The sequence below is a fragment of the Chishuiella changwenlii genome, from assembly GCF_900142565.1.
Classification (GTDB): Bacteria; Bacteroidota; Bacteroidia; order Flavobacteriales; family Weeksellaceae; genus Empedobacter; species Empedobacter changwenlii.
Genome location: NZ_FRBH01000011.1, coordinates 1 through 57671, shown reverse-complemented (window position 1 = coordinate 57671; position 57671 = coordinate 1). Strand labels below are relative to the sequence as shown.

The following is a 57671-nucleotide window of genomic DNA, read 5'->3' as shown; positions in this document are numbered from 1 at the left end:
ACTCAAAACGATTTATTGGTAATTAATGTAAAGTCTGGTTTAGATTATAATCCAGATAACAAAAAAGAGTATATCGCGAAAACATATATTTATCTATCAATTTTAGATTTAAAGAACAAAGTATTAAAATACAACGAAACTATAGGAGGAACAAAGTATATCGATCAAGAAATTAAAAACTTAACTCCTGATAATTTATCGAAATTAATTAAAGAATCTGTCAACGAAACTTTAGAGATAATCGATAAAAAATATTAAAAATAAACATTGAACTATGCGCCAAATTTATTTGGCATTTTTTTGGAAGTCCTGACTCTACAAAGAATCAGGATTTTTTATATTATCTTTGGGGCTGTTCTAACAATAGAAGCAGAAAAAAGACAATGAATTTCCTTACAGTCGAAAATCTTACCAAATCATACGGAATCCGAACACTTTTTAATGAAGTTAATTTTCATGTTAACGAGGGTGATCAAATTGCATTCGTAGCAAAAAACGGAAGTGGTAAATCTACTTTACTTAAAATATTAGCAGGATTAGAAACACCAGATTCTGGAGATGTCAGAATAGGAAAAGGTGTAAAAATCTTAATGCTAGATCAAAGTGATGATTTTGACGATAATTTGAAAGGAGAAGAATACATTTTTAATCATTCTAACGAAGTATTAGATATTGTTCATCAATATGATAATATGATAGAAAATGATCCTACAAATCCAGAATTAATAGATTTAATGGGAAAGATGGATCTTTTAGATGCTTGGAAAGTAGAACCAACAATTAAAGAAATTCTATCTAAATTAAAAATAGATTTTCTTCATCAAAAAATTGGTAAACTATCTGGAGGACAAAGAAAGCGAATTTCATTAGCTAAATTCTTAATCGATTTAAGTTTTGAGAATGGATATGTTCTATTAATCTTAGATGAGCCTACAAACCATTTAGATATAGAAATGGTAGAATGGTTGGAGTATTTCTTAAACAAAGAAAATAAAACTTTAATTCTTGTTACGCACGACCGTTATTTCTTAGATGCTATTTGTACCAAAATTTTAGAAATGGAGGACAAAATGTTATACGTACATTCTGGTAATTACGAAACTTATATTACCAATAAAGCATTACGTATAGAAAATCAAAATGCGACAATAGATAAAGCAAAAAATCTATACAGAAAGGAGATAGAGTGGATGCGACGTCAACCAAAAGCGAGAACAACTAAATCTAAATCGCGTATAGATGATTTTTATGATACAGAGAAAGTAGCAAAACATAAAATTGTTGACCAACAAGTAAAGTTGGAAATGGTGATGACGCGTTTAGGACAAAAGATTATTGAAATGGAAAATGTTTCGAAAGCTTTTGGACAAAAGAAAATTCTAGATGACTTCTCTTATATTTTTGCACGTGGTGGAAAAATAGGATTAGTTGGAAAAAATGGAGTTGGTAAAACAACTTTTCTAAAAATGCTAGAAGGAATTGAAGAAGCAGATTCTGGAAACATAGAACGTGGTGAAACATTAAATATTGGTCATTTTAAACAAGATGGTATCAACTTTAAAGAAGACGAACGTGTAATAGAATTTGTAAAAGACATTGCAGATTATTTTCCACTTGCTAGTGGTAAAGAAATGCGTGCAGAGCAATTCTTAGAAATGTTTTTATTTACACCAGAACAACAACACACTTTTATATCTAGATTAAGTGGGGGAGAAAAGAAGCGTTTACAATTATTAGCAATTTTATATAAGAACCCTAACTTTTTAATTTTAGATGAGCCTACAAACGATTTAGATTTACCTACTTTAACAGTTTTAGAGAACTTTTTAGAAGATTATCAAGGTTGTTTATTAGTTGTATCTCACGACCGTTACTTTATGGATAAAGTGGTGAATGAATTAATGATTTTTGAGGGAGAAGGAAAAATTTCTCGTTATATGGGAACGTATACTGAGTATTATATCGAGAATAAAAATCGTCCTGAAACACAAGAAGAGAAAAAAGTTGAGAAAGAAGTAAAAATTGAAGAGAAAGTTGAGGTGAAAGAAAAGCCGATAGAAGTAAAATCTCGTAAACTTACTTTTAATGAAAAAAGAGAGTTAGAAGAAATCAATAAAAACTTACCACTTTTAGAAGCAAAGAAACAAGAATTAACCAACTTACTTTCTGCTCCAGATTTAGCTTATGACAAAATAGCTTCTATTGGAGATGAGTTACAAAAAGTTGTTGATGAAATAGAAGAAAAAGAATTTCGTTGGTTAGAGTTATCTGAATAACGAATACTTTATAAATAAAATGAAAGCGTATAAAATATATTTTATACGCTTTTTTATTAATTATAACATTAGAACAATTAGTAAACCTAATATTTCCACAACATTAAACCTGCTTGGTATCCTGCACCCAAAGTCCATAAAAGTATATTTTCACCTTTTTCTAGTTGTCTTACCTTTTTCTTATACTGATCAAATGCCATTAAAGGGCTAGAAGAACCCGTGTAAGCATATTCTCTTCCATAAAAAGGCGCTTTTTCTTCGGGTAAATTGTAATGATTAACAATTGTATTGATATTTTTTATTGATAATTGAGAGAATAAAAACAAATCTATATCTTCAACTTTTAATTTATTTCGATTTAAAAAAGTATCAATAGTATTTAAAGCAAAATTTACACTTCCACTTCCATCAAAATCAGAATCCCAAAACATTTTTTCTTCTACAGTTCTGCACGAATGTCCTTGTGGAGGAAAAACAATTGTATCTGTAAAACTAGAATCTGTATGATACATAACATCTACTAAACCAGAAGTAGAATCATCTTTTTCTATTATAAGTGCTAAAGCAGAATCGGAAAAACAAAAAGTAATAATAGGATTTTCTTTACCCGATTTATCGGAGAATTTTTCTGTACAAATAACCAAAGCTTTTTTCGCAAAAGCGGAACCATTTAAATATTTTGATACTTGGTCTATAGCCACAAAACCACCAATGCAATTCGCATTCATATCATAACATAATGTTTCTGTTTTTGCTCCTAATGCTTCATGTATTTTTATAGCATTTGTTGGCATATTATACTCTGGCGTAGCAGAAACAAAAACAATCATGTCAATTTCTGAAATAGTTATTTTACTATTTTCTAAAACTTCTCTGGCGGCATTAATAGCCATTGTTAGCGTATTTTCTTTAACTGAATCAGAAATTAAATATCGACGGCTTCGTCCCAATGAATTCTGAATTTTTTGCATAGAAATCCCTTTATTCTGGAATTCTGTAATAACTTCTTCATTGTCTTCAAATGTTGGTGGATGGTAAAAAAAAGTATGATTTAGTGTCATTCATTTACTTTTTAGAGGTTAATATTTATAGTACTTACTCCAAATGTACGAAAAATAACTTTAATGGTATATTGATTAATTTAAGACATTGTATTTTTGTGATATAATTTGATTTTAGATTTTGTATATTTAATCAATTAAAAACGATAAAAATGCCAAAAATTCATACAATTGACCTTAATTTTCAGAATGGAAATGAATCCATTGCAACGTATCTTATCGAAACAGAACAAGGACCAGTTCTTGTAGATCCAGGACCATATTCTACTTTTGAGAATTTAAAAAAAGGAATTGAAAATTTAGGTTTTAACTTAATTGATGTTGAGAATATTTTAATTACCCATATTCATTTTGATCATGCTGGTGCTGCATGGAAATTTACAGAACATGGTGCTACAATCTTTGTTCACCCTGTAGGTTTACCTCATCTAAAAAATCCAGAAAAATTATGGGAATCTGCAAAAATGATTTACGGTGATAGTATGGATCGTTTATGGGGAAAAATGAAACCTATAGATGAGGAGTATTTAGTTCCTTTAGGAGATGGGCAAACTGTAGAATTTGGAGATACTGTTTTTCAAACAATTTATACACCAGGACATGCAGTGCATCACAATGCTTATGTATTAGACGATGTTATATTTACAGGAGATGTAGCAGGTGTTAAGATAAATAATGGACCTGTAGCACCACCATGTCCACCGCCAGATATTAATATAGAATTGTGGAAACAATCAATAAATAAACTAAGAAAAGTAAATGCAAAAGGAATTTATCCAACTCATTATGGTTTACATGAAAATGTAGAAGAACATTTTACACAATTGGAAAATGAACTAGATGATTGGGCAAATTACATGAAACCTATGTATGATGATAAATTATCACCAGAAGAGATAACACCAATTTTTGTAGATTATATTATAAAAAAATACAAAGACCAAGGTTTATCAGCAGATGAAATTCAGGTTTATGAATATGCGAATCCAACTTGGATGTCTGTAAATGGACTTTTACGTTACTGGAAATTAAAAGAACAAGGTAGAATATAAGAGTAATAAATTAGAGTTTCTAATTTGTTAGAGAAAGTGATAACCATAAAAGAATATGATTTAATAACTTTAAAAAGATAAAAATATGAAGAGTTTAATTATTATAACTGCATTGTTAAGTTGCAGTAGTATCGCTTTTGCACAACAAAAGAAGTCTAATAAGACAAAAACTCCACCACCAAAAATAAAACCTGCTCCAAAAGTAATTCCACCTCCACCAATAACAAAAGTACCGGATATGTATAAAGAGCAGTGTTATATTTATAATTCCGAAAAAACAAAAGATGCTTTAATTAATCAAACAAAAACCTATGTAGAATATGGTTGGTCAGGTGAGAATGCGCGAATGATAATAGAGCGCAAAGAATATGATCCTATAAAAGAAAAAGAAGCGCAAGAAAAAGGATATAGTTTGGTTTGGAATGAAACGGCTCAATATATTAATGGAAAGTATAAAATAGATAAAAATATTTTGACTATTATTCCAGATAAGTCAGATCAATTTCAAAGTCAAAAATTCAAGTTAATCTATAAAGGAAAAACCAAAGAGGTTGATTATTTACAAGATGATGAAAATAATAAATACACAATTGGTGAGTGTCCACTTCCTGTTATAAGTATGTAGGGGAGTTTTGAGTTATGAGTTTTGAGTTATGAGTTATGAGTTATGAGTTGTGTGACAAAACTAAATATTATGTAATGATAAATTTAGTTTAAGTCTTGTATGTCATTGAACCTATCGAAGAATAATAAAACTATTAAATAAAATAAAAGCTGACGTTTATGTCAGCTTTTTATGTTTGAAATGTTTATTTATATATCAAATATTTTGCTCTTATGTACTTGAAATTATCTAAATCATTTTTCCAAGTTTCTTTTATTTGCTTTTCAGTCCAACCTTGTTCTATTTGTTTTCTCAATTCATCTGTACCAGCTAATTGATCAATCCATAATTTTGAACCATTTTTAGTCCAGAAAGGTTGTTTCGTATTATTTTTATAAGCCTTTATTAGCCATTCTAAGTTAATTTCATTTTGATAAGCAACTTTAGATAAGTCTTCTCCAAAACAAACCTCATCCTTAAATTTAGGACTAGTTGCACCAGCTTTAGAAATAGGTGTATATTGATAAGGCATATTTTTTAAGTAAGGAGAACCATACACCTGAAATTGTAAATCTGTTCCTCTACCTTCATTCACATTTGTACCTTCAAATAAACATGTACTTGGATATAAGTTTATAGCATGTACATTTGGTAAGTTAGGAGAAGGTTTTACAGGTAAATCATATTTAGATTGGTGTGAGTAGTTTAGTAAAGGAATAACTTCTAAATTAGCTTTTATTCCCTTTTCTAGCCATCCTTCACCATTAATCATATTTGCATATTCACCAATTGTCATTCCATAAACAATGGGAACATTATGCATTCCAACAAAAGATTTAAATTCATTTTTCATTACAGGACCATCAACATAATGTGCATTTGGATTTGGTCTATCTAGCACAATAACTTGTTTATTATTCTCTGCTGCGGCTTCTAATACATAATGTAGAGTAGAGATATACGTGTAAAATCTTGCACCAACATCTTGCATATCAAAAACAAGAATATCTAAATCAGCAATTTGATTTGTTTTAGGTTTCTTGTTGTCGCCATATAAAGAAATAATAGGTAATCCTGTTTTATCATCAACACCAGATTTTACTTTTGCACCTGCATCAGCATTTCCACGAAAACCATGTTCAGGAGAAAAAAGTTTAACCACATTTATATCATTTTGAAGTAATAAGTCTAATGTATGAATGGTTTTATTTCCCTCTTTTACAATTCCAGTTTGATTAGAAATCAATCCAACTTTTTTATTTTTTAGTAATTTTAAATAAGCTTTTGTGTTTTCTGCTCCAACAATAATATCTGTTGAAGAATGCTGATTTAAATTTGATTTTACTTGTGCAGATGTAGTTGATACAAAGCCGAAAAAAATACCCGAGCTAAGTAAAGCAATTGATGTATATTTGAAGAAGTTTTTCATTTCTTTTTTTTAATGATATGATTTTGGAAAAATTTATCCTATTTAGTTAGTTTAAGTATTTGAAAGAATTTAAAATCTGTAAAAAATAAGAAACAAGTAAATACAAAAATTAATAAATAGGCATTATGCCTTAATCTTATAAAAATAATATAATTTGAATTTTTCTTGGTGGTTTTCAAAAAAAATAGCGCTTGGTAAAAATACGAAAAATAACTTATCAAGTATCGTTATTCGCATTTGTCAAGTTTCAGTTGTTCTTGGGTTAATAGTTTCCTTGGTTACTTTATCTACGGGTGTTGGAGCAAGAAAGGCAATTAAAGAAAAATTAGCCGATTTTAATGGGCATATTACTGTTCGTAATTACAACAGTAATACATCTATTAACTCTGATTCTCTTTCGCTGAATCAGAAATTTTATCCAAAATTTAAAGAAATTCCAGAAATTGTTCATGTACAAGCAATAGCGAATAAAAGCGGTGTTATTCGTACAAAAGAAAATTTTAGTGGCGTTGTTTTTAAAGGTGTTGGTACAGATTATGACTCAGTTCGATTCGAAAAGTTTTTAGTAAAAGGACATTTCCCTAGCGTAAATAAAGATTCTATTGTTGATGAGGTTTTACTTTCTCAGAAAATTGCAAATGAGATGAAACTAGATGTCGACAGTTCATTTGTAATGTATTTTATTCAGGACGATAGCAAACCTATTTATCGTCGTTTTAATATTTCGGGAATATTTAAAACTGATATTAAAAATTTCGACGATCAAATTATGTTGGGAGACATAAAGCATGTTCAACGATTAAACAAATGGGATGATAAGACAGTTGGTAGTTTTGAACTATTTGTAAATGATGTTGAAAAAATTGATCCAATTAATGAGAAAGTTCAAACTTTAATTCCTTATAATTTATATGCAGAATCTGCAACAGCTTCTTTTGCTCAAATTAATGATTGGATAAAAGTATTTGATAAAAACATTGTAATTATTCTCTTTATCATGCTTTTTGTGGTAATAATTAACATGGTAATGGTTTTATTAATTTTAATTTTAGAAAGAACTCATTCCATAGGAATCTTAAAAGCTTTTGGAGCTACAAATTGGAGAATTAGAAAATTATTCATCAATTATGCATTATTTATTATGTTGCCAGGACTAATTGTTGGAAATGTAATAGGATTAGGAATATTATTCATTCAGAAATATTTTGAGATAATTAAACTTCCTGCCGAGAATTATTATTTATCTACGGCTCCAGTCTATTTTGATGTAACATCTATTATTTTATTAAACGTGGGAGCTTTATTAGTTTGTGCAATTGTATTACTTTTGCCATCGTATATGATTTCTAAAATTACACCAGCGAAAGCGATTAATTTTAGATAAAAATTCGTTATTTAAACTATAAATTAGAAAAAAATGAAATACGCAAATAATATTTTAGAAACAATAGGAAATACACCTTTGGTGAAAATCAATCATATTACAAAGGATATTCCAGCAACTGTTTTAGCAAAAGTAGAATACTTCAATCCAGGTCATTCTTGTAAAGATCGTATGGCTTTAAAAATGGTTGAAGAAGCAGAAAAAGATGGTCGTTTAGTTCCTGGAGGTACAATTATAGAAGGAACTTCTGGTAATACAGGAATGGGATTGGCTTTAGCTGCGATTGTAAAAGGTTACAAATTAATTTGTGTAATTACAGATAAACAATCAAAAGAAAAGATGGATATTCTACGTGCAGTAGGAGCAAAAGTAGTTGTATGTCCTACAGATGTTGAGCCAGACGATGCACGTTCTTATTATTCAGTTTCTAAAAGATTAGCAGAAGAAACACCAAATGGTTGGTATGTTAACCAATATGATAATCCAGCTAATACACAAGCTAATTACGAACAAACTGGTCCAGAAATTTGGGAACAAACAGAAGGAAAAGTTACACACTTTGTAGTTGGTGTAGGAACAGGAGGAACAATTTCTGGTGTTGCAAAATATTTAAAAGAGAAAAACCCTAACATTAAAATTTGGGGAGTAGATACGTACGGTTCTGTTTTCAAAAAATACAAGGAAACTGGTGTTTTTGATGAAAATGAAGTTTATTCTTATGTAACAGAAGGTATTGGAGAAGATATCTTACCAAAAAATGTAAACTTTGATTTAATTGATGGTTTTACAAAAGTTACAGATAAAGATGCAGCTGTTTACACACGTCGTTTAGCATTAGAAGAAGGTCTATTTGTAGGTATGTCTTCTGGTTCTGCAATCAAAGGATTATTACAAATGAAAGACGAATTTGGTCCAGACGATGTAGTTGTTGTATTGTTCCATGATTCTGGTTCTCGTTATGTAGGAAAAATCTTTAACGACGATTGGATGAGAGACAGAGGATATTTAGAAGAAGAAGTAAAAACTGCTTTAGATTTAATCGAGGAACATGTAGATAAACCATTATTAACAGTTCGTACAGAAGAATTAGCTTCTCATGCAATTGATAGAATGCGTCGTTACAAAATTTCTCAAATTCCAGTAATGGATATTAACGGTTTTGTAGGATCTTTAGATGAATCAGATTTATTTCAAGCATTTTTAGAAGACAGAAATGTAGCAGATAAACCAATTAGAGAAATAATGGGAGCGCCATTTCCAATTGTAAAAGCAGGAACTTCTATTGATCAAGTATCAAAATTAATAACAAAAGATAATCAAGCTGTTTTAATAGAATTAGAAAACGGTAATTATCATATTATTACAAAATATGATATTATTAACTCTATTAAATAACAAATAACGTATCTTTGATGCACTATGGGAATTGTATTAAGAGGACAGAATTTAGTTAAAGATTACGGGAAAAAACACGTAGTTAAAAATGTATCTTTCCAAGTAGAACAAGGAGAAATTATTGGTTTACTAGGACCGAATGGGGCTGGAAAAACAACATCTTTTTATATGATTGTTGGTTTAGTAAAGGCAACACAAGGAAAAGTATTTTTAGATAAACAAGACATTACCAATGATGCAATGTATAAACGTGCACAAAAGGGTATTGGTTATTTAGCACAAGAGGCTTCAGTTTTTCGAAAATTATCAGTAGAAGATAACATTCAGTCTGTTTTACAATTCACAAAATATTCTAAGAAAGAACAACAAATGCGTACAGATGCTTTAATAGAAGAATTTTCTTTAGAACATGTACGTAAAAATAGAGGAGATTTACTTTCTGGAGGAGAACGTCGTCGTTGTGAAATAGCACGTTGTTTAGCTACAGAACCAAATTTTATCTTATTAGATGAGCCTTTTGCTGGGGTAGATCCAATTGCAGTAGAAGATATTCAGAAGATTGTACGTTCGCTTAAAGATAAAAACATCGGAATCTTAATTACCGATCACAATGTGTCGCAAACATTAGCTATTACAGACAAAACATATATTATGTTTGAAGGGAAAATCTTAAAAGAAGGTTCGCCAGAAGAATTAGCAAATGATGAAGATGTTCGTCGTGTTTATCTTGGAGAGAATTTTATGTATCAGCAGATATAAAATTTATTATAACTTTAATTCCAACATATTGTTGGAATTTTTTTTATGTCAAAAATTTTTATAACACATCAGCCCAAGAAATCTTGGCTAAAAAAGTATATTTCATATTATTATTTTCATCAAAATACAATTTCTGGAGATGAAGACCGATTTATCTATTATTCAAATGTAGAAAACGCTTTAACTATTTATAAGAATTCTATAGTTGATTTTCCTAGAGAAAAATTGTCCACAACTTATCCTTGTGATAAACAATTTTACTTTCTTTATTCAGGTGTCATTAAAGATTATTTTCTGGTAAATTTAACTGCGCCGTATGATAAAATAGGAATCGTTTTTAAACCTTTAGGATTGCAATATTTTATAAAAGATTCTGTTGATTTTATCTTAAAGTTAACAGAGAATAAACGTTCCGAATATTTTCAGAATTTATTAAAAACCGATTTAGATAAATTATTTGATGAGAATATTGAAAAAAGAGTTGAAGGTTTGGATCAATTATTTTCAGAACTTTTTCATGAGTTTGAGGATAATAAATTTATTCAGATTATAGATGAAGTTATTGATGGTTTAGATGAAACAAACATCAATCAATTATCGCAGAAATTTGGTTTATCAACGAAGACTTTACAACGAAAATTTCAGAAAAATTTTGCAGTAACAGCTAAACAATATTTGAAAGTAGTGAAATTTAGACGTGCTTTTAATCACTATATGCAAGAAAACAAAGCAATTAATTTTACTGATTTATCATATTTTCATCATTATTATGATCAATCTGAATACATTCATCACTTTAAATCTATTACAGGAACTTCTCCCAAAAAATTATTCAAGAATATTGAAAAATTAAGCGGAGAAGATGTTTATTGGAATTTTAAAGTATAATGTCCCAAATTCCCAATTATTCTAGCTTAGAAGAGAATAAATTTGAGAAAAAAAGATGAAAAACTACGTATTGCTTTTAATTATGCTTGTCTCGAATTTTTTATTCTCTCAAAATAAAGAAAAAATATCGATTCGCTCAACTATACTTAATCAGGATAGGGAAATATGGCTATATACTCCTGAGGAAATGGACGCAAACGAAAAATATGATGTCATAGTTGTTTTTGACGCTCAATACCAAACGTTCTTGGATCTTGTGCAGTCATCAATTCCTTTTCGAGACGGATTAAATTACAGACAAAGTATTATTGTAGGAATTGTATCACCATATATAGAGAATCAGTACAACAGGAATAACGATTTGTTACCAATGCCAAACGATAAAGTAGAGTTAAAAAATAGAAGTCCTTATATAGGAAATGCGGATAAGGTAACTGAGTTTATGGACAAAGAATTATTTCCAAATTTAGAAAAAAAATATGCCTTAACTAAAAATAGACTAGCGATTGGGCATTCAAATGGAGGAACATTAATCTTATATTCTTTGCTAAAAAAACCTACATTATTTACAGATTATATTGCTGTTTCTCCAAATTTTGCTTTTGATAAAGAACGCTTTGTAACAGAGTTTAAAAATTTCAATTTTGATCAACTGAAATCAAAGAAATTTATTTTTATTAGTCAGGCAAATGAAAGTGAAGCAACTAATTTTAAAGGTTGGGATTTAGCTTTTACAAATATTATAAACGTTTTGTCAACTAAAAATAGTACGAATCTGGTTTTTAAACACGAAGCTTATCCAAAAGAAAGTCACTTTTCATCTTTTCCAAACGGGATGCTTCAAGGGTTAAGAGAATACTATGATAATAATAATTCAATTCATAAAATTATTGATTATATTGAGGTAAATAACTGGATAAATTCTTCTAAAATTAATCAAATAGCTTATAATTTATTTTATAATGATAAAATTGATGAAGGTATTAGTGTACTTCTAATTGGTATAAAAAAATACCCGAATGATGTTAATTTGTACGATAGTTTAGGTGAGTTGTATTTTAATAAAAAAGATATCAAAAATGCGTCTAAGTATTATAAACTCTTTGGAGAAAAAGTAGAACAATCTAAATCAACTCTAAGTAAAGAGGAGTACAACAAATTCAAAGAATTGTATAATAAGCGTATGCAAGAACTTAAGAAATAATAATTAAAAAGAAATAATAATCCTTAACTATTGTTTGGATATATATTCTAATATAAAAAAAAACCACTCAAATTTTGAGTGGTTTTTTTATTGTCTTAAAATTTATTGTTATATGATTTAATTTTTTATAATTTTTTCAATAGCAATTCTTTTTCCATCTGTTACTTTAAGCATATAAACACCATTTGTTAAAGAAGAAATATTTACAGTGTTTTTAGTTTTACCTTTAAATAAAATATTCCCTTTAAGATCGAAAATAGTGTAATCTAAATTAGAATTTTCACTGTTTGTTATATAAAAAATATCTTTTGTAGGATTTGGATAGGTTTTAATTTCTAATGGTTTAATAGGATCTTTAGTATGTAAATATTCAACATCTAATTTTTCTATTGCTGATTTTATATCTGGATGTGGACCAATATTTTTCGTCAAATCTCCACCTTGTGGAACTGCAGTTTCAATTAATAATTCTTTTAATTCTTTTGGCGTTAAATATTTCCCTGTTTGTTGAAAATAATAGGATTGAATCAATGCGGCAACACCTCCTATAATAGCAGTAGCAGAACTTGTACCACCAAAAAGAACATAATTTCTATTATTGTCATTATCATATTCATTCCAATAACCATAACCAGCTGTTAAAACATTATCTCCCCAAGCTTGTAAATTAACACGAGAGCCATAGCTAGAAAATGATAATATAGAGTGTTTAGTATCATCACTTCCTGCACCAATAATTAAAGCTCCGCTATCACCTCTGTTAATGTAAGATCTATAATAAGAAGAATCTAGATTTTGGCCTCCATTTCCTGCGGCAGCAATAACGATAATACCAGCATCAGTTGCTGCTTTTGTTAAATCCCAAATAACATTGTCAAACTCAGCAGGAATACGTTTGTTGTTTTCACCTATTCCTTGCATTTCGTAAATTATAATGTCGCCAACTTTAGCAGTAGATAATGCTCTTGTAATTGCATCAATTCTATTATTTCCTTTTGTAGTCCACTCTAAAAAATTTGTAAAACTATTAATCCCAAAAGAAATACCTGTTAATCCAATATTGTTTCTCGAAGGGACAATGGTTCCTGCGGTAGCAGTACCATGTTCTAGAAATATAATATATTTATCGTTTGGATTTAATAATTCGGGATTTATTTTTACTTTTTTCTCAAATTGAACATGAGGTAAATTAACCAACATTTCATGATTCCTATTAAAACCATATTCAATATTAATTATATTAATATGTTCTCCTGTTACTCCAATAGACCAAGCGTATTTAGCATTTACTCCAGGATTACTATTTAAATAGCTTTGATCATCTTCTAAATTTGGAGTATTGTTAGTTTTTAAATAAGGCGGTTCAATAGGCGCATTTCCAATAAAGTTAACATATTCTACTTCTTCAAACGACTCTAATTTTTTAGCGAGTTGTAGTAATTCTTCTTTTGACTGTTTATTAGCTTTTATCTCATAAATATTATTTAATATCTCTAAAGATTGTTTATCATCAACAATAGAGGAATTTTTTTTCTTTAATTTACTAAGGTCATATTTGTCGTATAAACTTCCTATAACTTCAACTTCATTCTTTTTAAAAAAATTAGATGCTTGAGCTTCTTGTTTTAGTTTATTGTTTGCAGAATTTTCAGATTTTAGTTTAACATAAATTGAATAATCATCGGAATTAGAGTTGAGATGAAATTGGTTTTTTCTATCCTGTGAGAAGGAAAGAATAGGAAAAATGGTAGCGAAAAATAATAATTGTTTTTTCATAAGTAAAATTTAATTTTTTATTAATTTAACGCCAAAATAAAGAATATCAAACAGTTTTACATATTATATGATGTAAAAAAAATAGACAATAAGGTGAAATTATTTAAAATATTATTCTTTTTTTTATCTTCGCACGATTAAAAATTAACAATAAATGACAAAAATTTTACACACTATATTTTTAGTATGTTTTGGTATAATTTCTTTCGCGCAAACGAGATTTGAAGAAGGTTATATCATCAATAATAAAAATGAAAGAAAAGAAGTATTAATCAAAAATGTAGATTGGTTAAATAATCCACAATCTTTTGAATATAAATTAGATGAGAATTCTAAAATAGAAACAGAAACCGTAAATAATGTAAAAGAATTTGGTGTAATTGGTAAATCAATTTATGTAAGTTCTACTGTTTTAATTGATTATTCTAGTGAAGATATTAAAAACTTAAGTGGAGATATAAATCCAGAATTTAGAGAAGAAACCTTATTCTTAAAACAATTAGTAAAAGGAGAGGCTAATTTGTATAAATATAGAAAAGGAGAAAGAATTCGCTACTTTTTTAATAGTACAGACCATCCAGAGATAGAACAATTGGTATATAAAATGTATCAACCCTATGTAAATAGAATTGATTATAATAAGTTTTACAGAACTCAAATCCTTACTAACTTTAAATGTGCCTCAATTACAAAAAACTTATTAGGAAAAGTAGAATATAACGATAAAAATTTAACGGAATTATTTGAGACAATAAACAATTGTAATAATTCTAATGTTGAGTTTGTGGATAAAGCGAAAAAAAATAATGTCAAATTCCATTTAAATGTAAGACCAAGAGTAAATTTAAATCAGTTAACAATTGACAAAAATAATTTCGATTTTCAATCGACTAAATTCGATAGAGCGGCAAGCTTTGGAATTGGTCTAGAGTTAGAATTAACTTTACCATTTAACAACGATAAATGGAGCGCAATAGTAGAACCAAATTTTGTAAGTTATAAAGCAGATTCAGAGAGAATTGCTCCAGTTACAGATATAAAATCTAAATGGTCTGTAGATTACAAAGCAATAGATGTTGTAGTTGGTATTAGACATTATTTCTTTTTAAATTCTCAATCAAAAATATTTATTAACGGAATGTTTGTTCCAACTTTTGCTTTTAATTCAGCATTGACATTCGAAAGAAATAACACAACGACTGAAATAGAAATAGGAAAAGGATTTAACTACGGAGCTGGAATAGGATATACTTTTAATAAATTTACAGGAGAAGTAAGATACATTTCTGATATTAAAAGAAAAGATGATATAGGAAACAGTTACAACAATATATCTTTTATAATAGGATATAACTTATTTTAAAATAAAAATCTAACTTCTAAAAATAGATAAAAAAAAGGTTGCTCTTAATGAGCAACCTTTTTTAGTATAGTTAAACTTTTTCTTTTATAATTTGCTTAAAATGGAGATAAATATCTTGTATATCAAATCTTCTAAAGTTAATGATAAGGCTCGTATCGTTATTTGGTAATTGATAAGTCATTTCAAAATTTAGCATATTACCAAAACCAGAACTCTTGATATCAGTTACCACAATTCCTAGTTTTTCTAATCTATCAATTAAGCGACTTATTTCCAAATCATTATATTTCATCATCATCAAAACCCATTTTTTAAGGGTTTCAAAACTAAAACATAATTCCTGAAAATCATATTTTGTAGTATAAAAATTTAGATGTATTTATAGAGTAAATTCACTTTTGAAAGCAATATTTAATTAAATTTAAATTTCAAATTTTTTGTCTATGAAGTGCTTAAAGTTATTCATCTTACTAATTACCGTGTCTTTTTCAACGGTTTGTTTTAGTCAAAATAAGATAAACCGATATAACAAGAATACGAAAGAGCTAAAGAATATTTTAAATGATTATCAGAGTCCATTAAAAGGTAAAACAGTTCTATTAATAAATTATTTTTCACCCAAAGTAGGAAGTTATTTATGGTTTCTTAATGAGAGTGAATCTTCTTTACAAGGAGCTTTAACAGATAAACCTTATGATTTGCATGCTGGCATTTATTTAGAAGATCATGGCGGATTATTAGAAAAAGTTGTATTTAAGGATTTTGCGGGAGGCTTATCTCAACCTAACTATTTATTAGATTATTGTTTGATTGAAGATGATAACGGCAACCCAACGTTTTACTTAACGTACTTTATGGATTCTGATGGATTAGATGCAAAGCCCTTAAAAGTTATTATTTATACTAGAAATGGAAAAACATTTACAAAATCAAAAATTACAGCTTGGATTCCATTTCAAGAAGAAGATAAATATAGAATAGAAAAAGATCATAATTTTAATTTATTACCAACTAAAACTCAGAATAAAGCCTTACAGATTTTAAAAGATATAAAAGAGAAAAATATTATTTAAACATGAAAAAAATATTAATTTTTGGATTGACATTTTTTGGCTTAATTGCTCTAAATGCTCAGAATAACGAGAAATGTGAATTAATAGCAGCAAATATACTCTCGGATACACCTCACGTGAAAGAATTAACCAAAGATTGGGATAGGTTAATTAAAGAAAATGGAGGAACGGGATATGGAATTCAGTTTTATGGAGAAGAAAAAGATATTTATAAACTTGTATTGGTACAACATTATCCAGACAGAGATTATAATGCAAATTGGTTTACAATAGATTTAAATACTAAAGAAGCTTTCGAAGAAAGTATGGCTGATCCTATGTATAATAAAAACCTACAAATAAGTAAAAAGGATTGGAAGAAATTAGAAAAGTGTAATAAATAAAAAAAGCTGAAAATCAAATTGATTTTCAGCTTTAAAAAATTATTATTTTGCTTTTTTTGTTGCTTTTTCTTCCACTGTATCATCTTCATAATAATACCTGTGTCGTGGACGTTTTACACCATAAGAGCCATTAACAATTTTTCCTCTTCTCGATTTTTTATCACCTTTTCCCATTAGAAATGTTTTAAAATTAATAAATTCGATAACTCCATACAAGTTAAACATTTCAAATTACAACAGCAAAATATTGACATAATTTTAAGAAATAGATTAATTTTGTAAAGAATGATTTAAATTCATAGAAAATGAGTAGAAATACGGAAGCAAATAAAAAAAGAGTAAAAGCAAAAAAGGCACAGAAACGCAAAAAGGAAAAAGACCATGAAGCTGGAAGAAAAGCGCGTTTAAAAGAAATCATTCAGCAAATGAATGAGAAAGAGAAAAAAACAGAAGAATAAAACATGAAAATTCTACATACAGCTGATTGGCATTTGGGAAAACGCTTAGACAATTTTTCTCGTTTTGATGAACAAGTTTTGGTCATGAACGAGATTATTGAAATTGCAGATAAAGAACAAGTTGATTTGGTTATTATTGCTGGAGACTTGTTTGATAATTTTAACCCATCTGTAGAAGCTGTAGAATTGTTTTATAAAACCTTAAAACGTCTTTCTAATAATGGGAAGCGTCCAGTTGTTGCAATAGCTGGAAATCACGATTCTCCAAGTTTAATAGATGCACCAGATCCTTTGGCAAGAGAATGTGGGATAATTCTTATTGGTTATCCTAATGCAAAAATTTCACCTTTTCAGTTAGATCATTTTTCTGTAATTAATTCAGAAGAAGGTTTTATCGAATTACAATTATCAACGTGCGATTTTCCTGTTCGAATTTTACATACGCCATATGCGAACGAAATTCGTTTGAAACAATATTTGGGAGAGCAAAAAGAAGATGCTTTAAATGAAGTTTTAGCAAAGAATTGGAAAAATATTGCAGATCAATTTTGTGATGATAACGGTGTAAATATTCTGACTGCTCATTTATACATGAATAAAAGAGGAGGTGAGCTAATAGAAGAGCCAGAAGGAGAGAAGCCAATTAAAATAGGAAATGCAGATATGATTTTTTCAGATGCAATTCCTTCTCAAATACAATATACAGCATTAGGTCATATTCATGGTTTTAGAAATATAGGAACAGAAGATAAACCAGTCGTTTATTCTTCTTCTCCAATTTGCTATAGTTTTAGTGAAGCAGGACAAACAAAATATGTTTCTATTGTAACACTTGAACCTAATAAAACTGCACAGTTCGAAAAAGTAGAATTAATCAATGGAAAACCTTTGGTTAGAAAAGTGTTTAATAATTTTGATCATGCAATACAATGGTTAAATGAAAACCAAGATGTTTTAGTTGAATTAACCATAGAAAGTGAAACCTTCTTGAAAGCTGACGAACGTAAATTACTTTATCAATCTCATAATGGAATTATTCATCTTATTCCAAAAGTAAAGAATAACGAATTGATTGAAGCACATGCTAAAACAATTAATTTGGATCAAAATATACAAGATTTATTTACTGATTATTTTAAATCTAAAAACGGAAATCAAGAACCAAATGATGAGTTGAAAAACTTATTGAAAGAGATTTTGGGTTAGGTGTTTTAATTTGGATATAAGGAGTGTTAATTTTGCTTAACGCTTAACGCTTAACGCTTAACGCTTAACGTTTAACGAGCTTCGAAACTCGAATTTCGTTTTTCGTTTTTCTAAATCAACAATAAATTTCAAACTTGTCAAATTGAGCTTGTCGATTTTTTTTTTTAGATTTTTACGATTAAATTTCTCACAACTCATAAAAAAAGCTATTTCATCTAAATGAAATAGCCTTTTTTTATATCTAGAATTATAATAACGAATTACTTCGCAATCATAATTAATTTTTTATTTACAAATTCTAAAATTCCAGCTTTAGAAAGTTCGCGTCCATATCCAGAGTGTTTCACTCCTCCAAATGGTAATTCTGGACTAGATGAAACTTGTTTATTAACGTAAACCATTCCAGAATCTATTCTTCTAGCAATTTTTTCTGCATTTGCAACATTCTCTGTATAAATAGAAGCACCTAAACCATAAGGCGTATCGTTGGCAATTTGTAAAGCTTCTTCAATATCTTTCACTTTCCAAATACAAACAACTGGACCAAAAATTTCTTCATCATAACCTTTCATTCCAGGTTTTAAATCAGTTAAAATAGTTGGCGCTAAAAAGAAACCATCTTTCTCTAAACGCTTACCTCCAGTTACAACTGTAGCACCTTTTTTACTTGAATCACTAATTTGTTCTAATAATCCTTCTAAAGCATTTTCAGAGCTAACAGGTCCCATTTCAGTTTCTGGTTGTGTAGGATCTCCTACAACCATTTTGTTCACATGATCTGTAATCTTTTTTAAATACTCATCGTAAATTCCTTCTTGTACAATTATTCTCTTAGAAGAAGTACAAGCTTGTCCAGCATTACGTAATCGTCCGTTAATTGTTCCGCTCATTACTTTTTCAATATCAGCATCATCTAAAACAATCATAGGATCAGATCCTCCCAATTCTAAAACAGACGGTTTAACATGTTTACCTGCAATGCTTGCAACTTGTGCACCAGCAGCTTCTGAACCAGTTAATGAAACACCTACAATTTTAGGATTCTCAATAATTTTATCCGTATCTTTTCCAGACATTAAAAGGTTTTTATATAAACCTTTAGGAGCTCCTGCAGCAGTAAACATTTCTTCAAAAGCAATTCCACATTGTGGAATGTTAGAAGCTGTTTTTAATACAACTGTGTTACCTGCCATAATATGTGGTCCCGCAAAACGCGCTATCTGAGAAAAAGGAAAATTCCAAGGCATAACGCCTAATAAAACTCCTATAGGCTCAGAAACAATATAAGCTGTTCCTTTCTCTGTTTCTAAAGGTGTATTTGCTAAGAATTTTTCAGCATTATCTGCATAGTACTCTATAATGTTAGCACTGTAGTCTATTTCTATTTCACTTTCTTTTAATGGTTTTCCCATCTCTGTAGTGATTAATGCTGCTAAACGAGGTTTTTGTTTACGCATTTCATCAGCAACACGTTTCATAATTGCTTTACGTTCTTCGAAAGATTCGAAACGCCAAGTTTTATATAATTCGTTTGCGTCGTCTATATATTGATTGATTTGTTCGCTTGAGTAAGCGTCAAACTCTTTTTCTATTTTTCCTGTAGCAGGATTTAATGTTCTGATTGAACTTGCCATTTTACTCTTTTGTTTGTGTATACAAATTTGAAGCAATTCTTGTTCCTAAAAAAGTATTTAGCATAAAAAAAACTGATAATTGAGATGATATTATTTAGTTTTTTAGATGTGAGGGATAAGATTTTATGACCTAAGACACAAGGATTGTTATTAAGTGGTAATGTGTTTAAGTGATAAAGTTTTTTAGTTGTTCTGTCAATTAGAGATTAGTATCTGTTTTTAACTGAAAAGAAAAAGCATGAAGAATTAACCTAAAAACTTAAACACAAGTTAAATGCTTAATCCTTATAATCCTACGTCTTATAACTTTTTAGAAAGGTAGACTATCGTCATCATTGTTCATAGAACTTGTAAACTCGCTACCGAAATCTCCAAAAGCATCAGCAGGATTAATTGCTTCTAAATTCATAGAGCTTCCCATTTCCTGAGATTGTCCATCATTCATAGAACTCTGAATTTCGAAATCACTACCATAAGAAGTTTCTAAATCGGTAAATTTAGCTTGCTCATTAATAAAGCGTAAACGAACATTTTCTAAAGCACCATTACGGTGTTTTGCAATAATAAATTCTGCTTGCCCTGCACATGGTTCACTTTCATCGTCCCAATATTCTAACTTATAATATTCTGGTCGATAAATAAACGATACAATATCGGCATCCTGCTCAATCGCTCCAGATTCACGTAAATCGGAAAGTAAAGGACGTTTACTTCCTCCACGTGTTTCTACAGAACGAGATAACTGAGATAAGGCAATAACAGGAATACTTAATTCTTTTGCAATTGCTTTTAAGGAACGCGAAATCATAGAGATTTCTTGCTCACGGTTTCCATTTGCTTTTCCACCAGCAGTCATTAATTGCAAATAGTCAATTAAAATCATTTTTACACCATGCTGAGAAACTAAACGACGAGCTTTAGCTCTTAAATCAAAAATAGATAGGGCAGGCGTATCATCAATGTAAAGAGGAGCATTTTCTAATCCTTTTACTTTTGTATACAATTGCTTCCATTCGTGATCGGCTAATTTAGCTTTACGTAATTTTTCACCCGAAATTCCAGTTTCACCCGAAATCATACGTGTAATTAACTGTACAGAAGACATCTCTAATGAGAAAACAGCAACAGGAATATTTTTATTAACCGTCATATTCTTTGCCATAGAAAGAATAAAAGCTGTTTTTCCCATACCAGGACGTGCTGCTAAGATAATTAAATCGGACTCTTGCCAACCAGAAGTAATTTTATCAATTTCGGTAAATCCAGACGAAAGTCCAGACATTCCTTCTTTTGTAGATTGAGCTTTAATCTTATCAATAGCTTCTGTAACTAAATCTTTTGCTTCAGAATAACTACGTTTTATACCTCCTTCTGTAATTTCGAATAATTTACTTTCTGAATAATCTAATAAATCAAAAACATCGGCTGTATCATCGTATGATTTTTCGATAACTTGGTTCGAAATTTCGATTAATCGACGTAAAATATATTTTTCTTGTATTACACGCGCATAATATTCAATATGAGCAGAAGAGGAAACTTTTTGAGTTAATTGGATCAAGTAATAATCACCTCCAACACGATCTAACTTCCCATCACTTTTTAATTCATTAGAAACCGTTAGTAAATCAATTGGTTCTGAATCGTTAAATAGTTTTTGGATGACAGCATAAATCGCTTGGTGCTCTGGACGATAAAAAACTTGAGGAGTTAAGATGTCAATTACTTCATCTAAACCCTTTTTGTCAATCATCATCGCACCAAGTACAGCTTGCTCTAAATCAACGGCTTGTGGAGGAAGTTTTCCTTTCTCTAAACCTATGATACCGTGCTTGTTAGCTGAATTTTCTGGATTGTAATTTGCTTGTTCCATAAGAGGTTCAAAATTACATAAAAAAACGAGATATAACTAATTTTATATCTCGTAATTTTGTTTATATTAAACTGATATTGTATTTCGATTATCCTGAAAACTCTCCGAATTTTATAAAACGATCTTGTCGTTGTGTTTGTAATTCTTGAGCAGATAATTGTTTTAATTCATTGTAAGTTTCTAACACTTTATTTTTCAAATTTGTGTAAGCTACTTCAGGTTTATAATGAGCTCCACCAAGAGGTTCTTGGATAATGTCTTCAATTAATCCTAATTCTAACATATCAGGACCAGTTAATTTCATTTGAGATGCAGCTTGTTCTTTATAATCCCAGCTTCTCCATAAAATTGTAGAACAGTTTTCTGGAGAAATTACAGAATACCAAGTATTTTCTAACATGAATACTTTGTTTCCAACACCAATTCCTAAAGCTCCACCAGAAGCTCCTTCACCAATTACAACTGTAATGATAGGAACAGTTAATTTCAACATTTCGTAAATGTTTTTAGCAATTGCTTCTCCTTGTCCACGTTCTTCAGCTTCTAAACCAGGATATGCACCAGGAGTGTCAACTAATGTAAGTACAGGAATGTTGAATTTTTCTGCTAATTTCATCAAACGTAATGCTTTGCGGTAACCATCTGGATTAGACATTCCGAAACGACGATATTGTCTTTCTTTTGTGTTTTTTCCTTTTTGTTGACCAATAATCATAAAAGTTTGACCGTTGATTTTTCCCATACCACCAACCATTGCTTTATCATCAGCATAAGTTCTATCACCATGAATTTCGATAAAAGTATTATCTGTTATCGCGTAAGCATAATCTAAAGTATAAGGACGAGAAGGGTGACGAGATAATTGTACACGTTGCCATGGAGTTAATTTTCCATAGATTTCCTTCTTTTTATTTTCTATTGCAATTTCAATTTCAACGCAAGCTTGTTTGATATTCACTCCGCTACCTTCTCCAACGATTTGACAGCTTTGTAACTGTTCTTCTAAATCCTTGATAGGTTGCTCAAATTCTAAATATTCCATACAAAAGTGTTTGTTCAATCCTACAAATATAAAAAAGGTTTTTTAGCCGATAATTATATTTGTAGAATGTTTTGCTATTTTTTTAAAATTAATTAAATAATAATTTGTAATTTAATGGATTACGATTTTATTACTTTTAAACTTAATCTGCTTATAATTTCTCAATTAACATTGCAGATGCTCCACCACCACCATTACATATAGCAGCACAACCAATTTTACCATTGTTTTGCTCTAAAACATTAAGTAATGTTACTAAAATTCTAGATCCAGAATTTCCTAGTGGATGTCCAATAGAAACGGCTCCACCATTTACATTAACTTTCTCTGGATTTAAGTTTAATAATTTTGTATTAGCAATTCCAACAACAGAGAATGCTTCGTTAAATTCCCAAAAATCAACATCAGCAGTCGTTTTATTTGCTTTCTTTAATAATTTTTCAACAGCTTTAGATGGTGTCGTTGTAAATTTAGAAGGCTCTTGTGAAGCATCCGCATACGCTGTAATTTTAGCTAAAGGTTTTAATCCTAATTCATTTGCTTTATCTAATGACATTAAAACTAATGCAGAAGCACCATCATTTATTGTAGAAGCATTTGCAGCTGTTACAGTACCATCTTTTGTAAAAACAGCTCTTAAAGTAGGAACTTTATCAAAGCTTACATTTTTATATTCTTCGTCTTCTTTAAAGATAACTGGATCACCTTTTCTTTGAGGAATTTCAACAGGAACAACTTCATTATTAAATTTTCCAGCTTGCCAAGCAGCAGCAGATTTTTTATAAGAATTAATTGCGAATTCATCTTGTTCTTCACGAGATATATTGAATTCTGTTGCACAACTATCACCAAATGTTCCCATCATTTCTTTACTATAATAATCTTGTAAACCATCATTTACAATTCCATCTAGTAATACTGTGTTTCCATATTTATTTCCTGTTCTTGCATTTGGAGAATAAAAAGGAACCATTGACATATTTTCCATTCCACCTGCTATTACAACTTCAGCATCGCCTAGGCGGATAGCTTGTGTTGCAAACATAACAGCCTTCATACCAGAAGCACATACTTTGTTTACTGTTGTTGCAGGAATAGTTTGTGGTAAACCAGCTTTTAACATAGCTTGTTTAGCTGGAGCTTGTCCTTCTCCGGCTTGTAAAACATTTCCCATATAAACCTCATCTACTAAAGATCCATCTAGGTTAATTTTTTCCAAAGCTCCTTTTATCGCTGTAGCACCTAAATCAGTTGCTGGTATAGTAGATAAACTACCCAAAAATGATCCCATTGCTGTGCGTACAGCCGAAACGATAACTACTTCTTTCATTTATTTTGTGATTTGTTTTTTATTAATGACTTACTGCAAGATAGGAATTTTATTCCGGAATTAATTTCTATTAATATTCAATGGTTAGGGGCTTATTTTAGATATTTTATTATGAAATATAGTTTTTATTAATAAAATGATAATTATATTTGAAATGATGATTTTTAAAAACTAAAACGATTCAAAAATGTTGAAGGTAAAATTATTATCCTTTTTAGTAATTTTTAGTAGCTGTTTATTTGTTGTAAAAGCACAGAAGTTTAAACAAAAGTATTTTGAAAGAATAATAAACTCATTAACTTCTGATTACTATGCTGGTAGAGGATATGTTGACAATGGAATGAGTAAATCTGCCTTGTATTTGCAAAAAGAATTCAAGAAAAATAAACTACAATCTTTTTCTACCGATTATGAACAGAAATTTACTTATCCAATTAATGTTATTCAAAATGCTGAATTAAAAATAAATGGACTAGAATTAAAATATGGAATTGATTATATTGTTAAACCGAATGCGCAATCGGTTTCAGATGTTGGTTTGGACTATTCTTTTTTTGATACTACTGCTTATACAGAATCTTTTCAATCTAAAAATAAAACAAGAGATTTTATTGTAAACGATCATCAACTTAATTTTGAAAAAAATATTATTCTACCTCCTTTAGAAAATACTGTAGATTCTATTAAACAATATTATAAACAATGGTCTAGTATTTATGAAAGAGAACAAAATATAAATAGAGGTATTTTTAGATTCACAAAAGAGAAATTGACATCTAGTCTAAGTCAACGACAAGCTAATACTTCAGAGTTTATTATATCAGATAAGTTTTATTCTGATCAATTAAAAATTAATTCATTTATGATAAAGAGTGAATTTATTGAAAATTTTGAAGCTAAGAACCTTATTGGGTATGTAGACGGAAAAAATAATGATAGTATTGTTGTTATTACTGCGCATTATGATCATTTAGGAAAAGTGGGAGAAACGGTTTTTCCTGGAGCGAGTGATAATGCAAGTGGTGTAGCAATGATGTTGGCTTTTGCAAAATACTATTCCAAACATCGACCTCAATATAAAACTGTATTTATTGCTTTTGCAGGGGAAGAGGCAGGTCTTTTGGGTGCAGATTATTTTGTGAAGAATCCATTGTTTGAATTATCTAAAATTAAATTCTTAGTAAATTTAGATATCATGGGAGCAGGAGAAAAAGGGATTCAAGTTGTTAATGGAAAAGTTTTTAAAAAAGAATTTGATAAATTGACAGCTATAAATGCTAATAAGAACTATTTAGCGGAAGTTAAAATTAGAGGAGAGTCGTGTAATTCCGATCATTGTCCTTTTTATTTAAAAGGAGTTCCATCTTTTTTTATATATACTTTAGGAGGAAAAGGTTTTTATCATGAACCAGACGATACAAGAAATAATCTTAATTTAGACTACTCGTCTAAAGTCTTTAGTCTTTTAAGAGATTTTATAAATACAATATCTTCTAATGATATAAGATAACGATTGCATTATGTTTGCAAATTTTAACTAAAACATATTTAACTTGACGTAAAGTGTTTATTTGTAAGGTTTTGTATAAAAAAAAATAATCCGTTCTAAAAGAACGGATTACTAACCAACCTAAACTACTATAAAAAACTCTAAAAAGTAAAAAGAGTTCGAGTGATTTCAACTTCATTTTTCAATTTCATTTTTACTCGTGTTACTCTTTGTCTTACTATCTATGAATAAATTATTTGACACTGCAAATGTCACCTTTTTTTAGGTTTTGAAAAAGGATATGAAAAGATTTTATTTATGACTACAATAGATAAAAATTATCAATAAAGATATTTGTCGGTTATGTATTTGAAATACAACCGATTGCATTAATTCAATAATACTTTATAGTAGATGTTATAAAGTCTATATTTAACTATTTTTTAACAATTTGATAATCTACTTTCATTAAAAAATAAAAGTTGAATATCTAATTGATAAAAATTAAATTTGAACAAGAAATCAAATTCTGTTAGTTAATAATCAAATTTTAAACCAAAATAACCAAAATGAAGTGTGTTTTTTATTTATTTTTCATTTCAATATCCCTGTTTACTGAAGCTCAGGAAGTTAATCCGAATATAATTAGAGGAAAATTATATGAGATTATTTATAATGATATTTCTAAGGAGAAAGAAGTGCAATTGGTAATAGATCCAACTGTGAATAAATTTAATTCATATGAATTAAATGAGTTTGGTTTAAAGTTAGATTCTGTAAAATATGTAAATGATAAAAGTATTTGCACAAAAGTAACTCCATATAAATGTGTTTCGAAATTTGAAATTGATAGTTATAAAATTTCAGATGTATATAAAGAAGGGAAGGAAAGTGTTTTTCCAGTCTTTTATGGTGTTTATTCTCCATCTGACTCGTGGTATAATTTAATTTATTATGCCGCAGTAAAGCATTTTGAAAAAAATAAAACATTTCAATTTCAGGTAATATTACCAATTCGAAAAGTATGGATTGAGAAAAAGAAAATGCAAGAAGATATGATTTTTTATCAATTTTGGTTCGATGAAAACTTCGAGGTTTTAAAATTCGATAAAAAGTCATTAAGTAAAATATAAAATAAAAGAGCCAACTTAGTTGGCTCTTATTTATTGAAATAATAGATTAAATTTAGAATTGGCTTATTTTATTAAACCGATTTCTCTTAAACGCTGTGTTAAAAAATCTCCAGCAGTTATATCTTCAAATTGTTTTGGATTTTCTTCTGAAATACAGTTTTCTAAAACAGATAAATCCATATTAGAAACTGGATGCATAAAGAATGGAATAGAAAAACGAGAAGTTCCCCATAATTCTTTTTCAGGATTAACAACTTGGTGAATTGTAGATTTTAATTTGTTATTTGTGTGACGAGATAACATATCTCCAACATTAATAACTAATTCGTCTTCTTCTGCAATAGCATCTACCCAAGTACCATCGTGTTTTTGTACTTGTAAACCTTTTCCTTGAGCTCCCATTAATAATGTAATTAAATTAATGTCTCCATGAGCTCCTGCACGTACTGCGTCTTTTGGTTCTTCTGTAATTGGAGGGTAATGGATTGCTCTTAAAATAGAATTTCCGTTTGTTACTTTGTCATCAAAATAAAGTTCGTCTAAACCTAAATATAATGCTAAAGCTCTTAAAACATAAATTCCTGTTTTTTCTAATTGTTTAAAAGTTTCTTCTCCATAAATATTAAAATCTGGAATTTCTTCAACATTTACATTTTCAGGATAATTAAATTTTTCTTTGTCTTCTTGACTAAGGTATTGACCAAAATGCCAAAACTCCTTTAAATCTCCAACTGTTCTTCCTTTTGCATGCTCGTTTCCAAATGCAGTGTAACCTCTTTGTCCACCAATTCCCTCAACAATGTAATTTTGTTTTGTTTCTGTTGGTAAAGAATAAAATTCTCTTACACTTTTATATAAATTTTCAACTAAATCGTCGGATAAGAAATGACCTTTTAAAGCTACAAATCCAATTTCTTCGTAAGCTTTACCGATTTCGTTTACGAATTTTTGTTTTCTTGATAAATCTTCTGATAAAAAATCAGCAAGATTAACTGATGGTATTCCAGTTTGTGACATTATTCTTTACGTATTATAACCTATGCAAATGTAGAGAAAGATTATAAATGTGAATAATATTGTTAATAACTTTTTTGATTAACTATTTTATAAATTAGTTTTAATTCTTTTTAAATTATTTTTTTTTGTTTAAGTAGTTGTTATTTAATTTATTAATTAATGGAATATAGAAAATTTTAAAATAAGATGATATCAATTTAATTGATTAGAATTTAGTATTCTATAAAAATAGTTGATGAAGTGATGATGAAACAGTTTTATATGACGACAACTTTTATATCATGTTTCGACAAGTTTAATAAGTATAAAACATTGTAAAAATGAGTGACTATATTAGAAATTATAGAATAAAAAAATTAGCTTAACTAAACACAATATGAACTTGTTTAAACTTTTAAATATTGTATTTTAATTATTTAGCTATTTTTCTTTTTAAACGGGTTAAAAAAAATGCTCCTTTATAAAGGAGCATTTTTTTATTCAGCTAATAGCTTTTTTATATCTTCTTTTAGAAGTTCAATTTCTGGATGATACTTTCCATTTAATGAAGGCTCTTTTCCTTCTGGATCTTTGTAATTTAATCCAGAGTAAAAAAGAATTGGTATTCCTGCCTTATCATATCGACTACGAATATTTCCTTCTTTATCTACTAATGCCAACTTTCCACTATGGTTTAATCCTTCTGCAGTTGTTTCGTCTTTGCCAACATAGATATTAAACTGATCTGCAAGTTTTTCAATAGACGCTCTATCAGAAGTTAAATGATGCCAATTTGGTGTTTTTACACCAATTTTATTCGCATATTCTAATAATCTTTCATGAGTATCTCTTTTAGGATCAATAGTTATAGAAATAAAACCAAGATTATTATTGTTAATTTCATCTTCTACTGCACGCAAATTCTGACTCATAATAGGACAAATAGTTGGGCAACTTGTAAAGAAAAATTCAACAACATATACTTTTCCAAGCATATCACGATCTGTAATTGTAACATTGTTTTGATTAGTCATAGAAAAACTAGGAACTTTCATTACAGTATATAAATCATTTTTTGGTTTGATTTTTAACCAAAAAACAGATCCTATGACACCAATTATAATAACAACTACAGCAATTAATTGTTTATTCATGAATATGTTTTTCAGGATTTTTCAAAAATTCTTCTTTACACATTACAGAGCAGAATCCATAAACTTTACCGTTGTATGTTGCTGTATCACTTAAATGATCGGCAGTTTTCATCCCACAAATAGGATCTAAATCGTTAACAACTGCTACATTTAATTTTGTAGAAGCTTTCATTTCTTCATGAGAAATGTGTTTTACTTCAAAATCTTTTTGTTTAGTTTCTTCTTTATTACAAGAAACGAGCATCAATCCTAAAATAGAAAAAGATGCGATATATTTTAAATTTTTCATTTTGATTCTTTTTTACTTAATTATTTTTTTTCTGTCAGTTAATTTAAGAAATCGGTGGGTGAAAAATTATTTTTATGAATTGATTTTTATAAATATTTTGATAAGAATCATTTAAAGATTGTATAAAATCTTTAAACGGAGAACTATTTTCTGTTCCAAGATCTTTAGAAATAATAGCTTCATAAATTTTTACAAAATTTTTGATAACCTTATTTTTAGATGAGTTAGCATCGTCGTTACGAACTTCTTTTTTTATGTAGCAAAAACCATTACAAAGTAATTCTGGTTTGTTCAGATTCTCACATAATTCAGTCGTTATTTTCTTATAATTTAAAGCATAATCAATAAGTGGCATTAATGGTCTTAATGCAACAAAAAGAATAAGCGTTATAAGAAAAGTGATTTTCAAAATGTGATGAAATAATTGATCCTACAAAAATACAGAAACTAATTTAGCTGTCTTATGATTAAAATTATAATTTTTACGATTAATCTTGGCTTTATCTTTGGAAATCTCTACCTTGAGAAAAGATTTAGAATCTAGGAAATAAAGATGAAAAAACAAGTAATACCAACATTTACAACCACAGAAGAATTATATAATTTCTTGCTAGAAAATCAAGAAGAAAATCCACTTTACAGTAAAGTATTAAAGAAATTTGAATATGAAACTGAATTATTGAAATTACAATCTCAATTAGTGAATCTTCAGAATTGGATTTCTACAGAAAAAAAGAAAGTTGCTATTATTTTCGAAGGAAGAGATGCGTCTGGAAAAGGAGGTACTATTCGCCGTTTTAGAGAACATCTTAATCCCCGATCTATGCGTGTAGTAGCGCTTAATAAGCCAACGGTAGTAGAGCAAGATCAATGGTATTTTAATCGTTATATAAAAGAGTTACCAAATGCAGGTGAAATTGTTTTTTTTGATAGAAGCTGGTATAACAGAGCGGTTGTAGAGCCTGTTATGGGATTTTGTACAGAAAAACAATATGAGCAATTTATGGTACAAGTATCAGAATTTGAACATATGTTATACGAATCTGGAACTCAAATTATTAAACTTTGGTTTTCAGTTTCGAAAGAAGAACAACAAAATAGATTTGAATCGAGATTGAATAATCCATTAAAAAAATGGAAATATAGTCCTGTGGATGCTAAAGGACAAGAACTTTGGGATGAGTTTTCATTATACATCAATCAAATGTTTTCTAGAACGCACAATTCTTTTTCTCCATGGATAATAGTAGATGCAAATGATAAAAACTTGGCACGTTTAGAGTCTATTCGTTATGTTTTGTCTTTGTTTAATTATGAAGGAAAATTTGAATCTGATATTGATTTAATGGTCGATCCAAATATCATTCAGCGTTATTATCGTATGGTCAAAAAAAATAATCATTAATTTGAAGTAGATTAAAAAATGGAATTAAAGCCAAAAGATTTAAAACTAATCGAAACTAAAAAAGGTCTTATTAGTCTTTTGCATTCAGATAACAACCAGTTAAACTTTGCAAAAGCATTAAGAACTGTAAAATACGAGAAGAGAATAGAAGAGCTTCAAGAAGAATTAATAAAATTACAAGCTTGGATTTCCGAAAATAAACAAAAAGTAGTTGTTATTTTCGAAGGAAGAGATGCGGCAGGAAAAGGTGGTGCAATAAGAAGAATTGTAGAACATCTAAATCCGAGAGAATATAAAATTGTTGCACTTCCTAAACCAACAGATACAGAAAGCGGACAATGGTATTTTCAGCGTTATGTACATCAATTACCTCAAGAAGGAGAAATGGTTTTTTTTGATAGGAGTTGGTATAATAGAGCTGTTGTAGAACCCGTTAATGGTTTTTGTACGCAAGATGAGTATGAATTGTTTATGAATGAAGTAAATGATATTGAAAGAATGTGGGTAAATTCTGGAATTTATCTCATTAAAATTTACTTCTCTATTACAAAAGAACAGCAAGCAAAACGTTTTAACGATATTATAAATTCTCCTATTAAAAGATGGAAATATAGTTCGGTAGATAGAAAAGCACAAGATTTATTTGATGTGTATTCCGAGTATAAAAATAAAATGTTTGAAAGAACAAATACCACTTGGGCTCCTTGGAAAATTATAGATGCGAACAAAAAATATAAAGCTAGAGTAGAAGCTATGGAATATATTTTAGATAAGATTCCATATGATGAAAAAGATAATCAAATTTTAAAACCTCAAAATTTAGAAGAGGAAAATTAATAGTACTACTTGTGGCAATGTAAGATGATGTAAGAATTACGATTAACTATTTAGGTGTAAGACTTAAGATTTTAAGATGTAAGTTTTTTCATTTTTCAATAAAGTAAAATTCTTTTTCTCTCTGCGTAAGCTTTGCGCCTTTGCGGTTAAGATAGAGATAGAATTACGAAGTAGGAATTATCATTATGATAACGTACAAACTAAATAAACAATAAATATGGCTGAATTTGATTTGAATGATTTAGAAAAAATAAGTAGTAGACAAGAAATTATTGATTTTCTTGTTGAACATGATATTATAAAAGAGAAAAAGTTTAGAGAGCAATTAGCTTACGAAAAAGAGCTTAAGGAGTTACAAGAAGAGTTATTAGACTTGCAGCTGAAAGTAATTAAACAAAACAAACGTGTATTAATTATTTTCGAAGGGAGAGATGCTGCTGGTAAAGGAGGAACTATTTCTAGAGCAATAGAATATCTTAATCCAAAAAAATATAGAGTAGAAGCTTTGTCTAAACCAACAGAATTAGAGCAAGGACAGTGGTATTTTCAACGTTATTTTGAAAGACTTCCGAATAAAGGAGAACTTGTCTTTTTTGACAGAAGCTGGTACAACAGAGCTGTAGTAGAACCTGTTTTTGACTTTTGTACAAAAGAACAGTACGACAAGTTTATGAAGCAAGTTGTTGAGGTAGAAAAATTATTACAAGAAGATGGAATAATTATAGTAAAGTTATTTCTTACAATTTCTAAAGAAGAACAAGCTCAACGATTACAAGAAAGAAAAGAGGACGAATTAAAACAATGGAAATTGGGTTCTTTGGATGAAAAAGCACAAGAGTTATGGGATGTTTATTCCGATTACATTGCAACAATGTTGGAGAAAACCAGTACAGAAAGTTCTCCATGGATAGAAATTGTAACAGATGACAAAAAAGAAGCTCGTATAAAAGCATTAAAAGCAATTACGGCTGAGCTGTCAGATCAACTTTAATTATATCTACAGAAAATTAAGATTTTTCTGATAATGATTTGCAATATTAATAAAAATGATTAATTTTGCACCCACATTGTTCAACCTCTGACGATAGACGTGTAAGTTGCTCAGTAAAAATAAATTGAAATTATTAAAATGGAAAATTTAGTAAAATACGTACAAGAAAAATACGTAGCTAAGAAAGAATTCCCAGCTTTTGCTGCAGGTGATACTATTACAGTTTACCAAGAAATTACAGAGGGTGGAAAAACTCGTGTTCAGTTCTTTAAAGGTGTTGTTATCCAAAGAAGAGGACAAGGAACTACAGAAACTTTCACAATCCGTAAAATGTCTGGAGATGTTGGTGTAGAGCGTATCTTCCCAGTAAACATGCCAGCTTTACAAAAAGTTGAAGTTAACAAGAAAGGTAAAGTTCGTAGAGCTCGTATCTTCTACTTCAGAGCATTACGTGGTAAGAAAGCTCGTATTAAAGACGCTGCTTACTAAAAAATCTTTTTTTAGAAGAAATAATAAAATCCGTTCGATTATTCGAACGGATTTTTTTGTTTTATATGTTTTAGAAAGAGTATATCTATTATGAGATTTTTAAGATATAGATATTTGAGCCGTTTAAATGTAGTTTTTATCTTATTTTAAACTTAAACGTTTAATATCAGTCTATTGTGAATGTTTTTTATTAATATTTATAAGTTGCTTTAATTAATTTTAATGAAAATTTTTAGGAGATGAAAGCATTTCTAAAATTGAGAAAAAAAGCTTTTTATGTGATACTCCTGTTTATAAATACTATTCTTCTGACATCTACTTAACAGATTCATCCATCTTTAAAGATAAAATTATAAATGATTTAAAAAGTGTATCTATACCAAATGTTGAAACTATTTCTGTAAGATTTATTATTAATTGTAGAGGAGAGATGGATGGTTTTACTTACGAAGCTTTTGATGAGAATCTTAATAAAAGAAAACTTGATGAAATTGTAAAAACGACTATTTTTTCAACAATGAAAGAAATTAAACGTATGCCAATAGGTACTGTAGATAATGAGAAAATTAATGCTCTGTTTTTGATAAGAATAAAAGTGAAAGATGGGAAAGTTATTGATGTTTTTTAAAATCTTATTATTAATTGTATTTACAGGTTTGAATACAATTATAGTATATGGATTGTTTTTTACAGATAAAGAAGAAAGATTTGAAATAGCAGGAGATTTTCAAGGAATGTATTTTTCAGATTTTCTGTTTAGTATTTTGAATAAACAATATCCATCTTATTCAAAAGCTTTTATGGAAAGATCCGTAGCTTTTAATAAAATAGGTAAATTTCATGAAGGTTTTTTATTTTTAGATAAAGCAGTAGAGTTAACTCCTGTAGAGTATTTAGGATATAGAGGCTGGTTGAAATATGAATATTTAAGAGATTATAATGGAGCTATAAAAGATTTTAAAACTTTAGACAGTTTAACTCCTAATTTTATTGATCATCCATGGGGAGTTAATATCTATCAATTATTAGGTAATTCTTATGCAGCAAATAAGGATTATAAAAATGCTCTAATGGAATATGAGAAATATTTGAATACAACCGATAAAAAACAATATACAGGAGAATTTTTCATGTTCTATGGGAAAGCACTTGAGAATAGTAATAAATATAATGAAGCGCTGAATAGCTACTCAAAAGCTGTAGAATTAGATTCGTTAAGAGCAGATCATCATTATTATAAAGCAACCCTTTTATTTAAACTTAAAGAATATAAAGAGGCAAAACTTCTTATAAGTACTTCTTTAGAATTATATAATAAGAATTATTCATATAAAGATCCATATAATGAACTTTATATGCAGATAAATAAAAGAGATATACTAAAATATAAAGATAGTATAGAAATAGCATTTGATAGAAAATGATTATAAGTTTGGAGATGTTACTCTAAATAATTTATAGAATTATATTTTACTTGAATAAAAAAACGAATTTCGAAATACGAAATTCGTTTAAGCTTATTCTTTTATCTTAATTTCTTTTAAAACTTCTGGTAAAATAGTATTAGGAAACTCTTCTTGTGCTTCTAATAACAAAGGTTTATAATCGTGGTAACGATTAGAAAAATGTCCTAAAATTAATTTCTTAGCATTTGCAGCTTTTGCAATTAATGCCGCTTCTTTTGCTGTAGAATGACCAGTGTAAATTGCCAAATCTTTCAGTTCATGTAGAAATGTAGATTCGTGATAAAGTACATCAACATCTTTTATAATAGGAACAATATCTGGTTTATATTTTGTGTCTGAACAAAAAGCATAACTCAACGATTTTGGAGCATCAAAAGTTAAGTAATCATTTGAAATAATTTCGCCAGATTTTAAAATGAAATCTTTTCCATTTTTTAAATTTTGATAATCACAAACTTCAATCTCATTGAATGCTGTGATAGTATCCATGTTTAATTTTCGAGGCTTTTCTTTTTCTCTAAATAAATAACCATTTGTATAAACACGATGATTAAGTGGAATAGAAAAAATTTCTACTTTATCGTCTTCAAAAACTAAAACAGATTCTTTGGTATGTAATTCATTAAAAACAATATCAAAAGAATTATTAGATTCTGTTAAACGTAATTGTGTTGTAATAAATTCTTCAATTCCTTTTGGTCCATGAATATGCAGAGCTGTATCTCTTCCTAATAATTGAAAAGTAGAAATTAAACCAATTAACCCAAAAACATGATCACCATGTAAATGAGAAATAAAAATATGATTAATTCGGTTAAATTTTGCTTTTGCTTTACGCAATTGCACTTGTGTCCCTTCGCCACAGTCAATCAAAAAATGACGCTCAGCGATGTTTAATAATTGTGCGGTAGGATGAGTGAAAGCAGTTGGTAATGCTGAATTAAATCCTAATATTGTTAATTTTATGCTCAAACTTTAGTCAGGTTTGTTAAAAAAATATTTAGTTCTTGTACAGCTTTTCCTCTATGACTAATTGCATTTTTTTCTTCGGCGCTCATCTGCGCAAAAGATTTAGAAAAACCATTTGGAATAAAAATAGGATCGTATCCAAATCCATTATCTCCTAAAACTTCTGTAGAAATGGTTCCGTATACACGTCCTTCAAAAAAATATTCCTTTTCATTCAAAATTAAACAGAAAATTGAAATAAAATAAGCATTTCGGTTAGTTTTTCCTTCTAATTCTTTTAAAGCTTTGGCAATGTTATCTTTATCAAGTCCAGTTCCGGCATATCGATGAGAATAAACACCAGGAGCACCGTCAAGAGCTTCTATGACTAATCCAGAATCATCGGCAAAAATATTTTTACCAGTTTTTTCGAATATTGTTTGTGCTTTTAATTGTGCATTTTCTTCAAAAGTAGTTCCTGTTTCTTCTATCTCATCATGAAAACTGATATCAGTTAAAGATTTCATCGATAAGTAAGAAGGCAACATTTTAGCAACCTCTTTTACTTTATTCTGATTATGTGTAGCAAAAATTAATTCCATTCTAGTTGTTCGTTTTTATTGGTGTTTTTATAAAATAGATAAATGGCAACAATTCCTAGAACTGTCATTCCTCCGATAAGAAAGATGCTCGGTTGAAAAACTTCTTCCTCAACTTCACCATAAATCATCATAAAAGAGAAAGAAAGCGCATTATTTAAAAAATGTAATAGCATTGGTAAAAATAGCGATCTTGTGCGGTAATAGATATATCCAAATATAACACCAAGAAATCCTGCACCAATAAATTGCCAAGGATTCATGTGGGCACAACCAAAAATAAAACCATTTATAAGAATTGCTGTTATTGGATTAACTTTAAAGTTTAGCATTCCTTTTAAAATAATTCCACGAAAAATAATTTCTTCGAAAATTGGAGCTAAAATACACACCATTATAAAACCTGCAATTTTATAGTCGAGCATCATTTTAAAAGATTCTTCAAAAAGCTTATAAATGATTTCAAATGGTCCATCGGTAGGGATTAGGCTAGTAAAAAACTCGACTAATGGTAAAAAACAAACCCAGCAAGCAATTGCTAATATGACTTGCGTTATTGTAAATTTTCGTTTTATATCTTGAATAATAGGAGCAACTTTTGTCTGCGTCAACATTAATAAAATAACAATAGCAGCAATAGTACCTCCTAAAAAACCTAAAGGTAATAAGACGTGATTTAAAGGTTTATAAAAAAATCCTGGTACAGTTATTATTCCACCAACAATTTGCCAAGTAACAATTGCTACAAAGCTAAATAAGAGTGCTTGTAAAGCAGAAAAACTTAATTTTTTTGGAATATTATTTTGTTTTTCTATTTCTAAATGTTCTTGATAGGTACTCTTCTCGTTATTCATGATGATAAGGTTTACCTTGCAATATACTAAATCCGCGATAAATTTGTTCTGTTAAAAATAAACGAACCATTTGGTGTGTAAATGTCATATTTGATAGCGACATTTTTTTATTTCCTCTACTATAAACAGTTTCATCAAACCCATAAGGACCACCAATTACAAAGACAAGATTTTTTACAGATTGATTCATGTAATTTTGTATATCATCTGCAAATTGCTTAGAAGTTGGTTGTTTTCCTTTTTCGTCGAGAATGATAACAAAATCTGTATTAACAATTTTTCCTAAAATTTGTTCAGCTTCTTTCTGTTTTTGTTGAATTTCGGATAAATTTTTACGATTTTTGATATCAGGAATTTCAATTCTTTGATAATTGATGTGCGAAGGCAATCGATTTTCATACTTTTGTAAAAGCATCTCGATTGCTTTTTCATCGGTTTTACCAATACAAATAGTTGTAATATTCATTAATAAGAAATTAATTTAAGGCAAAAATATGCGCATTCTACAACATTTTAAAACATATATGGGAATAAATTATTTTCGCGAATGGTCGAGAACAAAAATGATGAATAAAAAAACAGGCATTTCAGTGTATGATTTTTTAAAAGTTTTTTGGATTCGCGTTATGAAAGGTAACTTCCCATTGCGTTCTGCGGCTGTTTCTTGGATATTATTTTTTAGTATGTTTCCTTTTTTACTTTTCTTGTTTACAGTATTGCCACATATATTTTATTATGAAGAAATAAAAACATTATTGTTTACAGAGTTTTTGCCAAAAATTTTACCAAAACATCTTAGTAATGAAGTAGTTTCTTATATAGAAAGTACAACAAAATTGCAAGGGAAACGAAAAGTGAATTATCTTTTGATTTTGATTACAATCTTTATGTCATCAAACGGAATACAAGGAATAATTAATGGGTTTAATGTGTCTTATCAAGATGTATATGTAAAAAGAAAAAATTCTAAATCAAGATTAATCTCAATTGTATTAACTTTATTCTTTACAGTATTCATCGTTTTACAAGTTTTTTTATCTTATTCAACCTCTGTTATTTGGAAGTATTTAACTCATGTTCCTTTTTTAAGCAAGTTGGGACAGTTTTCTTACATCATTAATTATGTTACAATCTTTATGTTCTATTTTGTTTCGATGTATATGTTATATTATTTCGGACCAAATCATAAAAAAACTAGAAGTACAGTTTTACCAGGTGCTATTTTAACATCATTTCTATTTTTATTGACTGTAATTGGTTTTAATTCCTACTTGCGTTATTTTACAAATATAGATTTGTTATATGGTTCTTTAGGATTAGTAATGATTATGATGATTTTTGTGTATATCAATGTTATTTTAATGCTTGTAGGATATGAATTAAATATGTCTATAAATTACACGAAATACTATGAACAAGTAAATCATATCGATAGTAATAGATATATTAATCTAGATAAAGAAGAAGAGGTGTAGGAACTAAGACTTAAGATTGTAAGGTGTAAGGTTTTTATGTGTGTAAGTTTTTAAGTTGTTATGTGTTTAGGTTGTTAAGAGTTTAAGTTTTTAAATTTGCTCACAACTCACAACTCACAACTCACAACTCACAACTCACAACTCACAACTCACAACTTATTCGTCTAATTTATGTCCGCAAGTTTTACAATAAATAGAACCATCTAAATGATAATCGTCTCCGCAATTTCTACATCTTTCAGTATTTTTTGGAATATCATTTTTTGATGCTTTATTCATTTCCATTGTCACAATTCCTGTAGGTACAGCAATAATTCCGTAACCGATAATCATTACAAGAGAAGCAAGAAATTGTCCTAATCCAGTAACAGGAGAAACATCTCCATAACCAACAGTCGTTAATGTTACAATTGCCCAATAAATACTAATTGGAATACTTGTAAAACCAGATTCCGGATGATCGTGTTCTACCGTGTACATAATAGATCCAATTACCACAACAATTAAAAGAACAAAAGAAAGGAATACAATAATTTTATCTCTACTTTCTTTTAATCCAATCATTAAAACATTTCGACCATGTGTAAATTGAGTCAAATTAAAAATCCTGAAAACTCTTAATAAACGTAAAATTCTAATGCTTGATAAATATTTACTTGCCTCGAAGAAGAAGCCTAAGTAGAATGGTAAAATAGATAATAAATCAATTAAACCATAAAAACTAAAAATATAACGCCATCTGTTTTTTACACAGTAAATTCTTAAAATATATTCTAAAGTGAACAAGATGGTTAAAATCCATTCTAAGATAATCAGTGTTAAATGGTAACGAGCATTAATTGCCGGAATAGATTCCATCATTACTAAACCAACACTGGTTAGAATTAGTAACAATAAAAGGATGTCAAAAAGTTTCCCGTACGGCGTATTGGCTTCGAAAATAACATCAAAAATTTTCTGTTTTAATTTATTTTCTTCGTCGGGTCCCATCTTTTTTAGAAAAGAAAATCGTCCTTTTAGCATTGGTATCAATTTTGAATGGCTAAATTAGAAAAAAATAATGAGTATGAATATTCTTCTTACAGGTGGAAGTGGATTAGTTGGTTCTAAATTATCTAAAAGATTAATTGAAAATGGACATGAAGTTAGAATTTTAACAAGAGAGAAGAATATAGAACATCCTTTTTATCATTGGGATAAAAATAAAGTTGATGAAAAGGCATTTGAGAATCTTGATGGCATAATCCATTTAGCTGGAGCTACAATTTCTAAGCGTTGGACAAAGTCCTATAAAAAGGAAATTTATGAAAGTAGAATTAATACAGCTAATTTACTTTATACATACACGGAGAAATTAGCTCCAAATCTAAAATTTTTTATTTCCGCTTCTGGAAGTAGTTATTATGGACAAATAACATCAGATACTATTTTTAAAGAAGAAGATTCACCAGGAAATGATTTTCTAGGAAAAGTATGTATTGATTGGGAAAATGCTGCTTATAAATTCAAAGCTTTTAAAACGAGAGTTGTTTGTTTGAGAACTTCCTTAGTTTTAGCAAAAGAAGGTGGAGCTTTCGATTTGCTTAAAAAACCAATTAAAATGTGTGTAGGAGCAAATTTAGGCGACGGAAAACAATGGATGCCTTGGATTCATGTTGACGATTTAGTAGAGATGTATGTAGAAGCTGTTGAGCAAGAGCAAATGAATGGAAGTTTTAATGCTGCTGTTCCAGAGAAGATTAATCATTCAACATTTAATAAGACATTAGCTCGTAAAATGGATAAACCTTTTTTTATGCCTAATATACCTTCTGCTTTATTAAGAATTGTATTGGGAGAGATGAGCGATTTAATTTTAAAAGGATCTCGATTAAGTTCAGAAAAGATAGAAAAAAGAGGATTTGTATTTAAATATCCAACCTTAGAAAAGGCTTTAGATAATTTATTGAAGTAAAACTGAATTATTTCAGTTTTACTTCAACAACTTCTCCGTCTGATTTTACTTCAACAAAAAGCTCTAAAAATTCATTATAACCTTTTGAGTAAGAACTTGGCGAATAGTAATCAATTCTTCCTCCATAACCATTATATCCACTTCCTGTGTATTGGTTGTAATTATAACTTAAAGAATAATCTAAACTTCCCCATAAGTAATATTTACCAGGTTTCATATCAGGAAAAGTAAATTCTCCAGAACTGTTTGTTACAGCATCTAATCTATAACGATAAGCATCCTTATCCATGTAAACGAATCTATTTTTTTTCGGATTATTCTTGCTTTTATCTTTCCATAAAGCATAATATTCCTCAAAGTAGGGAGTTACAGGAAATAATTGAATAGTAATTTTATTTGCTAAAACTTTTTTTCCAACCTTCATTCCATACCCATTTTTAGTACGAGTAAAAGCTGTACCAGTTATTTTTCCTTTTCCCATAGCTAAAGCTTTTTTAGCCTCAATAGAATCAAATTTTCTAGTAGGAAAAGTTACAACTTCAGATGCTTTTCTTTTTTGTTCATCTTTTACTGCTTTCTCTGGTTCAACGTATTTTTGTGCATTTACTGCTGTAAATGAAAACAATAGGGTGAAATACAAATAAATTTTTATCATAATTTAATCGATTAAGTATTTCAAATATAGTAAATTAATAAAATTCAAAACTTATTTAAAATCAGATTTTATAAATAATTATTTATTTTACTTTAAAAACATATTGTAAAGAGTAAATTTGCCATCAAATTTTAACAACCAATTAATGAAATTAAAATCTACACTTTTATTCGTTATTTTATCAGGTATTTCTTTTGCACAAACAAGAGATTTTAAATTAGGAAAAGTAACTGAACAAGAAAAAAATATTAAAGAAGTTTCTTACGATAAAAATGCAAATGCTGTTATCCTTTCAGAAGAGGGGAAAATGAATTTATCTTTTAGTAATTACTATTTAACTGTAAAAAGAAGAATAAAAATTCTAACAGAAAAAGGAAAAGAGGAAGCTAATATTCAATTACGTTATTATAGTGAAAATAAGAATGAATCTATTTCAGGAATAAAAGGAAATACGATAAATGTTGTAAACGGAAAAGAAGAAATTACACCTATAGATGCGAAAGAAATTTTTGACGTTTCCATTAACCAATTATATAATGCTAAACGTTTTACTTTCTCTAATGTACAAGTAGGTTCTATAATAGAATACACTTATACAAAATCTAGTGAATATAACTTTTCTATTGATGCTTGGAATTTCCAACATGATATACCAACGCTTTTTAGTGAATTTAAGCTAAATAATCAATCCAATGGAGGGTATTCAATTATAACAATTGGAGATGAAATTAATGCAAAATACAAAGGTAAAACGAGCAGTACAACAGATTGGATTTTAACAGATCAAAAGAGTTACAATGATTTAAAATATGTGTATAATCAGAATGATCAGAGTGAAAGAATAAAGTTACAGCACGATTCGTATCATACAGGAACAACAAAAAGTAGTGTAATGAATGCTTGGAAGGATTTAATTCGAGATATTAATTCTAAGTACGATTCTTATCGAAATCCATCTGCAATGCGAGATATAGCGAAAGTTATTCCAGATGGAGCTACAGAAATAGAAACATTAAGAAATATTGTGGAGTATGTAAACAATAATGTAAAATGGAATAATATTTATTCTATTGCTCCTCAAAAAACGAACAAATCTGTTTTAAAAGATAAGGTAGGAATGTCTGCAGACCTTAATTTATTTTTACAAGAGATTTTAACTGCTAAAGGATTTAATTCTTATTTAATCTTGGGTAGTACACGTCAATATGGACAAGTTTTGTTAAGTTATCCATTAATAAATCAATTTAGCTCTGTTATAACAGCTGTTCACTTAAAATCAGGACAAGTGATTTTGTTAGATGGTGCGCAATTAAACAAAGATCAAGTTGAATTTGCACCTTTAGAAATCTTTAATTATTATGGTGTTGTATTACAAAAAGGAGAACCAAGCTTTGTTAAGTTAACGCAGAAATTGTCAGAATATGAAGCTATCATTAGCTACCAATTTCTTAAAGATAAAGTTATTTTAAATCGTCAAGATCGTTTTAATGGATATTTTTATGATCAAGAAGCAGATGAAGAAAATGTTTTAAAAAGATATGTTACAGAATCGATGGATCAACGATTTGATATTGAAAATTCAGACGATTTAGAATATAGAGATAATAAATACAAAAAATCATATAAAGCTGTAAATAAGCAAGTAGGTTCACCTTTCTATAACTTTGCAAATCCATTACGTGCTTTCTTATCTAAATATACTTTTGATGATAAAAACCGTCAACGTAAAGTAGAATTTGAATTTCCATACTTTTTTAATATTCAAGTAAAAAGTAAAATTCCAGAAGGTTATGAAGTTGTTATAGATGAAAAATACAAAGCTCATCACAAATCAGAATTAGGTTTGGAATATTACCAAGAAGCAAAATTAAATGACAATGTCTTAACAATTTCATATCAATTTATTTTACCAGAAGGAGTATATGAAGCTGAGAAGTATAACGATTTAAAACAATTTTTTGATAAAATAAGAGAAGAATCGAACAAAGAAGTTTTAATGAAAAAGAAATAAAAACCACAAAAAAAGCTGTTTCGTTAGAAACAGCTTTTTTTATTCCATAATCATTAAGTTACATCCTCGTACGTCCGAATGATCGAAACGTCCTAGAATCTCAAACTGATTTTGAGCAATTTTTTTACCTAAGTCATCAGTCGCTATAAAGCTTATCGAGTTATAATTTGCTAAATCAATCACATTTACTCCGCCAGCTTTTCCTTGCGAAACATGGTTAAATGGATCTTCAGTCTCTCTAATTATAATTCGCATCCAATTAGGCGATTTAAAGGTTAAATCTCCACGAGAATATCCCTGAGAAAGTAATTCAGTCATTCCATATTCCGAATGTATCTCATTTGTTCCGAATCCATCTTTTAAAATTTGATGCAATTCTTCTCTTGTAATCTCTTTTTTACGACCTTTCATTCCACCAGTTTCCATTACAATTGTATGCTGTAAATTCATTTTATAATTTTCAACAAAATCTAATAAGGCAAAAGAAACACCAATTAAAATCGCTTTTTTTCCTGTTTTTTCGTGTTCGATGAGGTTGTTGTATAATTCATCATGATTATACAAATAGAAACCACTTTTATCACTTCCAGATTTATCAATCCAATATTCTACCATATCAATAAGCGAAGAACCAGTTCTTTCTAAATAAGAAGGAAGAAGTGCAAAGATTGTATAGTCATTTAGAGGACCATAAAACTGCTCAAAACATTTTTCTAAACTATAATGATACAATGCTAAATCTGTAACGAGATGTTGGCTTGTAGTCATTCCTGTTGTTCCAGAACTAGTAAAAACTTTTTCAATAGCACGATTACCAGAAACAATTTCATATTTTTTGAAAAATTGAATTGGTAAAAATGGAATATCATCTGTATGATTTATCGTTTTATAATCGATATTCAGAAACTTAAGAAAGTTTTTATATACCTCATTTTCTTGTGCTTGATAACGGAAAACTTCCAATGCAACATGCTGAAAATCTTTTTCAGATTGAATAGAAAAAATTTGTTTTGAATCGAACATTCCGCAAAATTACAAAATAGGAGAGAAGTAGAAGAATTAAATTTCTCTCTCAGAAAATCATTTATAGAAAAATTACTGATTTTTAAGCTTTACAATTGTTTTATTTGCTTTGTATAGATGATCTCCTAAATCTTCATAATTCTGAATTAAATCTTTATAGAAAAGAGCACTTGTTGTTAACAATTTTTCTCTTTCTATGGTTTTCATAAGATTTGCTTCAGCATCCTTAAAAATAGTATTGATTGTTTTTTCTATAAATTCAGCTTGGTCTATTGTAACCTCTTCTTGTATTTCGTTTAAATTCTGATTTAAGATTCTTGTCGCTTGATCTAAATTATCTTGAAAATCGACTAAATAAGAGCGCATCTTAGGTGTAAAATAACTATTTGTCATTCTACGACGACGATGTATAGAAGAAATTTTAATTGCAATATCTCCAACACTTTCTAAATGATGACAAAGTGTAATTAACTGTAAAGTAGCTAAAGTATTTTCGTTTGGTAAATCAAGTTCAGTAATTTCATTTAAGAATTGATTCACTTCTTTTTCTAGCTGATCACCTTCTTTTTCTAATTCTAAAATACGTTCTCTAAAAACCAAAATTTTCTCTTCATCACTTTCGGTAATCATTCTACCAAGTGTATAAATTGTTTGTTTGGTTGTTGTGGCTAATTTTAATAGTTTCTTATTGGCTTCATTTTGATATAAATCAGAATTTGTTCCAAATGGAATTGCAAAAAACTCAATTTTTGTATTAGATTCTTTAAGCGAAAAGTATTTCTTTTGGCAATAAAAAGCCAAACGATTTATAAAAGGGAAAAACAAAATTACACCAATAACATTCGTAATAGTGTCATATGCAATTAATTGTACGGCAAGATTAGATGATAGGTATTTCCCTATAAACTGTAACAATAAATTAGTTGTAAATAGAAAAATAAGAGCAACAATAACATTAAAAAATGTATGGAATGCTGCTACAACTTTTGTGTATCTATCACCAATTGCTGCAACTAAATGTGCTGTAAATGTAGTTCCGATATTTGCTCCTAAAACAATCATAGCAGCTAATTCTAATGGTAAACCTTTATTCGTTAATAAGATGGCAATGGTAATTGAAGCAGAAGAAAAATGAACAACTACAGTTAATAATATTCCAAAAAATATAAATAAAAGATTCGTTGCCAAACCAAGGTTAGAAACATGCGTTATAAATTCTTGAAAAGCTTGATTGTTTTCTATCGACGGTAAAAATTTCTTTAAGAAAAATAATGCTAAGAATAGTAATGATAAAGAAAATAAGATACCACCTAATTTTCTATAGTTTCTTTTCTTAGATAAATAAAATGGAAATGCAATTAGTGTTAATGGTAGAGCAATTAAAACCAAATCGAACTTTAATCCAAAATAAACCAACCACAATGTTAGGGTTGTACCAATATTTGCACCTAATATTAATCCAAAAGCTTTTTTCAAATTAATTAAACCAGCATTCATAAATCCTAATATAAAAACACTCGCTGCAGATGAGGACTGAATTGCAGTAGTAAAGAAAGTACCAGTAACAATTGTAGAAAAATTGTTGCGTGTAAGCTTATTTAGTGTTTTTTTAAAGTTAGAACCCGAAAGAGCTTGTAAATTTTCACTCAGTAATTTAATAGCAAAAATAAATAAGGCAATAGCTCCAAATAATTGTAATATTTGTATAAAAAGGTGCATTAAATTTATTAATAAGGAACAAAATTAATAAGTTCAATGTAAATAGAACATTATCTTTAATTATATTTTTTTTAAATATTTTTTTAGAATCTAAAATTCTGATTTTCAAAATTGAAGTGATTTTTTTGAAAAAACTTCTGATTTTTTTTTGAAAAACATTTGCGAGATTCGAAAAACTGCCCTAATATTGCACCACGAAAAAGGAACAATATCTCTTTAAGAAATAAGTTTCGGTTTTCAATTTGAAATATCAAATAACAATATTTTTGCCGATGTAGCTCAGCTGGCTAGAGCAGCTGATTTGTAATCAGCAGGTCGTGGGTTCGAGTCCCTCTATCGGCTCAGTAAAAATATAAGGTTGGGGAGATACTCAAGCGGCCAACGAGGACGGACTGTAAATCCGTTGGTTTCACCTTCGCAGGTTCGAATCCTGCTCTCCCCACAAAATTGCCGATGTAGCTCAGCTGGCTAGAGCAGCTGATTTGTAATCAGCAGGTCGTGGGTTCGAGTCCCTCTATCGGCTCAATAAAAAGTTTTTATTTTTACTTTTAAAACAAAAAATAATAAGCCGATGTAGCTCAGCTGGCTAGAGCAGCTGATTTGTAATCAGCAGGTCGTGGGTTCGAGTCCCTCTATCGGCTCATTTAAAAATACTTTATTATAGGTTGGGGAGATACTCAAGCGGCCAACGAGGACGGACTGTAAATCCGTTGGTTTCACCTTCGCAGGTTCGAATCCTGCTCTCCCCACAAATAAATCCATTAATTTTAGTTTTAAGAATGAGTTCAATTATAATATTGAATGATTTTTTTATTAATGTACATCAAAAAGAAAAAGCCCTTTTGCAAGGACTTTTTATTTGATGATGTTTTTAATTATTTCTATCGAATAAACATTCGAAATTTTCTCTATAAAGCTATTAAAATCTACTGTAGACTTATCGTCAGCCTCATCAGAAATTGTTCTAATAATAATGTAAGGAATTCCAAATTCATAACAAACCTGTGCAACAGCAGCTCCTTCCATTTCTACACACAATAACTCTGGTAATTTTTCTTGTAATTTTTCCTTTTGCGAATTAGTAGAGAAGAATAAATCTCCAGATCCAATTAATCCGACATGTAATTGTGGCGAATGAATATTAAACTTCTTTAAATCTTCTTCTGTTATAACATCGTATAAATTTTGCTGTTCTAACATTTCAAGAATAGTCGAAGTGGCAAGATCTATTCGCTCATTATCACTATTAAAATAAGCTTTGTTTAATAAAGGAATTTCGTAAGCTGGGAATAGTGGATGAGCATTCATGTCGTGCTGAATTAAACTTTCTCCTAAAACAATATCACCTATTTTTAATGAAGAATGTATTGCTCCTGCAACACCAGTAAAAATTAATTCGGTAATTTTAAATTCTAAAATAAGAGTAGAAACAGTAGTTGCAGCAGCAACTTTACCAATACGAGAAAAAACAACAACAACTTTCTGATTGTTTATTTCCCCAGTATAATAGGTTCTTTTCCCTAATTTATGTTCTTTTTTGTTTGACAATAAACTAACAACTCCATTTATTTCTTCTGGAATTGCGCCCATTATCCCTATAATTTTTTCGCTCATTTCATTTATTTATAGAACGAAGTTAACTAATTATTTTCTGTATTTGTAAACAGAACAATAAATCTCATAAATTAATATAAAAGGTATAGAAATGATAATGAGTAATGTGTTTAAAATATCTCTTAACATGGTACAAATGTATAAATATAAAATATGTTAAAAATCAATTGCGTCATTTTTTTTTGATGCGTATGTTTGCACTTTAAAATTAGAAAATGAGAAATACTTATACTTTAATAGCTATTTGTGCTGCAATGTCATTCTATAGTTGTAACAATAAAACAGAAGAACAACCTAAAGAAGAGCAAGTAGAAAATCAACAAACAGAAACAACAGAAGAGCCAACAGAAATTGTTACGGGAGTTATCCGTAAATCTAATGTTGAATGGATGGGATATAAAACAACAGAAAAAGTTGGTGTTCCTGGTCATTTTGACGTTGTTTTGGTGAAAAACGTTAACGAAGAAGGTAAGACTCCGCAAGAAGTTTTAGAAGGAGCTGATATCGTAGCGTTGGTTTCATCTTTAAATTCTGATATGATTGTTAGAGACGAAAAGTTAAAAGACATTCTATTTGGTAATATGATTAACACAAAAGAAATTAAAGGTCAGTTACGTTTTAAAGAAGGTAAAACATTTTTAAAATTAACATTAAACAATACTTCTAAAGAATATGAAGTACAATCTTCTTTTGAAAATAATGTTTTTACAATTGAAGCTGATGTTGATTTAATGCATTTTAATGCAAACAAAGCTTTAACAGCTTTAAATACTGATTGTCTAGATTTACATAAAGGAGCTGATGGAGTTTCTAAAACATGGAGTGAAGTCCATATTAAAGGTCAAGTGGAGTTTAGCGAAAGTTTCGGAAAGTAAACAAATAGATTTTATATAACTTTGTAAGGCTGCAATTGTGTAGCCTTTTTTATTATTGAAAAAAGATGAATTGGATTTTATTAATTATTGCAGGTTTTTGCGAAGTAGGCTTTGCATCTTGTTTAGGTAAAGCAAAAGAAACGTCAGGAAACGAAGCGTACTTATGGTATGGTGGTTTTCTTTTCTTTTTAGTTGTAAGTATGGTTTTATTGGTAAAGGCAACACAAACTTTACCTATTGGTACAGCTTATGCCGTTTGGACAGGAATAGGAGCAGTGGGAACTGTTTTAGTGGGGATTTTTATTTTTAAAGAACCTGTTAATTTCTGGAGAGTTTTCTTTTTAAGTACTTTAATCTTCTCTATTATAGGATTGAAATTTGTTTCGAGTCATTAACAGGTAAAACTATAAAATTTTATTGTCAAGCTGAGCCTGTCGAAGCTCTCATCATATAAAAGTATAATGTCATGTTGAAAACGAGTCCAACATGACATTTTTTTTGTAAATATTCTATGTAATTAAATAGAAGACTTTGAGATTATAAAAGATTTCTCACGACTCAAATCTCACATCTAATTTTAAATTATTTAAATAATTCATTCAGATTAATTCCACCGAAATTACCAGAACTCATCATTAAGAATATTTTATCTTTTTTATCTAAGTGCTCTATATATTCTTGTAATTCTGTTCCATTTGTAAAAACTAAAATAGAATCATCTCCAAATGCTTTTTTAATATCATCTGGTGAAATCATTTCCATTCGTTTTATTTCTAAAGCCTCTGGACTATACATTACAATTTTTATATCAGCCTTATCTAAAGCACCTTTGTATTGAACAAGAAATTCAGGATTTAAAGATGAATAAGTATGAATTTCTAAACATCCTACAACTGTTTTTTCTGTGTATTGCTCTTTTACAGCATTTGTAACAGAAGTTACTTTGCTAGGAGCATGTGCAAAGTCTTTGTAAGCAACAAAATCAGAAGTTCTATTAATTAATTCTAATCTCTTAGAAGCACCTTTAAAAGATTGTATTGCTTCGTTAAAATCATCATCCATTACACCTAATTGCTTACAAATAGCACGTGCACCTTCTAAATTCATTAAATTATGATTTCCAAAAACTTCTAACGGAATAGGTCCATCTTCAGTTTCTATGAAAGTAACACCATTATCTATAAAATGATTTGGTAAATGATAAGGGAATTTTTTAATGGCTTTTTCTGTTTCATCAACAACTTTTACAACTTCTTCATCTGTTTCGTTATAAATTAAAGCACCACCAGCAACTATAGAATCTACGAATTTTGAGAATTGAGATGTATAATCTGCAAATGTTGGAAAAACATTAATATGATCCCAAGCTATACCAGAAATAAGCGCAATATTTGGTTGATATAAAAGAAACTTAGAACGGCGATCTAAAGCAGAAGATAAGTATTCATCACCTTCCATAATCATAAATTCGTTTTCCTCCGTTAATTTTACCATTACATCAAAACCATCTAACTGTGCGCCAACCATGTAATCAACATCAATATTATGGTAATGTAGAACATGCAAAATCATAGATGTAATAGTTGTTTTTCCATGAGAACCACCAATTACAACACGTGTTTTATCTTTAGACTGTTCGTATAAATATTCTGGATATGAATAAATTTTTAAACCTAATTCCTGTGCACGTAACATTTCAGGATTATCAGCATGTGCATGCATTCCTAAAATTACAGCATCTAAATCTTCTGTAATTTTTTCTGGAAACCATCCCATTTCTTCTGGTAAAATTCCACGTTTATCTAAACGAGTTTTAGAAGGTTCAAAAATCGCATCATCAGAACCAGAAACTTGATATCCTTTATCATGTAATGCAATTGCTAAATTGTGCATAGCACTTCCACCAATTGCTATAAAATGAACTTTTTTCATTTTTTATTCGTAATCTTTATTAGTCTTTTTTATTTTCTTCGTCGTATCCTATATCATCGAAGTTATCAAATTCTTCATCATCTTCATTTAGATAATCGTCTAATGATCTTTCGCTATTTTCTGCTAGAATTTCATCCATCGATCTAACTAAGTTAAACTCTGGTGTTTGTTCTATAGAATGCATTATTTTTTGCATAATAGCATCGCTCGAATCGTTTTCGTAATCAATTTCTAAAGGCTCTTTAAACGTTAAAGTAGCGTTTATTCCACGCTTTTTTATACGTAAACCTTTTTTATCGAATGCTCTACGGAAACCATCAATAACAACAGGTATTACAATAGGTTTATTCTTTTTTATTAAATGTGCAGTTCCTCTTCTTCCAGGAGCAAATGCAGTTGTTGTTCCTTGTGGAAATGTAACAACCCAACCACTTTGTAATGCCTTATCTATATTATTAAGTTCGTTAAGATCGACTCTTCTGTTTACATTTTCACCTTTAGCTCGCCATGTTCTTTTTACAGTAACAGCACCAGTATAAGCAAAAAGTTTTGTTAGAAGATTATCTTTCATTGTTTCTTCTGCAGCAACGTAATAAAAATCAATTTTAGGATTTAATAGGTAAATAGGATTTTTGATTGTATCGATGAATCCATTTTTAACACTACAAAATACATGGTACATTGCAAAAACATCAGCAAAATAAGTCTGATGATTTGATACAAATAACACATTTTGTTTTGGTAAATGAACTAAATTTCTAGTTCCAGTAACTTTCAGTTTATTAAAACCATTGTAACGATTATACGTAAATGATCCCAATAAAAAGATTAAGGTTCTTTTCAGGAAATATAAATGTCCAAATGAATCGCGAAAGGCGTTCTTTTTTTTAGCTTTTTGAGACACGTTTTCTTATTATTTTGTATTACAAATTTAAGACGATTTTTATATAATCTTTAAATTCTTCTAAAATCATTGCAGTAGCACCCCATAAATATTCGTCATCACCAATATTATAACCAGGTATTTCTACTGTTTGACCAGAAAATTCGCGTTCAAAAACTTCGTAATCTGCATTAACAAAAGCTTCTAAATCTAATGGTACAACATATTGTACTTCTCGCATATCTGGCATAAATTCTGGCTCACCATTATAAACACCAATGTATGGATAAACAAGAAAGTTACTTGGTGGAATATAAATTTCGCTTAGCTGTTTTATAATCTCAATATTTTCATATTCAACACCTAATTCTTCCACAGTTTCTCTAATTGCTGTTTCGTCGAAACTAATATCTTGCTCTTCGAACTGTCCTCCAGGTAAAGAAAATTGATGAGAATGTGCGCCATCATACGAAACACGCATTGTTACAGGAAATTCTATTTCACCATTTTCGTTTTGATACAATAATATAAGTACAGAGGCACTTTTTGGATTGGTACGTTTTACCAATTCTAAATCAAATTTATCTCTGTATGGAGGAGAAAGCTTTTCGTGAGAATCCCATGCTGGAAGTGGCTCTACGCTTTCTGATAAAATATATTTTAGTTCTTCTAAATCTAAATTCAAAGTATATTATTTAATTGATTGTAATAAATGCAAACACATTTATCAACGTCAAAGTTAACCATTTTCTAAATGAAAACCGAAAAGCTAAAAATGAAAAATATATTTTAAGCTTGTCACATTAAGCCCGTCGATATGTTATTTCTATTTCTGATTAACTAATATTTAAGGTCTTTTATTTTGTCATTTCGAGTGATTTTTCGAAATGAAATGGAGAAAAATTGTATCGAGAAGTAAGACAAAATTTATTAAAAATGTCCAATTTCTCGATACAAAATTCTAAATGAATTTCACTCGAAATGACATTTTTAAACGTCATTTAAAAATCAAACTTTTAAGTTTCGTCTATCTTTTTATAATAGCGTTAGGGGGTGAAGCGGCATCCTTTTACGAAGCGAATAGCGAAGTAAAAGATATAGCGGAAGACCCGACCGAAGGGAACGCCCAAAGTAAAAATAAGTCTTATTTGAAATTTAAGATTTTAAACCTTAAATTCGTTCAGTTATAAAAACGTACAAAATGTTTAACAATAAATTATTTTACGGAATGTTGCTTGGCTCATCTATTTTAGCAACTTCTTGTAGTCAAAAAACATCAAATCCAATGTGGAATAATCAAAATCCATTTTTCAGCGAAAGTAAATTACCTTATCATACAGCAGATTTTTCTAAAATAAAAAGTGAAGACTTTAAACCTGCTTTATTACAAGGAATGGTAGAGCAATTGGCTGAAATTGAAAAAATAGCGAATAATTCGGCAAAACCAACCTTTGAAAATACATTGGTTGAGATGGAAAAATCTGGTCAATTATTAGCAAGAGTAAGTCATGTTTTTGGTTTATTAACAGGAGCAGATACAAATGAAACATTGCAAGCGGTAGAAGAGGAGCTATCTCCAAAATTTGCTGCACATAGTGATGCTATTTATTTAAACGATCAACTTTTTAAAAGAGTAAAAGCATTGCATGATGCTAAGAGTACTTTAAATTTAGACAAAGAATCTGCACGATTATTAGATGTATATTATCAAAAATTTGAACTTGCAGGAGCTAATTTATCATCAGCGCAAAAAGAAGAATTAAAGAAATTGAATGGAGAGATTGCTTCTTTGGAAACAAAATTTTCTAATCAATTATTAAAAGGAACAAAAGCTGGTGGAGTTGCTTTTTCTAAAGAAGAATTAGTAGGGTTAAGCGATGCTGATTTAGAATCTTTTAAACAAGCAGATGGTACATATTTGGTGAGTTTGTTGAATACAACACAACAGCCAGAATTACAAAATATGACAAGTAAAGCATCTAGAAAAAAGTTATTTGATGCAGCTTGGATTAGAACAGAAAAGAAAGATGAAAACGATACGCGTGCTACTATTCTTACTTTAGTGAAAAAACGTGCTGAAAAAGCGAAATTGTTAGGATTTAATAATTATGCTGAATGGAATTTACAAGATCAGATGGCACAAAATCCTACAGCAGCAAAAAAACTTTTAAATCAAATGATTCCTGCTGCAACAGCAATGGCAAATAAAGATGCAAAAGAATTTGAAGCTTTAGCAAAAAAAGAAAACTCGGCGAATACTTTAACTGCAGCAGATTGGAATTTTTATGCAGAGAAAGTTCGTAAAGAAAAATATGATATTGACGAAAGTGCAATGAAACCATATTTTGTTTTAGATTCTGTTGTAGAAAATGGTGTTTTCTACATGGCGAAACAATTGTACGGAATTTCATTTAAAAAACGTACTGATATCCCTGTTTGGAATGAAGATGTAAAAGTATATGAGCTGTTTAATGAAGATGGTTCTCAATTAGGATTATTTTATACAGATTATTTTAAAAGAGATACAAAACAAGGAGGAGCTTGGATGAGCAACCTTGTAGAACAGTCTCATTTATTTGGAACAAAACCAGTTATTTATAATGTAGGAAATTATACTAAACCTGCAAATGGACAACCAGCTTTAATTTCTTATGATGATGTAATTACAACTTTTCACGAATTTGGACATGCATTACATGGATTTTTTGCTAATCAGAAATATCCAACTTTATCTGGAACAAGCGTTTCGAGAGATTTTGTTGAATTCCCGTCTCAGTTTCATGAGCATTATGCAACAGAGCCTTCTATCTTAAAAAATTACGCGAAACATTATCAAACAAATCAAGTTATCCCAGATGAATTGGTTGCAAAAATGAAGAAAGCAGCGAATTTTAATAAAGGATATAGTTTAACAGAATTACTTTCTGCAGCCTCTTTAGATTTGTCTTGGCATACAGTAAATGTTGATGCAAATATTACTTCTGTAGATGAATTTGAGAAACAAGCTTTAATTGATAATAAAACAAATTTACCACAGGTTCCACCACGTTACCGTTCATCTTATTTTAGCCATATTTTTGGTGGAGGATATGCAGCAGGTTACTTTGCATATATTTGGGCAGAAATGTTAGATCATGATGCATACCAATGGACGTTAGAAAACGGAGGAATGACACGTAAGAATGGACAAATTCTTCGTGATAAAGTTTTTTCGCAAGGAAATTCGGACGATTTAAATGTAATTTATAAAAACTTTAGAGGAAAGGAACCTTCTATAGAACCAATGTTAAAATATCATGGATTAAAATAAATCCAGAAAAATATAAAATCAAATTAAAATCCAAGGGCATAGTTCTTGGATTTTTTTTGTTTTATGAATAAATTTGCATTCTGTAAAAACAAGTAAAAATGGGAAGAGCATTTGAATTTAGAAAAGGACGTAAAATGAAACGTTGGGCAGCAATGTCTAAAGCGTTTACTAAAATTGGGAAAGATATCGTAATGGCTGTAAAAGCCGGTGGCCCAGATCCGCATTCAAATTCTCAACTTCGTGCTGTAATTCAGAATGCCAAAGCGGCAAATATGCCGAAGGATAATATTGAGCGCGCAATAAAAAAAGCATCAGATAAAAATACTGAAAACTATAAAGAAGTAATTTTTGAAGGTTATGGACCTCATGGAATTGCTATTTTAGTTGAAACTTCTACAAACAATAATAACCGTACTGTAGCTAATGTACGTTCGTACTTTAGCAAATCTAATGGACAATTAGGTACACAAGGTTCTGTAGAGTTTATGTTTGATCATATTTGTAATTTCAAAATTCAGAAACCAGAAGGAGCAGACATCGAAGAATTAGAATTTGAGATGATTGATTTTGGTGTTGAAGAAATTTTTGAAGATGAGGATGGAATTGTTTTAATTGCACCTTTCGAAAATTATGGAACAATCTTTAAATCTTTAGAAGAAGGAGGATTTGAGATTATTTCTTCTGATTTTGAAAGAATACCACAAACAACAAAAGAGTTAACAGAAGAACAAAAAGCTGACATCGAAAAATTATTAGAAAAATTTGATGAAGATGATGATGTTAACAATGTTTATCATACAATGGTAGAAGACGAAGAGGAGGAAGAATAGAAACTCCAATTCTAAAATAAAAAACTATATAGTGTAAACCGTTCAAATTTTGAGCGGTTTTTTTTATATTTAATAGGATTTAAAATAGTTAACCGTTATATGATAAAATTTTTTACACTACTAAGTCTTATTTTACAATTTTGCTCTTTTTGGATAGCTGCACCAGAAGTATTAGGAGCAGATTGGTTAAAGAAAACAGAAACATTAATCCGCAATACAATTAATAAACTTCCGCAAGTTATTTTAGGAATATCAGGAATGATTTCGGGTATTGTTTTTTATCATTCTATTAAGTCTACGGTTGCACTTATAGCCATAGTTGTTGTAATGTTAGTTTTAATGCTTTTTTCTAAGAGAATAGAAAAACTTTTAGATAGAAAAATTTCGAAGCCATTAATGGATAAATTAATCTTGAATGATAGTTTTCGTTTTACATTACTTAAATTTTCTGCAATCTTTTTTACAATAGGTTTCTTTATTCAGCTTGCATTAGAGGTTATAAAGTAGAGTTGAGGTTATTATTTAAATAATAATGTAAAAAATATTGAAAATATATATTTGAAAATGAGTAAACTATGTTTTTAAGTTAAAAAAACTTTAAATCATCGTTTGGAAATTCGAAATAACATTCTATATTTGCACTCGCAATACCGATATAAGCGGTGTTACAGGAGAGTTGGCAGAGTGGTCGAATGCGGCAGTCTTGAAAACTGTTGAGGGTCACACCTCCGGGGGTTCGAATCCCTCACTCTCCGCTAAGAAAACCCAATAGAGCAATCTGTTGGGTTTTTTGTTTTTTCTGAGGTTGTTGAAAATTTTATTTTCATAAAACTGAAAGGAAAAACAAAAAAATAGATGCGGAGCATATAAGATTTTCTTAGAATAACGAGCAAGATGCTCGCGTTAGCTGGGGAGGTCTAACGCAAAAAATAGTAGACTAACAAAAATGTATTTTTTGATGTATCTTCTTCGATAATCCTTCGACCGTTGTTCGACTGTTGTTCTACAAAACATACTTTTTCTCAAACCATTGTCGAAGGACACTTGAACAAACCCCGATGAAACTGGCTATTATGCAACTAAGAAATATTGATAATAAAACAAGAGGTATGCCATATTGTGTAAAACAAATAACCTCTATAAAATCGCTTTTAAAGAGGTTATTATTTATACTATTTTGTGTTTTTGTACCTAAAATTGGAGTTGCGAAACATTTATTGATGTTAGCAATAGTGTCTATATGTGCGGATTTTCTTTGTTTTTAATTTTCTCATCAACTTCATTAAGTATGATGTTTTTTATAAATTCTATGAAATGATTAACGCTTTCTTTATTTTCTGGATGTTCCTTAAAATATTCTATATTTTTTTTATAAACTTCCTCTGTAAATCTGCGTTGTGTAAATTTTTTTGACATTTCATTTAGTATTCTTTCTTCTATTGCTTTTAAAATAGAAGTTATATCTAAAGAAAGACAAATGAACATATAATTCATATCTTCTTCTAGCGAATTACCTTTTTCATCAATTTCGTAAATTTTTAAAAGCTTATTATAGTTTCTCGTCAGCTCAAAGCATTTCTCAAAAGTGTCAATTTCATACAGATGAGCAAATTTGTTTCTTATTTCCATAAATATTTGAAATTTGATACGATCATTCTTTTCAAGATATTCTAAATCTAAAAGTAAATTTGCTTTTGCATTAAAACTTAATGCTTCATTTGAATTACCGAAAGATTTGGTATTTCTAAATTTAACACCCAGTATAAGAGCAACAATTGAATTTATGTAGTGCTCAATTTTTACAGACATTTCAACAACAAAATATCTTGGCGAATTATTCGAGAATTCTTTCATTAATTACTATTATCATTTTTTACGAAATAAAAATAATTTTTCGTAAAAAATTAGCTATATCTATTTTCGTGAAATTATACCCAAATATACAAACAAAACTAAATTGTATAACTTGTTGTGTGAAAATATAAAACCTCGCTAAAAACATTTAGAGAGGTTATATAAATTATTGTTATTATTATACCATAATTTTGTTCTACGAGCAAGACGAAAGCTTAGTTATTAGCTGATGTTTTTTATTTTAGTGATTCTTTTTTGTTTTTAATACCATTTAATATCTTTTCAAACATTTCTGAAGGTTTAAATTTTAATCCTTTAAACAAAGTTATTGCTCGGTCAAATGCTATGAAAGATACTAATGATTGTAATATAGGTTTTTCAAATAATGGAATTTTATCACAAAAATCAAGATTTTGAAAATTATAAACATTAAGAAAAATTATTGCAATAAAATTAAATGTGTAAATTATTATTTTAAGATTATCTTGTGATAATAAATATTCTGAAATTTCTTTAATATTATATGGTTTAAGTTTTTGGGAATCTTTATATCTCGCAGGGCTAATTTTTGCTACAAATAATAACATAATCTTATTACAATTAACATAAAATAAATAGACAAAAAGTAAAGATAAATATATTTTAAGTTCAGTATTAATTAGAATGTCAAAATGAGTTAATGCTAATGAAGAATAT

Annotated in this window: 57 protein-coding genes and 6 tRNA genes (1 of these 63 running past the window's edge); 36 read left to right on the top strand and 27 right to left on the bottom strand. The window is 29.1% G+C overall.

Translation table 11 applies throughout. From position 1 onward, the window contains the following. Together BUA86_RS13610 and BUA86_RS13605 are read left to right on the top strand one after the other, a co-directional pair. Nucleotides 1–258: the 3' portion of a hypothetical protein gene (locus tag BUA86_RS13610; protein WP_072933557.1), read on the top strand. 423 nt of this gene lie to the left of the window's left edge; 258 of the gene's 681 nt are visible here — the last part of the coding sequence; its start codon lies beyond the left edge, outside the window; it ends in the stop codon at nucleotides 256–258. Between the two features lie 125 nt (nucleotides 259–383). Continuing rightward, nucleotides 384–2276, top strand: a complete 1893-nt coding sequence (locus BUA86_RS13605) for an ABC-F family ATP-binding cassette domain-containing protein (protein WP_072933554.1) — start codon at nucleotides 384–386, stop codon at nucleotides 2274–2276. A gap of 86 nt (nucleotides 2277–2362) precedes the next feature. Here BUA86_RS13605 and BUA86_RS13600 read toward each other — a convergent pair whose 3' ends face one another. Beyond that, a complete protein-coding gene (locus tag BUA86_RS13600) occupies nucleotides 2363–3337 on the bottom strand; it encodes a 3-oxoacyl-[acyl-carrier-protein] synthase III C-terminal domain-containing protein (RefSeq protein ID WP_072933552.1) in 975 nt (324 codons plus the stop codon). Nucleotides 3338–3489: 152 nt separating this feature from the next. Here BUA86_RS13600 and BUA86_RS13595 point away from each other — a divergent pair, with 152 nt between their 5' ends. Then, complete coding sequence (locus BUA86_RS13595) at nucleotides 3490–4389, top strand: MBL fold metallo-hydrolase (protein WP_072933550.1); 900 nt, start codon at nucleotides 3490–3492, stop codon at nucleotides 4387–4389. A gap of 85 nt (nucleotides 4390–4474) precedes the next feature. Then, nucleotides 4475–5014 (top strand): hypothetical protein, encoded by a 540-nt coding sequence (locus tag BUA86_RS13590; protein ID WP_072933548.1) that lies wholly within the window; start codon nucleotides 4475–4477, stop codon nucleotides 5012–5014. Between the two features lie 184 nt (nucleotides 5015–5198). On the opposite strand, the gene BUA86_RS13585 is transcribed toward BUA86_RS13590, so the two are convergent. Beyond that, on the bottom strand, nucleotides 5199–6422 hold the full coding sequence (locus BUA86_RS13585) for an exo-beta-N-acetylmuramidase NamZ family protein (protein ID WP_072933546.1): 1224 nt from the start codon (nucleotides 6420–6422) through the stop codon (nucleotides 5199–5201). A 154-nt stretch (nucleotides 6423–6576) separates the two neighbouring features. Between BUA86_RS13585 and BUA86_RS13580 the strand changes: the two genes are divergently transcribed. Genes BUA86_RS13580 through BUA86_RS13560 form a run of 5 tightly spaced genes read left to right on the top strand, consistent with a single transcriptional unit; the run spans nucleotide 6577 to nucleotide 12052 of the window. Next, nucleotides 6577–7806: an ABC transporter permease gene (locus BUA86_RS13580; RefSeq protein ID WP_072933544.1), complete on the top strand. Its 1230-nt coding sequence runs from the start codon at nucleotides 6577–6579 to the stop codon at nucleotides 7804–7806. 33 nt (nucleotides 7807–7839) lie between these two features. Beyond that, entirely contained in the window at nucleotides 7840–9201 is a 1362-nt protein-coding gene (locus BUA86_RS13575) for a pyridoxal-phosphate dependent enzyme (protein ID WP_072933542.1), read from the top strand. A gap of 30 nt (nucleotides 9202–9231) precedes the next feature. After that, the gene (lptB, locus tag BUA86_RS13570) at nucleotides 9232–9960 is read left to right on the top strand and encodes an LPS export ABC transporter ATP-binding protein (protein WP_072933689.1); all 729 of its coding nucleotides are present in this window, start codon (nucleotides 9232–9234) and stop codon (nucleotides 9958–9960) included. A 45-nt stretch (nucleotides 9961–10005) separates the two neighbouring features. After that, the gene (locus BUA86_RS13565; RefSeq protein WP_072933540.1) at nucleotides 10006–10848 is read left to right on the top strand and encodes a helix-turn-helix domain-containing protein; all 843 of its coding nucleotides are present in this window, start codon (nucleotides 10006–10008) and stop codon (nucleotides 10846–10848) included. 55 nt (nucleotides 10849–10903) lie between these two features. Further along, nucleotides 10904–12052, top strand: a complete 1149-nt coding sequence (locus BUA86_RS13560; RefSeq protein WP_072933539.1) for an alpha/beta hydrolase-fold protein — start codon at nucleotides 10904–10906, stop codon at nucleotides 12050–12052. Nucleotides 12053–12169: 117 nt separating this feature from the next. Here the strand turns inward: BUA86_RS13560 and BUA86_RS13555 are convergent, their stop codons facing one another. Continuing rightward, nucleotides 12170–13828, bottom strand: coding sequence for a S8/S53 family peptidase (locus BUA86_RS13555; RefSeq protein ID WP_072933538.1), 1659 nt, complete (start codon nucleotides 13826–13828; stop codon nucleotides 12170–12172). Between the two features lie 154 nt (nucleotides 13829–13982). On the opposite strand from BUA86_RS13555, the gene BUA86_RS13550 reads away from it, so the two are divergent. Then, nucleotides 13983–15191 (top strand): hypothetical protein, encoded by a 1209-nt coding sequence (locus tag BUA86_RS13550; protein WP_072933537.1) that lies wholly within the window; start codon nucleotides 13983–13985, stop codon nucleotides 15189–15191. A gap of 70 nt (nucleotides 15192–15261) precedes the next feature. Here BUA86_RS13550 and BUA86_RS13545 read toward each other — a convergent pair whose 3' ends face one another. Continuing rightward, on the bottom strand, nucleotides 15262–15489 hold the full coding sequence (locus BUA86_RS13545; RefSeq protein ID WP_072933536.1) for a hypothetical protein: 228 nt from the start codon (nucleotides 15487–15489) through the stop codon (nucleotides 15262–15264). 145 nt (nucleotides 15490–15634) lie between these two features. Here BUA86_RS13545 and BUA86_RS13540 point away from each other — a divergent pair, with 145 nt between their 5' ends. Continuing rightward, on the top strand, nucleotides 15635–16264 hold the full coding sequence (locus tag BUA86_RS13540; protein ID WP_072933535.1) for a hypothetical protein: 630 nt from the start codon (nucleotides 15635–15637) through the stop codon (nucleotides 16262–16264). Between the two features lie 2 nt (nucleotides 16265–16266). After that, nucleotides 16267–16647, top strand: coding sequence for a hypothetical protein (locus BUA86_RS13535; RefSeq protein ID WP_072933534.1), 381 nt, complete (start codon nucleotides 16267–16269; stop codon nucleotides 16645–16647). 42 nt (nucleotides 16648–16689) lie between these two features. Here BUA86_RS13535 and BUA86_RS13530 read toward each other — a convergent pair whose 3' ends face one another. Next, nucleotides 16690–16821: a 30S ribosomal protein THX gene (locus BUA86_RS13530; RefSeq protein ID WP_072933687.1), complete on the bottom strand. Its 132-nt coding sequence runs from the start codon at nucleotides 16819–16821 to the stop codon at nucleotides 16690–16692. A gap of 131 nt (nucleotides 16822–16952) precedes the next feature. Here BUA86_RS13530 and BUA86_RS16140 point away from each other — a divergent pair, with 131 nt between their 5' ends. Together BUA86_RS16140 and BUA86_RS13525 are read left to right on the top strand one after the other, a co-directional pair. Next, nucleotides 16953–17105 (top strand): hypothetical protein, encoded by a 153-nt coding sequence (locus BUA86_RS16140; protein WP_178300427.1) that lies wholly within the window; start codon nucleotides 16953–16955, stop codon nucleotides 17103–17105. Between the two features lie 3 nt (nucleotides 17106–17108). Then, a complete protein-coding gene (locus tag BUA86_RS13525; protein ID WP_072933533.1) occupies nucleotides 17109–18311 on the top strand; it encodes a metallophosphoesterase family protein in 1203 nt (400 codons plus the stop codon). Between the two features lie 260 nt (nucleotides 18312–18571). Here the strand turns inward: BUA86_RS13525 and BUA86_RS13520 are convergent, their stop codons facing one another. The 4 genes from BUA86_RS13520 to BUA86_RS13505 form a co-directional block, all read right to left on the bottom strand. Continuing rightward, nucleotides 18572–19945, bottom strand: a complete 1374-nt coding sequence (locus BUA86_RS13520) for an NAD-dependent succinate-semialdehyde dehydrogenase (protein ID WP_072933532.1) — start codon at nucleotides 19943–19945, stop codon at nucleotides 18572–18574. Between the two features lie 310 nt (nucleotides 19946–20255). Next, the gene (gene dnaB, locus BUA86_RS13515; protein WP_072933531.1) at nucleotides 20256–21818 is read right to left on the bottom strand and encodes a replicative DNA helicase; all 1563 of its coding nucleotides are present in this window, start codon (nucleotides 21816–21818) and stop codon (nucleotides 20256–20258) included. 88 nt (nucleotides 21819–21906) lie between these two features. Further along, a complete protein-coding gene (locus BUA86_RS13510; protein ID WP_072933530.1) occupies nucleotides 21907–22860 on the bottom strand; it encodes an acetyl-CoA carboxylase carboxyltransferase subunit alpha in 954 nt (317 codons plus the stop codon). A gap of 151 nt (nucleotides 22861–23011) precedes the next feature. After that, nucleotides 23012–24190 carry a thiolase family protein gene (locus tag BUA86_RS13505; protein ID WP_072933529.1) on the bottom strand — a complete coding sequence of 393 codons (1179 nt, stop codon included), beginning with the start codon at nucleotides 24188–24190 and terminating at the stop codon, nucleotides 23012–23014. A gap of 187 nt (nucleotides 24191–24377) precedes the next feature. Between BUA86_RS13505 and BUA86_RS13500 the strand changes: the two genes are divergently transcribed. Both BUA86_RS13500 and BUA86_RS13495 read left to right on the top strand, forming a co-directional pair. Continuing rightward, nucleotides 24378–25700, top strand: coding sequence for a M28 family metallopeptidase (locus BUA86_RS13500; protein WP_083580380.1), 1323 nt, complete (start codon nucleotides 24378–24380; stop codon nucleotides 25698–25700). A 548-nt stretch (nucleotides 25701–26248) separates the two neighbouring features. Next, on the top strand, nucleotides 26249–26812 hold the full coding sequence (locus tag BUA86_RS13495) for a hypothetical protein (protein ID WP_072933527.1): 564 nt from the start codon (nucleotides 26249–26251) through the stop codon (nucleotides 26810–26812). Between the two features lie 63 nt (nucleotides 26813–26875). On the opposite strand, the gene BUA86_RS13490 is transcribed toward BUA86_RS13495, so the two are convergent. The 4 genes from BUA86_RS13490 to BUA86_RS13475 form a co-directional block, all read right to left on the bottom strand. Beyond that, the gene (locus BUA86_RS13490) at nucleotides 26876–27829 is read right to left on the bottom strand and encodes an isopenicillin N synthase family dioxygenase (protein WP_072933525.1); all 954 of its coding nucleotides are present in this window, start codon (nucleotides 27827–27829) and stop codon (nucleotides 26876–26878) included. 476 nt (nucleotides 27830–28305) lie between these two features. Next, nucleotides 28306–28962: an SCO family protein gene (locus BUA86_RS13485; protein WP_072933523.1), complete on the bottom strand. Its 657-nt coding sequence runs from the start codon at nucleotides 28960–28962 to the stop codon at nucleotides 28306–28308. Continuing rightward, nucleotides 28955–29251 (bottom strand): YHS domain-containing protein, encoded by a 297-nt coding sequence (locus tag BUA86_RS13480; RefSeq protein ID WP_072933521.1) that lies wholly within the window; start codon nucleotides 29249–29251, stop codon nucleotides 28955–28957. The genes BUA86_RS13485 and BUA86_RS13480 overlap by 8 nt, the downstream gene beginning before the upstream one ends. A 43-nt stretch (nucleotides 29252–29294) precedes the next feature. Next, nucleotides 29295–29660 (bottom strand): hypothetical protein, encoded by a 366-nt coding sequence (locus BUA86_RS13475; RefSeq protein ID WP_143147335.1) that lies wholly within the window; start codon nucleotides 29658–29660, stop codon nucleotides 29295–29297. Between the two features lie 144 nt (nucleotides 29661–29804). On the opposite strand from BUA86_RS13475, the gene ppk2 (BUA86_RS13470) reads away from it, so the two are divergent. From ppk2 (BUA86_RS13470) to BUA86_RS13445, 6 genes are all read left to right on the top strand, one after another. Beyond that, on the top strand, nucleotides 29805–30656 hold the full coding sequence (ppk2, locus tag BUA86_RS13470) for a polyphosphate kinase 2 (RefSeq protein ID WP_072933517.1): 852 nt from the start codon (nucleotides 29805–29807) through the stop codon (nucleotides 30654–30656). 18 nt (nucleotides 30657–30674) lie between these two features. Beyond that, on the top strand, nucleotides 30675–31493 hold the full coding sequence (gene ppk2, locus BUA86_RS13465; protein WP_072933515.1) for a polyphosphate kinase 2: 819 nt from the start codon (nucleotides 30675–30677) through the stop codon (nucleotides 31491–31493). A gap of 217 nt (nucleotides 31494–31710) precedes the next feature. Beyond that, nucleotides 31711–32484: a polyphosphate kinase 2 gene (ppk2, locus tag BUA86_RS13460; RefSeq protein WP_072933513.1), complete on the top strand. Its 774-nt coding sequence runs from the start codon at nucleotides 31711–31713 to the stop codon at nucleotides 32482–32484. A 138-nt stretch (nucleotides 32485–32622) separates the two neighbouring features. Beyond that, the gene (gene rplS / locus BUA86_RS13455; RefSeq protein ID WP_072933511.1) at nucleotides 32623–32973 is read left to right on the top strand and encodes a 50S ribosomal protein L19; all 351 of its coding nucleotides are present in this window, start codon (nucleotides 32623–32625) and stop codon (nucleotides 32971–32973) included. Nucleotides 32974–33403: 430 nt separating this feature from the next. Beyond that, on the top strand, nucleotides 33404–33601 hold the full coding sequence (locus BUA86_RS13450) for a hypothetical protein (protein WP_072933510.1): 198 nt from the start codon (nucleotides 33404–33406) through the stop codon (nucleotides 33599–33601). Continuing rightward, the gene (locus BUA86_RS13445) at nucleotides 33576–34397 is read left to right on the top strand and encodes a tetratricopeptide repeat protein (RefSeq protein ID WP_143147334.1); all 822 of its coding nucleotides are present in this window, start codon (nucleotides 33576–33578) and stop codon (nucleotides 34395–34397) included. The genes BUA86_RS13450 and BUA86_RS13445 overlap by 26 nt, the downstream gene beginning before the upstream one ends. Nucleotides 34398–34490: 93 nt before the next feature. Here the strand turns inward: BUA86_RS13445 and BUA86_RS13440 are convergent, their stop codons facing one another. The 4 genes from BUA86_RS13440 to rlmH are packed head-to-tail and all read right to left on the bottom strand — an operon-like array spanning nucleotide 34491 to nucleotide 37306. Continuing rightward, the gene (locus BUA86_RS13440; protein WP_072933506.1) at nucleotides 34491–35411 is read right to left on the bottom strand and encodes a ribonuclease Z; all 921 of its coding nucleotides are present in this window, start codon (nucleotides 35409–35411) and stop codon (nucleotides 34491–34493) included. Beyond that, nucleotides 35408–35989, bottom strand: coding sequence for an RdgB/HAM1 family non-canonical purine NTP pyrophosphatase (gene rdgB, locus BUA86_RS13435; protein WP_072933504.1), 582 nt, complete (start codon nucleotides 35987–35989; stop codon nucleotides 35408–35410). Before rdgB ends, BUA86_RS13440 begins: the two co-directional genes overlap by 4 nt. Beyond that, complete coding sequence (locus tag BUA86_RS13430) at nucleotides 35980–36840, bottom strand: CPBP family intramembrane glutamic endopeptidase (protein WP_072933502.1); 861 nt, start codon at nucleotides 36838–36840, stop codon at nucleotides 35980–35982. The genes rdgB and BUA86_RS13430 overlap by 10 nt, the downstream gene beginning before the upstream one ends. Beyond that, a complete protein-coding gene (gene rlmH, locus BUA86_RS13425; protein WP_072933500.1) occupies nucleotides 36833–37306 on the bottom strand; it encodes a 23S rRNA (pseudouridine(1915)-N(3))-methyltransferase RlmH in 474 nt (157 codons plus the stop codon). The genes BUA86_RS13430 and rlmH overlap by 8 nt, the downstream gene beginning before the upstream one ends. A gap of 58 nt (nucleotides 37307–37364) precedes the next feature. Between rlmH and BUA86_RS13420 the strand changes: the two genes are divergently transcribed. Further along, on the top strand, nucleotides 37365–38315 hold the full coding sequence (locus BUA86_RS13420; protein WP_244891558.1) for a YihY/virulence factor BrkB family protein: 951 nt from the start codon (nucleotides 37365–37367) through the stop codon (nucleotides 38313–38315). A gap of 156 nt (nucleotides 38316–38471) precedes the next feature. On the opposite strand, the gene BUA86_RS13415 is transcribed toward BUA86_RS13420, so the two are convergent. Further along, nucleotides 38472–39305 (bottom strand): ion transporter, encoded by an 834-nt coding sequence (locus BUA86_RS13415; protein ID WP_229731872.1) that lies wholly within the window; start codon nucleotides 39303–39305, stop codon nucleotides 38472–38474. A 76-nt stretch (nucleotides 39306–39381) separates the two neighbouring features. Between BUA86_RS13415 and BUA86_RS13410 the strand changes: the two genes are divergently transcribed. After that, complete coding sequence (locus BUA86_RS13410) at nucleotides 39382–40269, top strand: TIGR01777 family oxidoreductase (protein WP_083580379.1); 888 nt, start codon at nucleotides 39382–39384, stop codon at nucleotides 40267–40269. Between the two features lie 7 nt (nucleotides 40270–40276). Here the strand turns inward: BUA86_RS13410 and BUA86_RS13405 are convergent, their stop codons facing one another. Next, nucleotides 40277–40924: a hypothetical protein gene (locus BUA86_RS13405; RefSeq protein ID WP_072933492.1), complete on the bottom strand. Its 648-nt coding sequence runs from the start codon at nucleotides 40922–40924 to the stop codon at nucleotides 40277–40279. Between the two features lie 145 nt (nucleotides 40925–41069). Between BUA86_RS13405 and BUA86_RS13400 the strand changes: the two genes are divergently transcribed. Further along, complete coding sequence (locus tag BUA86_RS13400; protein WP_072933490.1) at nucleotides 41070–42935, top strand: DUF3857 domain-containing protein; 1866 nt, start codon at nucleotides 41070–41072, stop codon at nucleotides 42933–42935. Nucleotides 42936–42974: 39 nt separating this feature from the next. Here the strand turns inward: BUA86_RS13400 and BUA86_RS13395 are convergent, their stop codons facing one another. Next, nucleotides 42975–43958, bottom strand: coding sequence for a LuxE/PaaK family acyltransferase (locus BUA86_RS13395; RefSeq protein ID WP_072933488.1), 984 nt, complete (start codon nucleotides 43956–43958; stop codon nucleotides 42975–42977). 72 nt (nucleotides 43959–44030) lie between these two features. Further along, a complete protein-coding gene (locus BUA86_RS13390; protein WP_072933486.1) occupies nucleotides 44031–45677 on the bottom strand; it encodes a Na/Pi cotransporter family protein in 1647 nt (548 codons plus the stop codon). Between the two features lie 268 nt (nucleotides 45678–45945). Here BUA86_RS13390 and BUA86_RS13385 point away from each other — a divergent pair. From BUA86_RS13385 to BUA86_RS13365, 5 genes are all read left to right on the top strand, one after another. Continuing rightward, nucleotides 45946–46019 (top strand) — tRNA-Thr (locus BUA86_RS13385). A gap of 18 nt (nucleotides 46020–46037) precedes the next feature. Beyond that, nucleotides 46038–46119, top strand: a tRNA-Tyr gene (locus tag BUA86_RS13380). 7 nt (nucleotides 46120–46126) lie between these two features. Further along, nucleotides 46127–46200 (top strand) — tRNA-Thr (locus tag BUA86_RS13375). 44 nt (nucleotides 46201–46244) lie between these two features. Further along, nucleotides 46245–46318, top strand: a tRNA-Thr gene (locus BUA86_RS13370). 26 nt (nucleotides 46319–46344) lie between these two features. Further along, nucleotides 46345–46426, top strand: a tRNA-Tyr gene (locus BUA86_RS13365). A 106-nt stretch (nucleotides 46427–46532) separates the two neighbouring features. On the opposite strand, the gene BUA86_RS13360 is transcribed toward BUA86_RS13365, so the two are convergent. After that, nucleotides 46533–47291 carry a 5'-methylthioadenosine/adenosylhomocysteine nucleosidase gene (locus tag BUA86_RS13360; RefSeq protein ID WP_072933484.1) on the bottom strand — a complete coding sequence of 253 codons (759 nt, stop codon included), beginning with the start codon at nucleotides 47289–47291 and terminating at the stop codon, nucleotides 46533–46535. A gap of 215 nt (nucleotides 47292–47506) precedes the next feature. Between BUA86_RS13360 and BUA86_RS13355 the strand changes: the two genes are divergently transcribed. Both BUA86_RS13355 and BUA86_RS13350 read left to right on the top strand, forming a co-directional pair. Then, the gene (locus BUA86_RS13355; protein ID WP_072933482.1) at nucleotides 47507–48166 is read left to right on the top strand and encodes a hypothetical protein; all 660 of its coding nucleotides are present in this window, start codon (nucleotides 47507–47509) and stop codon (nucleotides 48164–48166) included. A gap of 65 nt (nucleotides 48167–48231) precedes the next feature. Further along, nucleotides 48232–48561, top strand: coding sequence for a DMT family transporter (locus BUA86_RS13350; RefSeq protein WP_072933480.1), 330 nt, complete (start codon nucleotides 48232–48234; stop codon nucleotides 48559–48561). A 187-nt stretch (nucleotides 48562–48748) separates the two neighbouring features. Here BUA86_RS13350 and BUA86_RS13345 read toward each other — a convergent pair whose 3' ends face one another. Genes BUA86_RS13345 through BUA86_RS13335 form a run of 3 tightly spaced genes read right to left on the bottom strand, consistent with a single transcriptional unit; the run spans nucleotide 48749 to nucleotide 51666 of the window. Further along, nucleotides 48749–50098, bottom strand: a complete 1350-nt coding sequence (locus BUA86_RS13345; RefSeq protein WP_072933478.1) for a UDP-N-acetylmuramate--L-alanine ligase — start codon at nucleotides 50096–50098, stop codon at nucleotides 48749–48751. A gap of 19 nt (nucleotides 50099–50117) precedes the next feature. Further along, nucleotides 50118–51002: a lysophospholipid acyltransferase family protein gene (locus BUA86_RS13340; protein ID WP_072933476.1), complete on the bottom strand. Its 885-nt coding sequence runs from the start codon at nucleotides 51000–51002 to the stop codon at nucleotides 50118–50120. A 19-nt stretch (nucleotides 51003–51021) separates the two neighbouring features. Continuing rightward, on the bottom strand, nucleotides 51022–51666 hold the full coding sequence (locus tag BUA86_RS13335; protein ID WP_072933474.1) for an NUDIX hydrolase: 645 nt from the start codon (nucleotides 51664–51666) through the stop codon (nucleotides 51022–51024). A gap of 516 nt (nucleotides 51667–52182) precedes the next feature. Here BUA86_RS13335 and BUA86_RS13325 point away from each other — a divergent pair. The 4 genes from BUA86_RS13325 to BUA86_RS13310 all read left to right on the top strand — a co-directional run bounded on the left by BUA86_RS13325 (nucleotide 52183) and on the right by BUA86_RS13310 (nucleotide 55876). After that, nucleotides 52183–54291 (top strand): M3 family metallopeptidase, encoded by a 2109-nt coding sequence (locus tag BUA86_RS13325; RefSeq protein WP_072933470.1) that lies wholly within the window; start codon nucleotides 52183–52185, stop codon nucleotides 54289–54291. A 98-nt stretch (nucleotides 54292–54389) separates the two neighbouring features. Further along, nucleotides 54390–55121, top strand: a complete 732-nt coding sequence (locus BUA86_RS13320) for a YebC/PmpR family DNA-binding transcriptional regulator (RefSeq protein ID WP_072933468.1) — start codon at nucleotides 54390–54392, stop codon at nucleotides 55119–55121. A gap of 99 nt (nucleotides 55122–55220) precedes the next feature. Continuing rightward, nucleotides 55221–55628, top strand: coding sequence for a hypothetical protein (locus BUA86_RS13315; RefSeq protein ID WP_072933466.1), 408 nt, complete (start codon nucleotides 55221–55223; stop codon nucleotides 55626–55628). A 163-nt stretch (nucleotides 55629–55791) separates the two neighbouring features. Beyond that, nucleotides 55792–55876: transfer RNA gene (locus tag BUA86_RS13310), tRNA-Ser, on the top strand. 481 nt (nucleotides 55877–56357) lie between these two features. Here BUA86_RS13310 and BUA86_RS13300 read toward each other — a convergent pair. Both BUA86_RS13300 and BUA86_RS13295 read right to left on the bottom strand, forming a co-directional pair. Further along, nucleotides 56358–56930, bottom strand: a complete 573-nt coding sequence (locus BUA86_RS13300; RefSeq protein ID WP_188435018.1) for a hypothetical protein — start codon at nucleotides 56928–56930, stop codon at nucleotides 56358–56360. A gap of 281 nt (nucleotides 56931–57211) precedes the next feature. Next, nucleotides 57212–57562: a hypothetical protein gene (locus BUA86_RS13295; RefSeq protein WP_143147333.1), complete on the bottom strand. Its 351-nt coding sequence runs from the start codon at nucleotides 57560–57562 to the stop codon at nucleotides 57212–57214. Between the last annotated feature and the right edge of the window lie 109 nt (nucleotides 57563–57671).

Coding starts and splice junctions, on each gene's coding strand:
- BUA86_RS13500 (WP_083580380.1), top strand. CDS start 24,378: ATGTTGAAGGTAAAATTATTATCCTTTTTAGTAATTTTTAGTAGCTGT.
- BUA86_RS13535 (WP_072933534.1), top strand. CDS start 16,267: ATGAAAAAAATATTAATTTTTGGATTGACATTTTTTGGCTTAATTGCT.
- BUA86_RS13605 (WP_072933554.1), top strand. CDS start 384: ATGAATTTCCTTACAGTCGAAAATCTTACCAAATCATACGGAATCCGA.
- BUA86_RS16140 (WP_178300427.1), top strand. CDS start 16,953: ATGAGTAGAAATACGGAAGCAAATAAAAAAAGAGTAAAAGCAAAAAAG.
- BUA86_RS13595 (WP_072933550.1), top strand. CDS start 3,490: ATGCCAAAAATTCATACAATTGACCTTAATTTTCAGAATGGAAATGAA.
- BUA86_RS13495 (WP_072933527.1), top strand. CDS start 26,249: ATGAAGTGTGTTTTTTATTTATTTTTCATTTCAATATCCCTGTTTACT.
- BUA86_RS13395 (WP_072933488.1), bottom strand. CDS start 43,958: ATGTTCGATTCAAAACAAATTTTTTCTATTCAATCTGAAAAAGATTTT.
- BUA86_RS13585 (WP_072933546.1), bottom strand. CDS start 6,422: ATGAAAAACTTCTTCAAATATACATCAATTGCTTTACTTAGCTCGGGT.
- BUA86_RS13325 (WP_072933470.1), top strand. CDS start 52,183: ATGTTTAACAATAAATTATTTTACGGAATGTTGCTTGGCTCATCTATT.
- BUA86_RS13510 (WP_072933530.1), bottom strand. CDS start 22,860: ATGGAATATTTAGAATTTGAGCAACCTATCAAGGATTTAGAAGAACAG.
- ppk2 (WP_072933513.1), top strand. CDS start 31,711: ATGGCTGAATTTGATTTGAATGATTTAGAAAAAATAAGTAGTAGACAA.
- ppk2 (WP_072933517.1), top strand. CDS start 29,805: ATGAAAAAACAAGTAATACCAACATTTACAACCACAGAAGAATTATAT.
- BUA86_RS13485 (WP_072933523.1), bottom strand. CDS start 28,962: ATGAATAAACAATTAATTGCTGTAGTTGTTATTATAATTGGTGTCATA.
- BUA86_RS13560 (WP_072933539.1), top strand. CDS start 10,904: ATGAAAAACTACGTATTGCTTTTAATTATGCTTGTCTCGAATTTTTTA.
- BUA86_RS13430 (WP_072933502.1), bottom strand. CDS start 36,840: ATGAATAACGAGAAGAGTACCTATCAAGAACATTTAGAAATAGAAAAA.
- BUA86_RS13450 (WP_072933510.1), top strand. CDS start 33,404: ATGGATGGTTTTACTTACGAAGCTTTTGATGAGAATCTTAATAAAAGA.
- BUA86_RS13345 (WP_072933478.1), bottom strand. CDS start 50,098: ATGAAAAAAGTTCATTTTATAGCAATTGGTGGAAGTGCTATGCACAAT.
- BUA86_RS13350 (WP_072933480.1), top strand. CDS start 48,232: ATGAATTGGATTTTATTAATTATTGCAGGTTTTTGCGAAGTAGGCTTT.
- BUA86_RS13545 (WP_072933536.1), bottom strand. CDS start 15,489: ATGATGATGAAATATAATGATTTGGAAATAAGTCGCTTAATTGATAGA.
- BUA86_RS13565 (WP_072933540.1), top strand. CDS start 10,006: ATGTCAAAAATTTTTATAACACATCAGCCCAAGAAATCTTGGCTAAAA.
- BUA86_RS13410 (WP_083580379.1), top strand. CDS start 39,382: ATGAATATTCTTCTTACAGGTGGAAGTGGATTAGTTGGTTCTAAATTA.
- BUA86_RS13300 (WP_188435018.1), bottom strand. CDS start 56,930: ATGTCTGTAAAAATTGAGCACTACATAAATTCAATTGTTGCTCTTATA.
- BUA86_RS13530 (WP_072933687.1), bottom strand. CDS start 16,821: ATGGGAAAAGGTGATAAAAAATCGAGAAGAGGAAAAATTGTTAATGGC.
- dnaB (WP_072933531.1), bottom strand. CDS start 21,818: ATGGAACAAGCAAATTACAATCCAGAAAATTCAGCTAACAAGCACGGT.
- BUA86_RS13360 (WP_072933484.1), bottom strand. CDS start 47,291: ATGAGCGAAAAAATTATAGGGATAATGGGCGCAATTCCAGAAGAAATA.
- BUA86_RS13480 (WP_072933521.1), bottom strand. CDS start 29,251: ATGAAAAATTTAAAATATATCGCATCTTTTTCTATTTTAGGATTGATG.
- BUA86_RS13390 (WP_072933486.1), bottom strand. CDS start 45,677: ATGCACCTTTTTATACAAATATTACAATTATTTGGAGCTATTGCCTTA.
- BUA86_RS13420 (WP_244891558.1), top strand. CDS start 37,365: ATGGGAATAAATTATTTTCGCGAATGGTCGAGAACAAAAATGATGAAT.
- BUA86_RS13525 (WP_072933533.1), top strand. CDS start 17,109: ATGAAAATTCTACATACAGCTGATTGGCATTTGGGAAAACGCTTAGAC.
- BUA86_RS13445 (WP_143147334.1), top strand. CDS start 33,576: ATGGGAAAGTTATTGATGTTTTTTAAAATCTTATTATTAATTGTATTT.
- BUA86_RS13315 (WP_072933466.1), top strand. CDS start 55,221: ATGATAAAATTTTTTACACTACTAAGTCTTATTTTACAATTTTGCTCT.
- rplS (WP_072933511.1), top strand. CDS start 32,623: ATGGAAAATTTAGTAAAATACGTACAAGAAAAATACGTAGCTAAGAAA.
- BUA86_RS13590 (WP_072933548.1), top strand. CDS start 4,475: ATGAAGAGTTTAATTATTATAACTGCATTGTTAAGTTGCAGTAGTATC.
- ppk2 (WP_072933515.1), top strand. CDS start 30,675: ATGGAATTAAAGCCAAAAGATTTAAAACTAATCGAAACTAAAAAAGGT.
- BUA86_RS13400 (WP_072933490.1), top strand. CDS start 41,070: ATGAAATTAAAATCTACACTTTTATTCGTTATTTTATCAGGTATTTCT.
- BUA86_RS13355 (WP_072933482.1), top strand. CDS start 47,507: ATGAGAAATACTTATACTTTAATAGCTATTTGTGCTGCAATGTCATTC.
- rdgB (WP_072933504.1), bottom strand. CDS start 35,989: ATGGAATTAATTTTTGCTACACATAATCAGAATAAAGTAAAAGAGGTT.
- BUA86_RS13320 (WP_072933468.1), top strand. CDS start 54,390: ATGGGAAGAGCATTTGAATTTAGAAAAGGACGTAAAATGAAACGTTGG.
- BUA86_RS13555 (WP_072933538.1), bottom strand. CDS start 13,828: ATGAAAAAACAATTATTATTTTTCGCTACCATTTTTCCTATTCTTTCC.
- BUA86_RS13405 (WP_072933492.1), bottom strand. CDS start 40,924: ATGATAAAAATTTATTTGTATTTCACCCTATTGTTTTCATTTACAGCA.
- rlmH (WP_072933500.1), bottom strand. CDS start 37,306: ATGAATATTACAACTATTTGTATTGGTAAAACCGATGAAAAAGCAATC.
- BUA86_RS13490 (WP_072933525.1), bottom strand. CDS start 27,829: ATGTCACAAACTGGAATACCATCAGTTAATCTTGCTGATTTTTTATCA.
- BUA86_RS13415 (WP_229731872.1), bottom strand. CDS start 39,305: ATGGGACCCGACGAAGAAAATAAATTAAAACAGAAAATTTTTGATGTT.
- BUA86_RS13520 (WP_072933532.1), bottom strand. CDS start 19,945: ATGGCAAGTTCAATCAGAACATTAAATCCTGCTACAGGAAAAATAGAA.
- BUA86_RS13575 (WP_072933542.1), top strand. CDS start 7,840: ATGAAATACGCAAATAATATTTTAGAAACAATAGGAAATACACCTTTG.
- BUA86_RS13550 (WP_072933537.1), top strand. CDS start 13,983: ATGACAAAAATTTTACACACTATATTTTTAGTATGTTTTGGTATAATT.
- BUA86_RS13505 (WP_072933529.1), bottom strand. CDS start 24,190: ATGAAAGAAGTAGTTATCGTTTCGGCTGTACGCACAGCAATGGGATCA.
- BUA86_RS13540 (WP_072933535.1), top strand. CDS start 15,635: ATGAAGTGCTTAAAGTTATTCATCTTACTAATTACCGTGTCTTTTTCA.
- BUA86_RS13600 (WP_072933552.1), bottom strand. CDS start 3,337: ATGACACTAAATCATACTTTTTTTTACCATCCACCAACATTTGAAGAC.
- BUA86_RS13295 (WP_143147333.1), bottom strand. CDS start 57,562: ATGTTATTATTTGTAGCAAAAATTAGCCCTGCGAGATATAAAGATTCC.